This is a genomic window from Streptomyces sp. SM18 (genome assembly GCF_002910775.2).
Taxonomy (GTDB): Bacteria; Actinomycetota; Actinomycetes; order Streptomycetales; family Streptomycetaceae; genus Streptomyces; species Streptomyces halstedii.
Map to the genome: position 1 here is coordinate 4391862 of NZ_CP029342.1, position 57671 is coordinate 4449532.

The 57671-nt window shown below is 71.0% G+C and carries 46 protein-coding genes and 4 pseudogenes (2 of these 50 cut by a window edge); 34 read left to right on the forward strand and 16 right to left on the reverse strand.

Going from position 1 to position 57671, the window contains the following annotated elements; genetic code table 11:
* From B9S64_RS20050 to B9S64_RS20065, 4 genes and pseudogenes are all read right to left on the reverse strand, one after another.
* On the reverse strand, positions 1–441 hold the 5' end (the start) of the coding sequence (locus tag B9S64_RS20050) for a DUF389 domain-containing protein (RefSeq protein WP_103492863.1). It extends 516 nt beyond the left edge of the window; 441 of the gene's 957 nt are visible here — the first part of the coding sequence; the start codon lies at positions 439–441; its stop codon lies off the left edge, out of view.
* 17 nt (positions 442–458) lie between these two features.
* Positions 459–1451, reverse strand: a complete 993-nt coding sequence (gene coaA, locus B9S64_RS20055) for a type I pantothenate kinase (RefSeq protein ID WP_028439234.1) — start codon at positions 1449–1451, stop codon at positions 459–461.
* Positions 1452–1634: 183 nt separating this feature from the next.
* A pseudogene (locus B9S64_RS35110) lies at positions 1635–1748 on the reverse strand (XRE family transcriptional regulator); the annotation flags it as partial.
* Positions 1749–2109: 361 nt separating this feature from the next.
* Positions 2110–2559, reverse strand: a complete 450-nt coding sequence (locus tag B9S64_RS20065) for a hypothetical protein (protein ID WP_146060156.1) — start codon at positions 2557–2559, stop codon at positions 2110–2112.
* Positions 2560–2851: 292 nt separating this feature from the next.
* On the opposite strand from B9S64_RS20065, the pseudogene B9S64_RS20070 reads away from it, so the two are divergent.
* Positions 2852–3382 (forward strand): annotated as a pseudogene (locus B9S64_RS20070) (site-specific integrase); the annotation flags it as partial.
* Positions 3383–3506: 124 nt separating this feature from the next.
* Here the strand turns inward: B9S64_RS20070 and B9S64_RS20075 are convergent.
* From B9S64_RS20075 to B9S64_RS20090, 4 genes and pseudogenes are all read right to left on the reverse strand, one after another.
* Positions 3507–3902 (reverse strand): DUF5958 family protein, encoded by a 396-nt coding sequence (locus tag B9S64_RS20075; RefSeq protein WP_146060157.1) that lies wholly within the window; start codon positions 3900–3902, stop codon positions 3507–3509.
* A gap of 313 nt (positions 3903–4215) precedes the next feature.
* A pseudogene (locus B9S64_RS20080) lies at positions 4216–5027 on the reverse strand (IS5 family transposase).
* 115 nt (positions 5028–5142) lie between these two features.
* Positions 5143–5795: pseudogene (locus tag B9S64_RS20085) on the reverse strand (polymorphic toxin-type HINT domain-containing protein); the annotation flags it as partial.
* A 162-nt stretch (positions 5796–5957) separates the two neighbouring features.
* Positions 5958–9125: an FG-GAP-like repeat-containing protein gene (locus tag B9S64_RS20090; RefSeq protein ID WP_103492572.1), complete on the reverse strand. Its 3168-nt coding sequence runs from the start codon at positions 9123–9125 to the stop codon at positions 5958–5960.
* 517 nt (positions 9126–9642) lie between these two features.
* Here B9S64_RS20090 and B9S64_RS20095 point away from each other — a divergent pair.
* The 4 genes from B9S64_RS20095 (at position 9643) to B9S64_RS20115 (ending at position 20334) form a co-directional block, all read left to right on the forward strand.
* Complete coding sequence (locus tag B9S64_RS20095; RefSeq protein ID WP_258317573.1) at positions 9643–17415, forward strand: ricin-type beta-trefoil lectin domain protein; 7773 nt, start codon at positions 9643–9645, stop codon at positions 17413–17415.
* A gap of 623 nt (positions 17416–18038) precedes the next feature.
* Positions 18039–18299 (forward strand): hypothetical protein, encoded by a 261-nt coding sequence (locus B9S64_RS20105; protein WP_146060149.1) that lies wholly within the window; start codon positions 18039–18041, stop codon positions 18297–18299.
* Between the two features lie 343 nt (positions 18300–18642).
* Positions 18643–18987 carry a hypothetical protein gene (locus B9S64_RS20110; protein WP_103492575.1) on the forward strand — a complete coding sequence of 115 codons (345 nt, stop codon included), beginning with the start codon at positions 18643–18645 and terminating at the stop codon, positions 18985–18987.
* Between the two features lie 561 nt (positions 18988–19548).
* On the forward strand, positions 19549–20334 hold the full coding sequence (locus tag B9S64_RS20115) for a hypothetical protein (protein ID WP_103492576.1): 786 nt from the start codon (positions 19549–19551) through the stop codon (positions 20332–20334).
* Between the two features lie 321 nt (positions 20335–20655).
* Here B9S64_RS20115 and B9S64_RS20120 read toward each other — a convergent pair whose 3' ends face one another.
* Positions 20656–21606, reverse strand: coding sequence for a S9 family peptidase (locus B9S64_RS20120; protein WP_103492577.1), 951 nt, complete (start codon positions 21604–21606; stop codon positions 20656–20658).
* A gap of 118 nt (positions 21607–21724) precedes the next feature.
* On the opposite strand from B9S64_RS20120, the gene B9S64_RS20125 reads away from it, so the two are divergent.
* The 13 genes from B9S64_RS20125 to B9S64_RS20185 all read left to right on the forward strand — a co-directional run bounded on the left by B9S64_RS20125 (position 21725) and on the right by B9S64_RS20185 (position 34865).
* Positions 21725–22273 (forward strand): helix-turn-helix domain-containing protein, encoded by a 549-nt coding sequence (locus B9S64_RS20125; protein ID WP_103492578.1) that lies wholly within the window; start codon positions 21725–21727, stop codon positions 22271–22273.
* 55 nt (positions 22274–22328) lie between these two features.
* Entirely contained in the window at positions 22329–23393 is a 1065-nt protein-coding gene (locus B9S64_RS20130) for a hypothetical protein (protein WP_258037968.1), read from the forward strand.
* Between the two features lie 109 nt (positions 23394–23502).
* Entirely contained in the window at positions 23503–25350 is a 1848-nt protein-coding gene (glmS, locus tag B9S64_RS20135; protein WP_103492579.1) for a glutamine--fructose-6-phosphate transaminase (isomerizing), read from the forward strand.
* Between the two features lie 20 nt (positions 25351–25370).
* Positions 25371–25739 (forward strand): holo-ACP synthase, encoded by a 369-nt coding sequence (locus B9S64_RS20140; protein WP_028439225.1) that lies wholly within the window; start codon positions 25371–25373, stop codon positions 25737–25739.
* A gap of 4 nt (positions 25740–25743) precedes the next feature.
* Positions 25744–27189: a bifunctional ADP-dependent NAD(P)H-hydrate dehydratase/NAD(P)H-hydrate epimerase gene (locus tag B9S64_RS20145; RefSeq protein ID WP_028439224.1), complete on the forward strand. Its 1446-nt coding sequence runs from the start codon at positions 25744–25746 to the stop codon at positions 27187–27189.
* 54 nt (positions 27190–27243) lie between these two features.
* Positions 27244–27630 (forward strand): DUF488 domain-containing protein, encoded by a 387-nt coding sequence (locus tag B9S64_RS20150; RefSeq protein WP_030628782.1) that lies wholly within the window; start codon positions 27244–27246, stop codon positions 27628–27630.
* Positions 27631–27736: 106 nt separating this feature from the next.
* Positions 27737–28891 (forward strand): alanine racemase, encoded by a 1155-nt coding sequence (gene alr, locus B9S64_RS20155; protein ID WP_030628784.1) that lies wholly within the window; start codon positions 27737–27739, stop codon positions 28889–28891.
* Between the two features lie 45 nt (positions 28892–28936).
* Positions 28937–30172, forward strand: coding sequence for an alpha/beta fold hydrolase (locus tag B9S64_RS20160; RefSeq protein WP_109492077.1), 1236 nt, complete (start codon positions 28937–28939; stop codon positions 30170–30172).
* 18 nt (positions 30173–30190) lie between these two features.
* Positions 30191–30718 (forward strand): tRNA (adenosine(37)-N6)-threonylcarbamoyltransferase complex ATPase subunit type 1 TsaE, encoded by a 528-nt coding sequence (gene tsaE, locus B9S64_RS20165; protein ID WP_103488390.1) that lies wholly within the window; start codon positions 30191–30193, stop codon positions 30716–30718.
* A gap of 87 nt (positions 30719–30805) precedes the next feature.
* On the forward strand, positions 30806–31837 hold the full coding sequence (locus B9S64_RS34560; RefSeq protein ID WP_181387631.1) for a serine/threonine protein kinase: 1032 nt from the start codon (positions 30806–30808) through the stop codon (positions 31835–31837).
* Positions 31838–31842: 5 nt separating this feature from the next.
* On the forward strand, positions 31843–32721 hold the full coding sequence (locus B9S64_RS20175) for a serine/threonine-protein kinase (protein ID WP_146060132.1): 879 nt from the start codon (positions 31843–31845) through the stop codon (positions 32719–32721).
* Positions 32631–34526: a PQQ-binding-like beta-propeller repeat protein gene (locus tag B9S64_RS20180; RefSeq protein WP_103492105.1), complete on the forward strand. Its 1896-nt coding sequence runs from the start codon at positions 32631–32633 to the stop codon at positions 34524–34526. Before B9S64_RS20175 ends, B9S64_RS20180 begins: the two co-directional genes overlap by 91 nt.
* Before the next feature lie 144 nt (positions 34527–34670).
* Positions 34671–34865: a hypothetical protein gene (locus B9S64_RS20185; protein ID WP_103492104.1), complete on the forward strand. Its 195-nt coding sequence runs from the start codon at positions 34671–34673 to the stop codon at positions 34863–34865.
* A gap of 31 nt (positions 34866–34896) precedes the next feature.
* On the opposite strand, the gene B9S64_RS20190 is transcribed toward B9S64_RS20185, so the two are convergent.
* Entirely contained in the window at positions 34897–35439 is a 543-nt protein-coding gene (locus B9S64_RS20190) for a hypothetical protein (RefSeq protein ID WP_258037917.1), read from the reverse strand.
* Between the two features lie 181 nt (positions 35440–35620).
* Here B9S64_RS20190 and tsaB point away from each other — a divergent pair, with 181 nt between their 5' ends.
* From tsaB to B9S64_RS20220, 6 genes are all read left to right on the forward strand, one after another.
* Entirely contained in the window at positions 35621–36274 is a 654-nt protein-coding gene (gene tsaB, locus B9S64_RS20195; protein WP_258037914.1) for a tRNA (adenosine(37)-N6)-threonylcarbamoyltransferase complex dimerization subunit type 1 TsaB, read from the forward strand.
* A complete protein-coding gene (rimI, locus tag B9S64_RS20200; protein WP_103492102.1) occupies positions 36271–36762 on the forward strand; it encodes a ribosomal protein S18-alanine N-acetyltransferase in 492 nt (163 codons plus the stop codon). The genes tsaB and rimI overlap by 4 nt, the downstream gene beginning before the upstream one ends.
* Entirely contained in the window at positions 36762–37862 is a 1101-nt protein-coding gene (gene tsaD / locus B9S64_RS20205) for a tRNA (adenosine(37)-N6)-threonylcarbamoyltransferase complex transferase subunit TsaD (protein ID WP_103492101.1), read from the forward strand. Before rimI ends, tsaD begins: the two co-directional genes overlap by 1 nt.
* Positions 37859–38128, forward strand: a complete 270-nt coding sequence (locus tag B9S64_RS20210) for a hypothetical protein (RefSeq protein ID WP_103492100.1) — start codon at positions 37859–37861, stop codon at positions 38126–38128. The genes tsaD and B9S64_RS20210 overlap by 4 nt, the downstream gene beginning before the upstream one ends.
* A 101-nt stretch (positions 38129–38229) precedes the next feature.
* A complete protein-coding gene (locus B9S64_RS20215) occupies positions 38230–38694 on the forward strand; it encodes a VOC family protein (protein ID WP_103492099.1) in 465 nt (154 codons plus the stop codon).
* A gap of 93 nt (positions 38695–38787) precedes the next feature.
* Positions 38788–39060 (forward strand): DUF1876 domain-containing protein, encoded by a 273-nt coding sequence (locus B9S64_RS20220; protein WP_103492098.1) that lies wholly within the window; start codon positions 38788–38790, stop codon positions 39058–39060.
* A 107-nt stretch (positions 39061–39167) separates the two neighbouring features.
* On the opposite strand, the gene B9S64_RS20225 is transcribed toward B9S64_RS20220, so the two are convergent.
* On the reverse strand, positions 39168–40442 hold the full coding sequence (locus B9S64_RS20225) for a class I SAM-dependent methyltransferase (RefSeq protein ID WP_103492097.1): 1275 nt from the start codon (positions 40440–40442) through the stop codon (positions 39168–39170).
* Positions 40443–40532: 90 nt separating this feature from the next.
* On the opposite strand from B9S64_RS20225, the gene B9S64_RS20230 reads away from it, so the two are divergent.
* The 3 genes from B9S64_RS20230 (at position 40533) to groL (ending at position 43827) form a co-directional block, all read left to right on the forward strand.
* Positions 40533–41489 (forward strand): polysaccharide deacetylase family protein, encoded by a 957-nt coding sequence (locus tag B9S64_RS20230; RefSeq protein ID WP_103492096.1) that lies wholly within the window; start codon positions 40533–40535, stop codon positions 41487–41489.
* Positions 41490–41797: 308 nt separating this feature from the next.
* The gene (gene groES, locus B9S64_RS20235) at positions 41798–42106 is read left to right on the forward strand and encodes a co-chaperone GroES (protein ID WP_003966899.1); all 309 of its coding nucleotides are present in this window, start codon (positions 41798–41800) and stop codon (positions 42104–42106) included.
* Positions 42107–42204: 98 nt separating this feature from the next.
* Positions 42205–43827: a chaperonin GroEL gene (groL, locus tag B9S64_RS20240; protein ID WP_103492095.1), complete on the forward strand. Its 1623-nt coding sequence runs from the start codon at positions 42205–42207 to the stop codon at positions 43825–43827.
* A 263-nt stretch (positions 43828–44090) separates the two neighbouring features.
* Here the strand turns inward: groL and B9S64_RS20250 are convergent, their stop codons facing one another.
* The gene (locus B9S64_RS20250; RefSeq protein ID WP_103492094.1) at positions 44091–44864 is read right to left on the reverse strand and encodes an SDR family oxidoreductase; all 774 of its coding nucleotides are present in this window, start codon (positions 44862–44864) and stop codon (positions 44091–44093) included.
* A gap of 54 nt (positions 44865–44918) precedes the next feature.
* The gene (locus tag B9S64_RS20255) at positions 44919–45587 is read right to left on the reverse strand and encodes an MOSC domain-containing protein (RefSeq protein WP_103492093.1); all 669 of its coding nucleotides are present in this window, start codon (positions 45585–45587) and stop codon (positions 44919–44921) included.
* Between the two features lie 80 nt (positions 45588–45667).
* Here B9S64_RS20255 and B9S64_RS20260 point away from each other — a divergent pair, with 80 nt between their 5' ends.
* Entirely contained in the window at positions 45668–46558 is an 891-nt protein-coding gene (locus B9S64_RS20260) for a LysR family transcriptional regulator (protein WP_103492092.1), read from the forward strand.
* 181 nt (positions 46559–46739) lie between these two features.
* On the opposite strand, the gene B9S64_RS20265 is transcribed toward B9S64_RS20260, so the two are convergent.
* Entirely contained in the window at positions 46740–47072 is a 333-nt protein-coding gene (locus B9S64_RS20265) for a WhiB family transcriptional regulator (RefSeq protein ID WP_103492091.1), read from the reverse strand.
* A gap of 435 nt (positions 47073–47507) precedes the next feature.
* Here B9S64_RS20265 and B9S64_RS20270 point away from each other — a divergent pair, with 435 nt between their 5' ends.
* The 4 genes from B9S64_RS20270 to B9S64_RS20285 all read left to right on the forward strand — a co-directional run bounded on the left by B9S64_RS20270 (position 47508) and on the right by B9S64_RS20285 (position 51898).
* On the forward strand, positions 47508–48119 hold the full coding sequence (locus B9S64_RS20270) for a response regulator transcription factor (RefSeq protein ID WP_003948568.1): 612 nt from the start codon (positions 47508–47510) through the stop codon (positions 48117–48119).
* Between the two features lie 276 nt (positions 48120–48395).
* Positions 48396–48971 (forward strand): sigma-70 family RNA polymerase sigma factor, encoded by a 576-nt coding sequence (locus B9S64_RS20275; RefSeq protein ID WP_028439203.1) that lies wholly within the window; start codon positions 48396–48398, stop codon positions 48969–48971.
* Positions 48972–49165: 194 nt separating this feature from the next.
* Positions 49166–50668: an IMP dehydrogenase gene (gene guaB, locus B9S64_RS20280; RefSeq protein WP_103492090.1), complete on the forward strand. Its 1503-nt coding sequence runs from the start codon at positions 49166–49168 to the stop codon at positions 50666–50668.
* A gap of 105 nt (positions 50669–50773) precedes the next feature.
* Positions 50774–51898: a GuaB3 family IMP dehydrogenase-related protein gene (locus tag B9S64_RS20285; RefSeq protein WP_103492089.1), complete on the forward strand. Its 1125-nt coding sequence runs from the start codon at positions 50774–50776 to the stop codon at positions 51896–51898.
* Between the two features lie 73 nt (positions 51899–51971).
* Here the strand turns inward: B9S64_RS20285 and B9S64_RS20290 are convergent, their stop codons facing one another.
* Both B9S64_RS20290 and B9S64_RS20295 read right to left on the reverse strand, forming a co-directional pair.
* Positions 51972–52601, reverse strand: coding sequence for a hypothetical protein (locus tag B9S64_RS20290; protein ID WP_103492088.1), 630 nt, complete (start codon positions 52599–52601; stop codon positions 51972–51974).
* 109 nt (positions 52602–52710) lie between these two features.
* Positions 52711–53973 (reverse strand): nucleotide sugar dehydrogenase, encoded by a 1263-nt coding sequence (locus B9S64_RS20295; protein WP_103492087.1) that lies wholly within the window; start codon positions 53971–53973, stop codon positions 52711–52713.
* A gap of 291 nt (positions 53974–54264) precedes the next feature.
* On the opposite strand from B9S64_RS20295, the gene B9S64_RS20300 reads away from it, so the two are divergent.
* Together B9S64_RS20300 and B9S64_RS20305 are read left to right on the forward strand one after the other, a co-directional pair.
* Positions 54265–55971, forward strand: a complete 1707-nt coding sequence (locus B9S64_RS20300; protein ID WP_103492086.1) for a glycerol-3-phosphate dehydrogenase/oxidase — start codon at positions 54265–54267, stop codon at positions 55969–55971.
* Between the two features lie 675 nt (positions 55972–56646).
* Positions 56647–57671 carry the 5' portion of a serine/threonine-protein kinase gene (locus tag B9S64_RS20305; protein WP_103505171.1) on the forward strand. 1141 nt of this gene lie beyond the right edge of the window, so the window shows 1025 of its 2166 coding nt (coding positions 1–1025); the start codon lies at positions 56647–56649; the stop codon falls past the right edge of the window.

Below are 57671 nucleotides of genomic sequence, written 5' to 3' on the forward strand. Positions count from 1 at the left end.
CACCGCCATCGCGCCGACGATCAGGATCACGTTGTCGAGCATCACCCCGCAGGCGGCCAGCATCATCGCGACGCCCAGGAAGGCCACATAGGTGGCGCTGAAGGTGGACTCCTCGTGGGTCACCTCGGTCAGCTCTTCCCAGAGCACCGCGTCCGCACCGGCACCGGGCGCCCGCCGCTCCGCCTCGTCGGCGTGGGCGGACAGCGTCAGCTCCATGTTCTCCGCGGTGATCGAGCCCGACCTGTCGATGCCCAGCCCGCGCAGCGCGTCGATCAGCTCGTCGCCCGCCTCACGCGCCACGTCGCACAGCACCAGGTCGCCGGCCGGGCTGCGCGCGGCACCGGTCAGTACCGCGAGATGGGTGGCGCCCACGGTCCGCTCCAGCAGCTCCACGACCTCGTCGGTGCGGTCGGCAGGCACGATGAGGCGCAGGTGCAACACGGCAGCACTCCCGGAGATCAGAGCTTGCGCAACGACAGACGCTGGACCTTGTGGTCGGGCCCCTTGCGCAGCACCAGGGTGGCACGGCCCCGGGTGGGCGCCACGTTCTCCAGGAGGTTCGGCCTGTTGATCGTCCGCCACATGGTGCGGGCGTACTCCAGCGCCTCCTCCTCGGAGACCTGGGTGTACTTGCGGAAGTACGAGAAGGGGTTCTGGAACGCCGTCTCGCGCAGCCGGCGGAAGCGGTGGAGGTACCACGCCTCGATGTCCTCGGGGCGGGCGTCGACGTACACGCTGAAGTCGAAGTAGTCCGCGAGACCGACCCGGGTACGGCCGTCCTTGCCCGGCAGCGCGGGCTGGAGCACGTTCAGGCCCTCGACGATGAGGATGTCGGGGCGGCGCACGGTCAGGCGCTCGTCGGGCACGATGTCGTAGATCAGGTGGGAGTAGACGGGGGCCGTCACCTCGTCCTTGCCGGCCTTGATGTCGGCGACGAACCGGGTCAGCGCCCGCCGGTCGTACGACTCCGGGAACCCTTTGCGCGACATCAGCCCGCGCTTCTCCAGCTCTTTCATCGGCAGCAGGAACCCGTCGGTGGTCACCAGCTCCACCCGCGGGTGCTCCGGCCAGCGGGCCAGCAGCGCCTGGAGGATGCGGGCGGCGGTGGACTTCCCCACCGCGACACTCCCGGCGACCCCTATGACGAAGGGGGTGCCGCGCTGCTCGCCGTGGCCGTTCCCGGCGTCCCCGAGGAAGGTGTTCAGCGCTCCGCGCAGCCCGGAGGTGGCCTGGACGTAGAGGTTGAGCAGCCGGGACAGCGGCAGATAGACGTCCCGCACCTCGTCGAGGTCGATGACGTCACCGAGCCCCCGCAGCTTCTCGACCTCCTCGGCGGTGAGCGGCAGGGGCGTCTTGTCGCGGAGGGCGCTCCATTCCGCCCGTGACAGGTCGACGTAGGGCGTCGGCGCGTGCTCGGTGCGCCTGGGGCTCCGTGCGGGCGAAGTGATCACCCACTCATTGTCGGGGGAGTTCGGCCGCGGTGGGGGGTGGGCTCGGTCACGTGGGGGAGGGGGCGGCCGGGTACGGGGGCGTGGGCGGTGCGGTCGCCGTGGGCCTCTGCTCGCCGCGGGTGACCTTGGCGTGGTCGGTGAAGACCCGTCTGAAAAGGTCGTGGCCGGTGCGTCCGGTGCGTCCGCGTAGACGAGGATGTCGATCCGTTCCCGGGCCTGGGCCATCAGGTCGGTGAACGCCGAGACGGAGATGTCGGCCCGCTGTTCGTAGAGCGCGACCAGTTCGGGGCTGATGGCGCTGCGGCCAGAACCCGTCCCACCACACCTACCGGGAGATCATCACCCGCCCCTGGCGGACCTGGCGCCAGACGTGACCCGCCCCGCTCGCCCAGGCGCCGCATCGCGCTGACCCACCTGACTCCCGTCCCTGCCGGGCGCAACCGATCGAGGCTCCCCCGTCCTCGTCAGCCCTGACAGGGACGGGCCCTCCGTGCGTGCCGTGCCCATGACCGCGGGGGTTCTGGCCTCTGCCACAGACCCCGGAACCGGAAAGGCAAGGGCCTGACCCCGTAGCCGCGCGCCACAGCAAGCGGCCGGAACATAACCAGAGGCCCCAGGAAACGAACCTGGTGGGGCTTCTGGCACCCCGCGTCCCAGGTCAGGATTGGAGACGCTGCGGGTCGAGCGCGCGCATCAGGTCATACGCGCTCCCGGCGATCATCCGCCAGGAACCTACTTCCCCCAGGAACACCACGCCTGGATCGACGGGAGATTCACGGTAATCTAGAGCAAAAGGAAGATCCGGACCGAGGTTTCCGATGATCACGGTTTTCATTCGCGAGATATAGTCGGGGTCCGCACGTTCATCGGGTGTACCGAAGTAGCATCGCAAGAGTTCATCGTCGAGCTCTTCGCGCCACCACTTCGTCATTCCGGCCATCGCGGGGATCGAGTGGAAAACCGCGCGAAGCGGGGCCTGACCGAACACCGATTCAATCATCGGCGAATGAGCCAGGTTCGCCCAACTGTGATCGTTGATCGACTCGACCAAGCAATCCGGGAGGGGCATCCCGAAGACCGACTTCCGACGCTCTGCATTGCCGTTCACCTGGACCAAACCCTCCTGTCCGTTGCACCGGCTGTGGCATCCATGATTGCCTGCCTTCCTTCGAGGGGAGCCACGGGATCGCCGAAGTTGTCCCGATTCACACCTCGCGAGAACCAGGCCACGGACACACCGTCCGCCTCGAAGAATATGTTGAAGCCAACGGTCTGCCTGGAGCCTGCGAAGTGCCAGAAGCTGACCTCCGCATACCCTCCCTGCGACAGAACGGAATTCGGGTGTCTCAAGTAGTCCCTCTGTCCGACGCTCAGAACTCGAACTTCTCAGGCTGCACTAAGAAGACCTCGATCTCGACAGTGGCACTGCCAGCATCCACCGCTCCCTCCAGTGCGCCCCACCCGGCGGCCCGACCATCCTGCACACCAAGACCCGCGCCTCCGAGCGCCGTATCGCGCTCCCGACCGAATGCATCCATTCCCTCAAGAAGCACCAGGAACGCCAGGGCAAGGAGCGAGAGACAGCCGGATTGGACTGAAGCGACAGCGGGCTCGTATTCACCACACCGACTGGCCGGCCTCTCGACCCTGCCGACCTCACCCGCCGCTTCCGCAGCTTCCTCGAACGGGCCGGGCTCCGGCGCATCCGCTTCCACGACCTCCGACACTCGACGGCCACCTTGCTCCTGGAGCAAGGCGTCGATCTCGTCGTGATCAAGGAGTTGTTGGGCCACGCCCACATCGGCGTCACCGCTGGCGTCTACGCCCACGTACGACCCCGCCTCCAGCGGGACGCCATCGACGCCTTGGGCCACGCCCTCGGCCCGACCGACGCCCCGGATGACCCGCCCACCGCAGCCGTCGTCCGCTGACGTTGCCGTCAAATGCTCAGGAGCCCCCGCCGAGTACCGACTCGGTGGGGGCTCCCAATCTACATCCAAGCGAACTCAGAAATCCCCGGACACTCCCTTTACGAGGCACCAGGAACGTTGGCGCCTACGACAGGTTGTGCCAAGCGTGGCTGCATGATCCCTGGCACTCCGTCTCCCGCCGACGTGTGTCGGCCACCGCAAACGTAGAAATCAGGACTCGGAACGCCTTCAGGTATTCCTGCTGAGGCAATCTTTCGATCTTCCCTACTTGTTCGAGGATCGGCTCACGAACAATTAGAACCGCAGGGGTCATGGTTGCCTTAACCCCTGATTTCTCGAGACCCTTACGCCCGTCTTTCACAGTAACGTGCGCCTGCATCAGATAGAGAGCGATCTCATGCAGAACGGACTGCTGCTCCTCTGTAACCAACCCAGAGAACCACTCCACGCCCTCTTCGAGGCTGCGCACCTCCTGGGCGACTTCATTTATCACGCGCTCCGAGGCTCGCAATTCATTCACGCCTACCTCCCTCTGGGTGCGAAGACCACATATGGCCTATTCCTGTCCAATTCCGTGTACTGTTTGGCATTTGGATTGTAGGTCTGGTAGAAGTCTCGACCTCGTCCGCTTCCACCCTCACCATCCCCCATCCCTTGAGGCAGGGAGTTCTTGACACTGCTACGAGGCCGGGACGGCCCAGTCAGTATGTAATCCCAGTCAGAAGTCGGGTTGAGATTCCCGTTTCCCGCTCGACTCCCGACCACGATGATCGTCTGGTCTGTCTTGTCGGCCGCATTCTGGATGCGCTTCGCATCATTAGGTCTAACAGCGGCTAACACAATGAGTTGATCTGTCGGTGGGTGATGAGGCAGCAGGCGAGTTTGAGGAAGGCTTCGTGGATGTCGGCCCGTCGTTCCCAGCGGATGCGGAGGCGTTTGAAGCCGTGGAGCCAGGCGAAGCTGCGTTCGACGACCCAGCGGTAGGTTCCCAGTCCGGTGCCGTGGAGGGTGCCGCGGCGGGCGATGGCAGGGACGATGCGGCGCTGGCGGACCTGGTCGCGGTAGATGTCGTGGTCGTACCCGCGGTCGGCGAAGAGTGAGTCTGGCTTGCGTCGCGGGTGCCCGATCCGGCCTCTGACGGGTGGGACGGCGTCGAGCAGGGGCAGGAGCTGGGTGACGTCGTTGCGATTGCCGCCCGTGAGGATCACGGCGAGCGGTGTGCCTTGTCCGTCGGTGATCAGGTGGTGTTTCGATCCGCTTCGGCCACGATCGACCGGACTCGGTCCCGTGAGGCTCCCCCTTTTATGGCCCGTACGTGGCTGGAGTCGACCACGGCACGCGACCAGTCGAGACGGGCCGCCGCGTTGAGCTCGGCCAGCAGCACCTCGTGCAGCTGCTGCCAGACGCCGGCCTCGTTCCAGTCCCGCAACCTCCGCCAGCACGTCATGCCCGAACCGAAGCCCAACTCCTGCGGCAGGTACTCCCACTGGATGCCGGTGTGCAGCACGAACAGGATGCCGCACAGCACTTGCCGATCCGGCAGCGGCTTCCGTCCAGGGTGCCGAAACCGGCGTTCCTTGCGCGGCAGCAGCGGCTCTATCCGCTCCCACAGAGCATCCGACACGATCCACGGCGAAGCCCCCATGCCCAGACAACGCCCAACTCCGGACACGGACACGGCCAACAGGCCCGATCCACCTCATTGTGTTAGCCGCTGTAATACCCGCATCTGACGGTAATCGAAAACCGGGTCCGCACCACCCATTGGAGTTATGGACTAGGACCGGTGTCTGCCCGCCAGCACATAGTAGGTGTGGAGGTCACTGACGGTGAGGTTGTGGACGGCGCTTGTGGTTGCTGTCCAGCGTTCGACCGCTGTGATCTGGACGTACGTGCCGGTGCTGGTCCGCAGCCATTCGCCGGCCTGGAGGTCGGTGGCGTCGATCCAGGCGTCGAGTGCTTCGACCCAGAAGGGGTGGCCGTCCGTCGCGGTGACCGAGGCCGTCTCGTCGCCCTGGTCGCCGGCGGTGTCGACGGTGACCTTGACGAGGTGCTTGAGGCCTTCGCCCTTGATCTCGGCGGTGACCGTCTCGACCGTCGTCTTCCCGGTCTCGGGGTCGGTGGCCAGGACCTTGTCGCCGACCTTGACGTCCTTGATGGCCTTTGTCGAACCGTCGGCCATCACGACCTTGGTGCCGGGGACGAAGCTGTTGCACGTCCCGCCCGACTCGCCCGATCCACCGGACCCGCCCGACTCACCGGACTTGCCGGAGCCGCCGTTGCTCCGTGAGGAACCGCCGGACGAGCCGCCCGGCTTGCTCGTACTCGCCTTGGCGCCGCCGCCCGAGCTCTTGTGGGTGGCCGACGCCGAGGAGACCTTCGGGGCCGACTTCGCCTGGGCCTGTTTCTGTACCGGCCCGGCTCCGGGCTCCCCGTAGTGCGGGGGTACCACGCCTGCCGTCCGCCTGTGTGACGCCTCCCGGGGGAAAAAAGCCCGTTGCCGGCCGAGGGAAAGCCGGAAGCCCGGCCGCCGCGTTCAGGCGGGCCGGGCTTCCGGTTCGGTCGGGGAGCGGTGTCAGCCGAAGGCCTTGACGGTCCCCCAGCCGCTGGAGATCACGGTCATGGCCGGGCCGTTGGTGTTGGTCTTGGACGGGTGGTAGACCTTCACGGATCCGTCGGCGGCGAAGCGCGCCCAGATGTCGGGGATGCCGTCACCGTTCACGTCCGGGATGCCGATGGCGGTGTCGATGTTGGCACCGGTCCAGGACGTTCCGTACGAGGTGTCCTTGGCTTCCCGGGAGGCCGCGGCCGTTTTCAGCGAGGCCAGGTCCACGCTTCCGGCGGTGGCGCCGGGCTTGCCGTGCCGGATGTACATGTTCCCGTTGGAGGTGTTCCGCCAGAGGAGGTCGGGCGTGCCGTCGCGGTCGATGTCGGCGACGTTGACGATGTCGCGTACCTCCCAGGCGTCGGCGTTCATCCGGATCGCCTCCTCGAAGGTGCCGCCGGTGTAGCCGATCAGCACCCAGAAGGCGGCCCCTGTGCGTACGAAGACCTCGGGCCGTTTGTCGCCGGTGATGTCGCCGACGGCCTTCATCTGGACCCAGTCCGCCGGGTCGGGGGCGCCTGCGGGCAGCCGGATCTCCAGGCGCTTGTCGACCTCGAAGCTGCCGTAACCGTCGCCCGGGTAGAGCCAGAACTTGCCGTCGGGGGTGCGCGCGAACAGGTCGGTCACGCCGTCACCGGGATAGACGTCGGCGTAGTGGGAGATCAGCGCGGCCTTGCCGGTGGCGGGGTCGTACCAGTGGCCGGTGGGGTTCAGCTTCCCGGCGGTGGTGTAGCCGGCGGCCAGGGAGGTGTAGAGCTCGCCGTCGGGCAGACCGGGGTAGGAGCGGAGGTTGCCGCTGGCGTTGATGGTGAGCAGGTCGGCCCGGCCGTCGCCGTTGAGGTCGCCGGGGGCATCCGCGGTGTCCCTCGGCTGCACGTAGAAGGCGTAGTCGGTGGGCTCCTTCGACTTGTTGCCGACCGCGTCGTAGGCGTAGACCCGCAGGCTGTGGGATCCGGCGCTCGGCGGGGCCAGGGTGAGGGCGAGTTTGCCGACGGAGTTGCCGGACCCGTCCGTGCCGGCGGTCGCGGCCTTCTCGGTGTACCCGGCGCCGGTGAGCGTCCAGGAGAACTTGGTGGCGCCGGGGGAACTGATGGTGAAGACGCCGCTCTGGCCGAACTTCTTCTCCGACCAGGTCAGACCGTCCGGGGTGGCCTCGGGGAAGTCGTCGCTGGCCACGTCGGGCGCGGGCGGTCCGGAGGCGTCGACGGTGAACTGGCAGGGCTGGTCACCCGGCGGGAAGTAGGTGGAGACGGCGCCCTCGGTGTCCTCCGAGCGGACGTCCCATTTGTAGGTGGTCTTGTCGGCGAGGCTGCTGGACGGGATGGTCAGCGTCGCCTTGCCGCCGCTGTTGGGGGTGACCAGGGTGCCCGTGGGCGCGCTGGCACCCGACTTCCACCAGCGGAAGCGCAGCTTGGCGAGGTTCTTGTCCGGGTCGGTCGCGGTCGCGGAGAGCACGATGTTCGTCTTGGCGACGGGACGGCTGGCCGGAGCGGCCACGCAGGCACCGCCCGGGGTGGTGGTGCCGCCGGTCGGCTCGTTGGGCTTGCGGTTGTAGTCCACTTCGAGGACGGCCGACGAGGCACGGAACTTGCGCCAGGTCCAGGTGCTGGTCTCGGTGTTGGCCCGCATGCCCAGGGTGAGGGTCGAGGCACCGGCGTCGGCCGCGTACTGGGCACCCGCCTTCACGTTCCACAGGACGTAGTCGTCCGCGCAGGAGCTGTTGTATCCGTGGGCGAACGACTGCGACTGGAGCAGCGACGACCAGCTCGGCTGCTTGTTCCAGGTGGTGCCCGAGGAGATCGCCCCGGTGCGGTAGAGGTGGAACTGCCGGGTCTCGCACGACCAGGAGTGGTTGTTGAGCACCTTGAACTGGGCCTTGGTGACGGTGGCGCCCTTCAGGCTGCTGGAGAAGCCCATCGTCCAGAACGAGCGTGCCAGGCCCTTGGTGTCGCTCTCGTAACCGACTCGGGCGTCGGAGGTGCCGGAGCTGAAGTTGGTGCCGTTGTAGAAGCTGGTGTTCGGGTACGGCTTGTAGGCGACCGTCCAGGACTTCATGGGCGGCTTGATCGACGGGTCGATGAACAGCGGATAGCGGACGTCGTCGCTCCGCAGCAGACCGGTGCCGTCCACGTCCAGGCCGAGGCGTACCCCGTTGCCGTCGTCGTCCAGGGTGGTGTGCAGCGCGGCGCTCCGCGCTCCGGGTTCGATGCCGCTCAGACCGGAGAGCGCCAGTACGTCCTCGGAGGTGGCGGTGGCGGTGCGGACCTCGCTGCCGGGCTCCAGGTCAGGGTCCAGGCCGGAGGAGTCCCAGGCGAACGGGGTCGGCACGGAGCCGATCTCCCTGCCCTTCTTCGAGTCCAGCACGCGGACCGTGTCGGTGGTGGCGTTGTGCTCGAACACGGCCGTCTCGGACCGCAGTCCGAAGGAGAGGGTCTCCAGGGCCTTGTTCCGCGCGGCCTCGGGCGTCTTGACGATCATCAGCTGGGCGAAGCCGCCCTCCTCCCGGACGACCAGCAGCAGGTCGACGCCCGGAAAGACCTCCGGATACAGCGCCCGAGGGCCGTCGAGTACCGGTTCGGGCAGGGGCGCGGGCCAGGTGTAGGCCACGGTGTGGCCCTCCAGTTCGACCTCGGCCAGCACGCTGTCCTCGGTCGCCGGGGTGGCCCGGGGGAAGTCGCGGCCGGCGCGCTCGGGGCGGACGCCGGCCGAGAAGCGGACCGGGGTCACGGCGTTCACCGGGGTGATGCCGTCCTTGGTGCGGCGCAGGTCGGTGTCGATGTCGGCCCACTCGCCCTCGGCGTTCTTCGCCCGCTGCGGGGTGGCGTTGATCCGCTGACGCATCTTTCCGTCAGGCAGTGCCCAGGTGAGGGTGGTGGCGGTGGTGGCCGCTTCGACGAGGACCTTCTTGCCGGTGCGGCGGGCCGCGGCGATCGCCTCGTCCTCGGTGCGGGGGTGGTCGCCGGCCTGGGACGCCTTGGTGCTGCCTCCCCGCGCTTGCGAGGCGGCGTCCTCGTCACCGGACCGGTCGATGAACCACGGCAGCAGGGACGCGGTGAGCGCGGCCACGAGCAGGCCGAGGGTGACGGACAGCCGTGTGCGACTGCGCACGAACGGTCTGAGCAGGCGTGACACGGTCACTGGACTTCTCCGAGGGGGCCGGACGGATGGGCGGGTCGAGATGACTGGCCCCGCTTGTCGACCGCGGGATACAGGCGCCCGCACGATCGCATGTGATCGAGTCACGTGCCCAAAATTAAAAACTTATTGTTTCGTGACCGAGACGCAGAGTGACGATGCCGGGAAGGGGAATCTTCTGGCATCGCCCCATTTCCGCCGCGAAATGCTGCACTGTGCACCGACCTGCACGGAAGATCAACTTCGGGTCCTTGGGCGGACTTGGGGCCGCTTTTCCGTGTGAGCGAGATCACTTCACCTCGCCTCCGGTCACTCTCCGCTCCTTGATCACTTTTTGTGTTTCCTGTGAAGATTTTTGCGCGCGCGCCCGGACCGGGTGCGCTGTTCGGCGTTCCCAGAGTTCGCCGTCCCTTTTGCGCAAGGTGGGAGTCGACGCATGCGTGCAGCAGGTCCGGGGTCCTGGACGGGGCCGCGACCGGCCTTGTCCGGGAGAAGCCGACACAGACGCAGGCGTCTGCGTATGGCGGTCATCGTTTCGTTGACTTCGGCCCTCACCTGGGGCGGCCTGACCCTGGAGGCAGCGGCCATCCCGCCGAAGCCCCGCCAGGACATGGCGGTCGAGCTCCCCGAACTCCCGGAGAGCGCGCGGACGGAGCAGGACGAGAGCGCCGAGAAGCATCTGACGACCGCGCCCGAGGAGGCGACCACCCCCTACACCCCCCAGGCCGTGGAGGCCTGGTCACCGGGTGTGGGTACGGCCGACCTGACGGACGTGGAGCCGGGGCAGTCGATCCCGGTCGAGAACGTGCCGACGGTCTCGCTCGGCGTGCCCGAGGAGAGCGACCCGGCCGCGCTGGCCGGTGAGTGGACCGTCGACCTGAAGGCGCCGGAGGACTCGCAGGCCGCCGAGGTCGACGGCCTGCTGATGGAGATCACCCCGCCGGCCACGGCCGACCCGGAGGCCGAGGTCACCATCGGCGTCGACTACACGTCGTTCGCCGATCTGTACGGTCCCCAGGCCGCCGACCGGTTCGGTGTCGTCCTGCTGCCCAACTGCGTGGTCGACGCGCCGACCGAGGGCGAGTGCGCCCCCGAGCCGGCCGAGGAGCCGGACGGCGAGGAGGCGGCGGCGATGCTGCCGCTGGCCAGTGAGATCGAGGTGATCCACCCGAAGACCAGCGCCAGGACGCTCTCGGCCGCCTCGAACGAGGGCGAGACCCTGCGCACCCGCCGGGTGGTCTCCGCCTCCGTCCCGGTCGCCGAACTCCTCGGCACCGACGCCGCGTCGGACGTCTCCGGCGCCACGACGATGTCCCTCACGGCCGCGTCGGCCGACACCGCCCCCCGTGCCGTCGGCGTGCTGGACACCGGGGCGTCGGCGGCGGGGGACTTCACCGCCACCCCGCTCCAGTCGTCCGGCTCCTGGGCGGCCGGCTCGTCCTCCGGTGCCTTCACCTACGGCTACCAGGTGCAGGTGCCCGAGGCACCCGGCGGCCTGACGCCGCAGGTGGCGCTCTCCTACTCCTCCCAGTCGGTGGACGGCCGGACGTCCTCCACCAACAACCAGGCTTCCTGGATCGGCGACGGCTGGGACTACAACGCCGGCTCCATCACCCGCACCTACGCCTCCTGCCGCGAGGACGCCAAGAAGGCCGGCGCCAACAACTCCGGCCACAAGACGGGCGACCTGTGCTGGGGCTCGGACAACGCCACGCTGACGCTCGGCGGAGCGACGACGGAACTGGTCTGGGACGCGGACCAGAAGGAGTGGTTCACCGCCAACGGTGACGGCTCCCGGATCCAGATCGTCAAGGACACGTCCAAGGACAACAAGGACGCCGACGGCGAGTACTGGATCGTCACCACCACCGACGGCACCAAGTACCACTTCGGCCTGAACCACCTGCCGGGCTGGTCCAAGGGCGACCCGGTCACCAACTCGGTCCTGACCGTCCCGGTGTTCGGCAACCACTCCGGCGAGCCCTGCTACAAGGCCGGCGACTGGAAGAACTCCGACTGCGCGCAGGGGTGGCGGTGGAACCTCGACTACGTCGAGGACGTCCACGGCAACGCCATGTCCCTGTGGTGGAAGAAGGACGTCAACTACTACGCGCGGAACTTCAACTGGAAGGCCCCGGTCAAGTACGACCGCGACGGCTACCTCGCGCACATCGACTACGGCCAGCGCAGCAACACCCTCTTCTCCGCGGAGGCCCCCGGCCGCGTCACCTTCAACGTCGAAGAACGGTGCTACGCCGAGGGCTCCCTCGCCTGCACCGAGGCGAACTTCACCTCCAAGGACCCGGGCAAGTACCGCATCTGGTACGACACCCCGGCCGACCTGCGGTGCGCCTCCGGCAAGATGTGCTGGAACGCCGCCCCGTCGTTCTGGTCGACCAAGCGCCTGGACTCGATCAAGACGTCCGCGCAGCGCCGCACCGACACCACGGCCCGCCAGGTGGTGGACCGCTACCAGCTCAAGCAGTCCTTCCCCTCCCTGCGCACCGGCCCGAACACCGCCCTGTGGCTGGAGACCGTCACCCGTACCGGCTACGCCCGCAAGGGTTCCACCGACGAGAGCGTGACGCTGAACCCCGTCCGGTTCGAGCCGAACGTGGACGACATGCCCAACCGCGTGATGCGGGGCGACAAGGACCCCCGTCCGGGCTTCTCCCGTCTGCGCATCGGCCGGGTGATCAACGAGTACGGCGGCGAGACCGCCATCACCTACAAGAAGCCGACAGGCCAGTGCGCCACCGGCCTCGACCTGCCCGGCAAGTCCGACAAGGCCGCGCTGAAGAGCAACACACGCCTGTGCTACCCCTCCTTCTGGCACCCGGACCCGGAGAAGGAGGACATCGACTGGTTCCAGAAGTACGTGGTCCAGGAGGTCGAGGAACTCCCCAACGTCGACGGCGCCTACTCGACCAGCACCAAGTACACGTACGGCACCGCCGCCTGGAAGCTGGCCCAGCAGGAGTTCACCAAGAAGTCCACGCGGACGTACTCGCAGTTCGCCGGATTCGACCAGGTCGCCGTGTTCACGGGAGCCGACGACAAGGCGATCGGCAGCAAGCGCACCAAGGCCGTCACCCGGTTCTTCCGCGGCATGGGCGACACCGTGGCGGTGAAGGACGTCACCGGCGCGCACATCGCGTACGACCGTGAGCCGTTCGCCGGCCGCATAGCCGAGGAACTCAGCTACGCCGAGCCCACCGACGCCGACACCGCCTGGCTGACCCGTTCCGTCACGGTGCCGGAGGCCACCGAACTGGCCTCCCGCGTACGGGGCGACGGCCTCGACGCGCTGAAGGCCTGGCGGGTCACCGAACCCCGCCAGCTCGCCTACAGCAAGGACAGCGACGGCGTCGTCCACACGTCGGAGACGAAGACCACCTACGAGGCGACGCACGGTCTGCCGGTCCAGATCGAGACCCTTGAGGACAAGGCGGACCCGGGCCTCGTCGGTGACGTCTCCTGCACCAAGCTGGAGTACGTCCACCACACGGACAAGAACATCATCGGCCTGACCAAGCAGGTCCTGGGCTCCGCCACCCCGTGCGCCACGGCGGTCTTCACCGACCTCAAGAAGCTCGCCTCCGGCTCCCGTACCGCCTACGACGGAGGCGACTACGGCGCCGCGCTGTCCGGCTCCACCCGCGGCCTGGCCACCCAGACCTGGTCGCTCAAGGCCGACGGCTCCGGCTTCCAGTCCGACGGCACCGTCGGGTTCGACTCGCTGGGCCGCGTGGTGAAGGCCACCGACCCGGACGGCAAGTCGTCCACCACCGCCTACGACACGCGGAACGGCCAGACGTTCGGTGTCACCGAGGCCAACTCCCTGGGGCACAGCGCCACTCAGGAGATCGAACCCGGCCGCGGCACCGCCACGAAGAGCACCGACGCCAACGGACACGTCACCCAGTCCGTGTTCGACCCGCTGGGCCGGCTCGTCCAGGCCTGGGCACCGGGCCGTACCCCGTCGGCCTCCGCCGTGCCGGACTTCGCGGCCGAATACCACATATCCACGATCGACCCCGACGATCCGGACCGCCTCCCGCCCTACGTGGTCACCAAGAGCCGCGGGCACAGGGACCGTGTCGAGACCTCCGTCACGATCTACGACGGCCTCGGCCGTGAGCGCCAGGCGCAGGAGCAGGCGACCGGCGGCGGCCGACTGATCACCGACACCCTGTACAACAGCTCGGGCGAGGTCTGGCAGACCAACAACGCCTATCTCGCCACCGGGAAGCCGAGCGGCCAGCTCTTCACCCCGCTCGCCGACACCGCCGTACCGAACGCCACCCGCTACACCTACGACGGCTCGGGCCGCGTGGTGAAGGAACTGCCGATCCTCAACGGCAGTGAGATGGCGGCCCGTTCGACGCGCTACGAGTACGGCGCCGACTGGTCCACGGTCATCAACCCCTCCGGCGCGGCCTCCTACCGGGTCCGCTCCGACTCGATGGGCCGTACCACCCAGGTCGACACCTTCACCGATGCCGCACGCACCGCGTACACCTCGGTGAAGTACGAGTTCGACGACCTCGGCCGGCTCGTGAAGGCGTACAGCGCGCAGAACGCCGCGCGCACCTGGACCTGGGCGTACGACGGTCGCGGCCGCCTGATCTCCGCCACCGACCCGGACGCCGGAACCACCACCACGACGTACGACCACCGCGACCGGCCCGTCACCACGACGAACGCGCGCGGGGTCACCGTCTGGACCGGGTACGACCAGCTGTCCCGTCCGGTGGAGCAGCGTCTCGACAGCTCCACCGGTGACCTGCTCGCCCGGAGCACGTACGACAGCGCGCCGGGCGGCAAGGGTCTGCCGGCCAGTTCGGTACGGGTCACGGACGGCCAGGAGTACACGATGTCGGTCGGCGGATACACCGCCGACTACCAGCCGCGCTCCACCACCCTGGCGCTGCCGGACTCCCTCGCCACCACCTGGGGCCTGCGGAAGTCGTACACCTCCACGTACAACTACAGCGACACCGGCCTCCTGCTGGACGGCACCATTCCCGCGGCGGGAGCGTTCGACAGCGAGAAGCTGGTCGTCCGCTACAACGAGGAGGGGCTGCCGCTCTCGGTCTCCGGCAAGGACTGGTACGGCTCCGAGGCCATGTACTCGCCGTACGGCCAGCTGCTGCGCTCCACCCTGGGCGCCCAGCCGCACCGGGTCTGGTCGCTCGCCGGCTTCGACGACGCCTCCGGGGCCCTCACCGACCAGCAGGTCTACCGGGAGCAGAACGGTGACACCTCACTGGTCGGCGGCAAGCTCGCCTCCCACCGGTCGTACTGGTACGACGACGCGGGCAACGTCACCGGCATCCGGGAGCGTTCGACCGGCATCCAGGAACGCCAGTGCTTCTCCTACGACCCGATCGGCCAGCTGACCGAGGCGTGGACCTCGGCCGACCTCGGCCACTGCGTCGACGGTCCGGTCAAGGACGACGGCACCCTCAACGTGACGGCCGGCCCGGACGACTCCGGCTACTGGCAGCGTTACGAGTACGACCTGCTCGGCAACCGCAAGAAGCTCACCGAGAAGGACCTCACCGGCGCCACCGCCAAGGACACGGTGACGACCTACGCCTACGGCAAGGCGGACGGCTCCCAGCCGCACACCCTGACCAAGGTGACCAAGAAGTACACCACCCCGGCCGGTGCCCAGGTCACCGCCGAGGCCGAGCGGCTCTACGAGCTGACGGGTGAGACCAAGCAGGTCACCTCGCTCGGCAACGGCGACACCCAGGACATCAGCTGGACCTGGGACGGCCAGGTGGAGCGCCTGACCGGTGAGGGCAGCGGCGGCAGGACCTCGTACGTCGGCCTCGCCGACAAGTGCCTGGACCTGAACGGCGGCAAGACGGCGGAGAACACGCCGGTCAACCTGTACGCCTGCAACGGAGCGTCCTCCCAGAAGTGGTCGTTCCGGGTGGAGCCGGGCCAGTCGGACCCGGACCTGGGCACCATGGCCTTCTACGACGACGCGTGGTGCGTCGCGCCCGGCTCGGCCTCCGCGGGATCCGCACTTCAGCTCCACAGGTGTGACGGCTCCGCCGACCAGAAGATCAAGCGCAACGCGTCAGGTCAGCTGGTGCACGTCGCCACCGGTCTGTGCATCGCCGTCAAGGACGGCGCCACCGCCGACAGCACCCCCACCGTCCTCACCGCCTGCTCGGCCTCCTCGGCCGCGCAGAAGTGGGAGGCGCAGAACGAGACCCGCTACATCTACGGCCCGGACGGCAGCCCCCTGCTGACCCTCCAGGGCAAGCAGGCCACCCTGCATCTGTCGGAGACCGAGGTCACCACGCAGGCGGCCGGCAAGCTGGTCTCCACGCAGCGCAGCTACGGGGCGCCCGGCGGCAGCGTGCTGCGGTACCAGTACGGCTACCAGAAGACCAGCACGCTGGCCGCCGAGGTCGGTGATCACCAGGGCAGCACGTATGCCGAGATCGCCATGACCGACGGGATGCCGGTACGGGTCCGTAAGCAGGACCCGTTCGGCAACGAGCGCGGCGCCGCCACCTCCGGTGCCGCCCTGCGGACCCGCGCGGGATTCCTGGGCGCGTCCCCGGACGACGCCTCCGGCTACACCCAGCTGGGCGCCCGTATGTACGACCCGGTGGTCGGGCGCTTCCTGTCGGCCGACCCGGTGCTGGACCTCGCGGACCCGATGCAGGCCAACGGGTACAGCTACGCCCACAACAACCCGGTGACCCTGTCCGACCCGACGGGTCTGGCGGTCTCCCTGAACGCGTCGGAGACGGCGGCGGCCCTGGCCGGCGCGGGTCTGAGCCTGGCCCAACTGGCCCAGGCCAAGTCCGACTCCGGGCGCTCGCTGTCCTCGGTGGTCCTCTCGGCCGCCTGGTCGACGCTGAAGGACTTCATCGGCATCAACGACGCACTGGCGTGCTTCGGCGGTGACATGTGGTCCTGCGGCAGCTTGATCATCGGTGCGATCCCGTGGACCAAGCTCGGCAAGATCCCGTCCGTCCTCAAGGCCGTCAACCGCACCATCAACGCCATCCAGGCGTGGCGCTCGGCCAAGAAGAAGGCGGAGGCCGTCCTCGCTGCGGCCAAGGCCGCCCAGCAACGGGCGCTCGCGGCCAAGAAGGCGGCGATCGAGAAGGCCAAGAAGGCGGCACAGGCGGCCAAGAAGAAGGCTGCGGAGAAGAAACAGACGACCAGTAACAAGGCCGTCAACCAGACCAAGAAAACAGGGAGCCCGGTACAGAAACAGGCCCAGGCGAAGTCGGCCCCGAAGGTCTCCTCGGCATCGGCCACCCACAAGAGCTCGGGCAGCGGCGCCAAGGCCAGTACGAGCAAGCCGGGCGGCTCCTCCGGCGGTTCCTCACGGAGCAACGGCGGCAGCAGCGGCAGCGGCGGCTCCGGCAAGTCGGGTGAGTCGGGCGGGTCCGGTAGATCGGGCGAGTCGGGCGGGACGTGCAACAGCTTCGTCCCCGGCACCAAGGTCGTGATGGCCGACGGTTCGACAAAGGCCATCGAGGACGTCAAGGTCGGCGACAAGGTCCTGGCCACCGACCCCGAGACCGGGAAGACGACGGTCGAGACGGTCACCGCCGAGATCAAGGGCGAAGGCCTCAAGCACCTCGTCAAGGTCACCGTCGACACCGACGGCGACCAGGGCGACGAGACGGCCTCGGTCACCGCGACGGACGGCCACCCCTTCTGGGTCGAAGCACTCGACGCCTGGATCGACGCCACCGACCTCCAGGCCGGCGAATGGCTGCGGACCAGCACCGGCACATACGTCCAGATCACAGCGGTCGAACGCTGGACGGCAACCACAAGCGCCGTCCACAACCTCACCGTCAGTGACCTCCACACGTACTATGTGGTGGCGGGGGCTACACCAATCCTTGTCCACAACTGTGGTGAGGCCGATGATGACTTGCTCGACTTTGCAGACGAGGCGCTGAGTATGAGTCCGGAATCGCGTCCCAATGTTGCCACGAAGATTACGTCTGCGGATGGAAAGCATGTCCGTTTCGCCTATGCAACGGATACGCGCAGTGGTGCAATGCCTCCGCAGACAGCGAGGGCAGTAGCTAACTCCGGACACCACGGCGGATGCGGGGAAGTTGGGTGTGCCATTCAGTTTGAGAGCGCGGGCATCCCGCTAGAGGGGGCGACATTCCAGTCTGTCAAGATCGGTGGTGGCGGTAGAGGGAATTCGTTCCCAATTGAGGATCATGGCGAGCTGATCGCACCATGCCCTGCCTGCCAGCGGTTCTTGCCTCAAATCGGTGGACGTGGGTGAGTCTCGTGCCTGTCTCCCCAGAGTTGCGCGCCGCACTTCAAAGATTGAGAGAAGTGCGATCCGAAAGGCCCTGGGGTGAGTGCGAAACCGAATCATTTGCTGCATGGCGGGAAAGGATCGCAGACGCGTTGGATTCACTGGCTGGTGTTCTGATCTATCAGCAAGATCGCGAGAGGGCTGCCGCCGAAGCGGCCGCTGCTCGCACTGAAGCGGAAAGAATCCGTGCTGACCTGGATCAACCAGGCTGACCGCTAGATCTCTGCTCCGATCCGTCTGTTTCTGCAACTGCAAGGCGGGCATGGCCCTGCATATTCCAGAAGCCCCACCGAGAGTGATTCCGGTGGGGCTTCTGTGCCGTTTGATCGCAACGGTGACACAATGTTCGGCGAAGTTATGGGCCACTTCGGGGACCGAGTTCAGGGCATCCAGGGGATCTGGGTCTACGGAGATAACCTTGGAGGTTTCAATGAAGCTGTCCGTGGTGGTGCGGGCCTTGTGTCGGCAGCCAAGGGAACCTGGACTGGAAGACAGGCAGCCAGATATGGATTCACTCGCGCGAGGATCGATGAAGCAGTTCCGAGGCTCGACGGGGACTTCCAGCAAGTTCTTGCCACATTTCGAAGATGAGAGAACTGGTGGACGAGGAAATTGAACAATTGGCGCGCTTGGCCGTCGAGTACCACGGAATTGGGTGCAGTGTCGCCGAGATCGCTGATCTCCTAATCGACAAGCGTCCGAACTTGAGGCTGGCGCCGTTCCGGCTGGCCCAAGTGCTTCGATCGGCCTTCGGTCTTTCGGTTCATGACCTGCAATACGTCACGGCATGGGTGCAAGGCGAGATTTCACTGGAAACACTGGAGGAGCGCCTTCAGGTGACTCGGTAAGTCAGCCTCAGTACATAACATGCTGTGGACATTTCGAGAGGCCCCACCGAATGGGTATTCGGTGGGGCCTCTCGGGCGTTGGACGGCAACGCTGACGGCAACGTCAGCGGACGCCTGCCGCGGCGGGTGGGTAGTCGGGGTTGTCGTTGACGGCGCCGAGGGCGCCGTTCAGGGTGTGAGAGCACAGCAAGAAACCGTCGGGGCTGAACTAGGCGGTTGTGATGGAATTCGCAATAGTTGCGTCACCTATTGTGTTGCCATCCTCGGGGCTGGTGGTGTGGACATTCCGGAAGGTGCGCGTGGAATGATCGCACTCCGGAGAACTTTGAAATAGGAGATTGAGTTGGATTGGCGTGACAGGCATCACGATGCCACGCTTGCCGACATTCTGCTGAGCGAGAGAGTCGGAGTCGCTCATATTCGGCATGTCGGCGATCTCATCTCGGCTCGGGCGCAGTTGAGCATGGGGATGCAGGGGCCTGTCGGTCTCTCTTTTGACCAGCGCGCCGACATAGCCGAAGCGGTTATCGATTTGGAGGACTCATATCGCCTCGCATGGGAATCTGTAGCCAATGAACCGGAGCAGAGGGTTCAGAAATTGGAGACGCTTGAGCAGGCATTGCTGGGCGCCGTGACGGGAATCCGCGAGATCGCCCGCAGGAACGGCATCGAGATCGACTGCTGCTGATCTGTGCGAGCGGGCCTGGGGGGATGCAATATGCGGAGCCCCCGCAGCCACCCAGTGAAACCGTCGGATGCATTTATGGCCCCGCTGGTGTTTCTTCCAGTCCTCGGTTTCGCCGCCTGAATTCACGCCTGCTGTGCTGAGAGGCGCTAGCAAATATGAATCCCCGCCAGGTGAGTCCAGGCGGGGATTCTGTATGGGGTGACGTCAGTAATTGCCGGTAAACGTCAGCGGGCGACGGCGGGGCGGGACGCGTCCAGGCCTTCTCCCTGTATGACGGAGGCGTTCGGTGCCCAACTTGGCGTGATGGAGCTTTGTTGGCTGGCCTGGCGGGCCCTACCCGGTCGCCCTCGCGCCTCAGCCGGGTGGGTGCGGGTGTTGACGAGAGACCGGTGCCGATGTGTGGTCGTCCCGGGAGGTCCGGAAGCCCAACGAAGGTGTGACCAGGGCTTCTTGGTACTCTGCCGCACCGCCGGTCGGCCGGTGATCGTTCCGGGGGCGGCGGATTCCTACTCCTTTCGCAGCGATGAGGTGCGCGTGAAGACAAGTGGTAGAACCGGCGCCGTGGGTGTGGTCGTGGGGGCGCTCGCTCTTTCGGCGTTCACGGCTCCGGCGGCGCAGGCCGCGAGTACCGGGATCAAGGTGTCCCGGGTCGTGGTCAACGGAGGCAAACCGATCGTCGTGGGTACGACGGACGAGAAGGAGCCGTCCATCACCTTCCGGGTCACCCTTCCCTCCGGGTACACCTCGGCCGACATGTGGCCGTGGACCGCGAGGCCCTTCCTCTACCACGGCACCACCCTGGCCAAGGGGGAGGAGAAAGGCATCCGCACCATCATCTACACCTGTGACGCGACGACACCCCGGATCGCGGACTGCGAGGGCAGCCTGTACATCGACCCGCGTTACGGCCTTCGCTCGAACAACGACGCCACCACCTGGAAGATCGGCGCCCTGACGCAGCTCTGGAAGCCGAGTGGCGGGCTCAAGACGGAGCAGATCGTCACCGCCTCCGGCACCGCGCAGCTCAAGCGGTGGGCGAAGGTCACCGTCAACGCCTCGCCAGAGCCGGTGAAGAAGGGCAAGACCATCACCGTGACCGGCAGCCTCAAGCGGGCGGACTGGGCGAAGCACACGTACACCGGCGTCGGCGGCGCGTCGGTCAAGCTGCAGTTCCGCAAGAAGGGCAGTTCCACCTACTCCACCGTCAAGACGGTGAAGACGGGCTCCACGGGCGCGCTGAAGACCACGGTCAAGGCATCGGTGGACGGGTACTGGCGCTGGAGCTACGGCGGGTCGTCCACCACGGGCACCGCCACCGCCAAGGCGGACTTCGTCGACGTGCGCTGAGCCGAGCGGTGAGCGCCTACGGAGTCCAGTGGATCACGAGCGCAGCCCCATGCGGGTCGCTGCGGTCGTGACGGTGGCGTGGACCACGTAGGCGCTCTTGCCGTAGCGGGTGGTGACGGCTTGGACGTTTTGGGGGCGGGCGGCCGTGTGTTCGGCCTCGTTGCGGCGGCCGTGGCGTCGTGCGCGTGGACGGGGTCGCCGCGTGTCATGCCTGAACGGTCCGCTGCTCTCCGGCCGGCCGGCGCCTTGGTCGGTGCCGGCCGTGGTGCTCGTACGGCTGGTGAGGCACCCGGGGTGTGCCGCACGCCGGAGGACGCGAGGTCAGGAAGCGGCGGACTGCCTCTCGGTGGCCGTCTCGTGAGTGGTCGTCATGGACAGGTGGCGGGTGAGCCACTCGGCGACGAGGTCGAGCAGGCCCGGATCGACCGGCTCGCGCAGCAGGCGGCGGTAGGAGGTCAGGGCGGGGTGCCCGGAGTCGCGTCGCAGGACGTGGGTGAGATCGGCGACGCGGTGGGTCTCCGCGCCGCCGGGAACCAGCCGGGCGATCTCCTTCAGGTCGTCCGGATCGACCTGGAGGTCCTTGTCGCCGGTGACGGCGAGGACCGGGGCGTCGACGGCGGCCAGGTCGTCCCGGGTGTCGTGGGCGAGCATCTCCCGCAGCCAGCGGGCGTTGACCTTGTTCCCGGCCACGCGCGCCACGTCCGTCCGGGTCCTCTTCACCCGGGCGAGGACCCGGCTGCCCAGTCCCGCCAGCGGCCGGCGCAGCAGCCGGACGGGTGCGGGCATGCTCGACACGATCGAGCGGCCCTGCCACCGGAAGGCGTCCTCGCCCACGCCGGCGAATCCGGCCAGCAGCACCACTGCCCGTACGTCCGTCCGGGAACCCAGGGCCATGGCGTGCAGTGCGCCCTCGCTGTGGCCGATCACACCGATCGCGTCCGCGCGGATGCCGGCCCGGTCCGCCAGGGCGCGTACGGCCGCCGCGGCGTCCCGGCGGTTGTCGGTGAAGCCGGCCGTCCGCCAGTCGCCGGGGGTGGCACCGGTGCCTCGTCGGTCGTAGCGCAGGGTGGCGATCCCCCGTGCCGCCAGCGCCTCGGCCACCGGACGGGCCAGGTTCACCGGAAGCTTCGGGGCGTTGCCGTCGCGGTCCAGCGGGCCCGAGCCGTGCAGCAGCAGGACGGCCGGGTGCGGGCCGGGGCCGGTGGGCAGCGTCAGGCTGCCGGCCAGCGGGGTCCCGTCGTCCGCGGTGACCGTCATGTCGATGTCCGGCAAAGCTCCGCCTCTTTCGTCTCACGCGGCACTGTCGTTTCACACGCCACCGTGGGCGCCGTTGCGAACGCCGCCCGTTCTCAACCTCGAGAACGTTATCAGATATGAGATCATTGGCCTCATGGCAACCGTGAATCTCCTCCTCCACCCGGTCCGGATGCGCGTCATCCAGACTCTGGTCGGCGCCGGTGAGCTGACCACCGCCCAGCTCCGGGAACGCCTGCCGGACGTCTCACCGGCCACCATGTACCGGCACGTCGCGACGCTCACCCAGGCAGGCATCCTGGAAGTGGTCCACGAGAGACCCGTACGCGGGACGGTGGAACGCAGTTACCGGGTCCGGCAGGACGAGGCACTCGTCGACGAGGAGGCCCGCGCCGGCATGACCAAGGACGACCACCGGCAGGCCTTCACCGTCTTCACCGGGGCGATGATGACCGACCTCGACCGCTACCTCTCCCGCGAGGACGCCGACCCCGCGCAGGAGGGCGTCCTCTACCGGCAGGGGGCGGTGTGGGCGACCCCCGAGGAGTTCTCCGCGCTGGTGGAGGAGCTGGAGGCGCTGGTCGCCCGCCGTACGGGACGCGCCCCCGGCGACGGCCGCGTCCGGCACATCATCAGCCTCGCCCTGGTGCCCGACAAGGCGGCGGGGGAGGACCCGGTCTCCTGAGCCCACCTGCGCGTGAAGGCCGGCCACGGCACCCGGTAACGCGCCGTTTCCGGCCATGGCTGGAACCGCGCGCACGGACGCGGGCGTCGCAGTGACCATGGAAGATCATCCGAACGGTGCCGTCCTGATGATCGACTCGGAGGGCGGCCGGGCCGGCAGATCCGTCGTGGCCGAGGGTCTGAGGATCACCGGCCGCGACCGGCGCCCCGTGTTCGCCTCGGCCGCCCTCGCGGTCGCGGCGGCGTCCGTCGTCGGCGGCGGGATCGTGGCCGCCGGGTTCGCGGTGTCGTGGGGCCTCTTCCTGGAGGCCGGACGAACCGCCGAGAGGTCCATCGCGTACGAGGAGTCCTACGTCGCGTACATCGACCAGTGGGACGGCCTCGTCAAGGTCGCGTTCTGCGTGTACCCCCTGCTGCTCCTCCTCGCGACCGCCCTGGTCGCCTGGCTGTTCACCGCCCAGGCGGTGACCGTGGCCCACGCGCGGGAGCGCGACGCGGCGGGCGCGCCGCCGGGCGCCGGTCCCGGGACGCTCACCCTCCGCGCCCTGTGGCGACGGTCCCGTCCGCACCTGGGCGCAGCCTTCCGCGTCCAGTGGCTCACCCTGGTGTGCGCCCTCGTCCCGGCGTCGGCGGGCCTGCTCGTGCTGGCCGCAGTCGCCGAGGAGTGGGTGCCGGGGGTGGTGTGGCCCACGTACCACGACCCGGCGACCGTGCCGTTCATCCTGGTGGGACGGGTCCTGCCGGTGGTGATCTGGGGGCTCGGGCTGGTCCTCCTCGCCCGCTTCGCGCCGGCCACCGCCGTACGGGTGGCGGACCGCTGCTCGGCGACGGCCGCGATGCGCCGTTCCTGGACGCTGACCCGTACCGCACGGCTGCGCACCGCCGGGGTCTGCCTACTGGCCGCGGCCGTGATCGCCGTGGCCGTCGTGGTGCTGAAGTGGCTCGGTACGTACGTGGCGCACGGGGCCGGACTGCTCATGCTCGCCACCACCGACGACAACGTGTGGGTCACCGGTGTCCTCGTCATCATCACCCCGGTCGCGGTGGCACTCGTGCTCCTGCCCGTGGTGCTGGCGCCGGTGGGCGTGGTGCTCGCCTGCCTGCGCGCCCGGCTCGCCTGAAGGAGGCGGCCGCCCCGTGTACCGGACGGCGTAGGCCCGCGCATGGCCCGCCACCTCGCGGACATGTCGGACGCCGGGCAGGGCGTGACATGAGCCGTATGGTGCTGATATGTGCGGAATCGTGGGTTATGTCGGTGGACAGTCGGCGCAGGACGTCGTCGTCGCGGGACTGAAGCGCCTCGAATACCGGGGCTACGACTCGGCCGGTGTCGCCGTTCCGGCGGACGGCGGCCTGGCCGCGGCCAAGAAGGCCGGGAAGCTCGTCAATCTGGAGAAGGAACTCAAGGACCGGCCGCTGCCCGCCGGGAACACCGGTCTCGGGCACACCCGTTGGGCCACGCACGGCGGGCCGACCGACGCCAACGCGCACCCGCACCTGGACAACGCGGGCCGGGTCGCCGTCGTGCACAACGGGATCATCGAGAACTTCGCCGTCCTGCGCGAGGAACTGACCGGCCGCGGTCATCACCTCGCCTCCGAGACCGACACCGAGGTGGTGGCCCACCTCCTGGCGGAGGCGTACTCCTCGGCCGGGGAGCTGGCCGAGGCCATGCGGCAGGTGTGCCGACGGCTGGAAGGCGCGTTCACCCTGGTCGCGGTGCACGCCGACGAGCCCGGCACGGTCGTCGGGGCCCGGCGAAACTCGCCCCTGGTGGTGGGCGTCGGGGACGGCGAGATGTTCCTCGCCTCGGACGTCGCCGCGTTCATCGCCCACACCCGCTCCGCGATCGAACTCGGCCAGGACCAGGTGGTGGAGCTGCGCCGGGACGGGGCCACCGTCACCGGCTTCGACGGCCGCCCCGCCGGGACGCGCGCCTACCACGTGGACTGGGACGCGTCCGCCGCCGAGAAGGGCGGGTACGCCTCCTTCATGCTCAAGGAGATCGCCGACCAGCCGAAGGCCGTCGCCGACACCCTCCTCGGCCGCATCGGCGCCTCGGGCGCGCTCCACCTCGACGAGGTGCGCATCCCGCCGCACGAACTCAGAGAGGTCGACAAGGTCGTCGTCGTCGCCTGCGGGACCGCGTTCCACGCCGGGATGATCGCCAAGTACGCCATCGAGCACATCACCCGGCTGCCCTGCGAGACCGAGCTGGCCAGCGAGTTCCGCTACCGCGACCCGATTCTGGACGGACGGACCCTGGTCGTCGCCATCTCCCAGTCCGGCGAGACCATGGACACCCTGATGGCCCTGCGCCACGCCCGTGAGCAGGGGGCCAGGGTGCTGGCCATCTGCAACACCAACGGCTCGACCATCCCCAGGGAGTCCGACGCCGTCCTCTACACGCACGCCGGCCCCGAGGTCGCCGTCGCCTCCACCAAGGCGTTCCTGACCCAGCTCGTCGCCTGCTACCTGGTCGCGCTCTACCTCGGCCAGGTGCGCGGCACCAAATGGGGCGACGAGATCCGCACCGTGGTCCGCCAGCTCTCGGACATCCCCCGTCAGGTCGAGGCGGTCCTGGGCACGATGGAGCCCGTACGGGAGCTGGCCCGGACGCTCGCCGACCGGGACACCGTGCTCTTCGTGGGACGGCACGTCGGCTACCCGGTGGCCCTGGAGGGCGCGTTGAAGCTCAAGGAACTCGCGTACATGCACGCCGAGGGGTTCGCCGCCGGGGAGCTGAAGCACGGGCCGATCGCCCTCGTCGACGAGGGGCTGCCGGTCGTGGTCATCGTGCCGTCCCCGCGCGGCCGTTCGGTCCTGCACGACAAGATCGTGTCGAACATCCAGGAGATCAGGGCCCGTGGGGCGCGTACCGTCGTCATCGCCGAGGACGGCGACGAGGCGGTCGTGCCGTACGCCGACCACCTCGTCCGGATCCCGGCTGTGCCTACGCTGCTCCAGCCGCTGGTCGCCACCGTGCCGTTGCAGGTCTTCGCGTGCGAACTGGCGACCACCCGGGGCAACGAGGTGGACCAGCCGCGCAACCTGGCGAAGTCCGTGACGGTCGAGTGAGCGAATGAGTGAGTGGGCGCGTGATCATTGGGGTCGGGATCGATGTGGCGGAGGTCGAGCGCTTCGGCGCGGCGCTGGAGCGTACGCCCCAGCTCGCCGGGCGGCTCTTCCGGCCGGCGGAGCTGCTGCTGCCGGGTGGGGAACGGCGGGGGACCGCCTCGCTGGCGGCCCGGTTCGCCGCGAAGGAGGCCCTGGCCAAGGCGCTCGGCGCCCCGGCCGGACTGCTCTGGACGGACGCCGAGGTGTGCGTCGAGGACAGCGGCAGGCCCCGGCTGGAGGTGCGTGGCACGGTCGCCGCACGGGCGGCGGAGCTGGGGGTGCGCGGCTGGCACGTCTCGCTGAGCCACGACGCGGGGGTGGCGTCGGCCGTCGTGATCGCGGAGGGTTGAGCGTATGCGACATGCGTACAGCGTGGACAGGGTACGGGCCGCCGAGCGGGCCCTGATGGCACGGGTTCCGGAGGGCGCGCTGATGCGGCGCGCCGCCGCGGGCCTCGCGGTGGTCTGCGGCGACCTGCTCCGGCGCAACGGCCGGGTCTACGGGTCCCGGGTGCTGCTCCTCGTCGGCAGCGGTGACAACGGCGGCGACACCCTGTACGCCGGAGCCGCGCTCGCCCGGCGCGGGGCGGGCGTCCGGGCGGTGCTGACCGCGCCGGACAAGGCGCACCCGGGCGGGCGCGCCGCGCTGCTCGCGGCGGGCGGGCGGGTGACCGGCGCCCTGGGCGACCTCGGGACCGTGGACCTGGTCGTGGACGGCATCACCGGGATCGGCGGGCGGGGCGGCTTGCGCCCGGACGCCGAGCGGCTGGTGCGCGAGGCCACGGCCGGGCGGGCCCCGGTGCTCGCCGTGGACCTGCCGAGCGGCGTCGAGGCGGACACCGGGCAGGTGCTCGGCCCCGCCGTCCGGGCGGACGCCACGGTGACCTTCGGTACGTACAAGCCGGGCCTGCTCATCGACCCGGCGGCCGAACACGCGGGCGCCCTGCACCTCGTGGACATCGGCCTGGGGCCCGAACTGCCGGAGCGGCCCGACCTGGAGGCCCTCCAGTACGCGGACGTCGCCGCGCTGCTGCCCGTGCCGTCCGGCGAGAGCGACAAGTACCGGCGCGGAGTGGTCGGGGTGGCCGCGGGCTCCGAGCGGTACCCGGGCGCGGCCGTCCTGGCCGTCGCGGGCGCGCTGCACGGCGGCGCGGGCGCGGTCCGGTACGCCGGTCCCGGCGCGGACGCGGTCATCGCCCGCTTCCCGGAGACCCTGGTGCACCCCGGGCGGCCCTCGGAGGCCGGACGGGTGCAGGCGTGGGTGGTCGGGCCGGGCCTCGGCGACTCCTCGGCGTCGGCCACGGCGGTGGCCGACGTGCTCGCCTCCGACGTCCCGGTGCTGGTGGACGCGGACGGGCTGCGGCTGATGGACGCCGACGCCGTGCGCGCCCGTACCGCCCCGACCGTGCTCACCCCGCACGCCGGTGAGGCCGCGGCCCTGCTCGGCGCGGCCCGTGAGGAGGTCGAGGCCGGGCGGCTCGGCGCCGTACGGGAACTGGCCGCGCGCTACCGGGCCACCGTGCTGCTCAAGGGCTCCACCACCCTGGTCGCCCAGGACGGGGACGCGCCGGTGCGGGTCAACCCGACCGGCACGTCCTGGCTCGCCACGGCCGGCAGCGGCGACGTCCTGTCCGGGCTGACCGGTTCGCTGCTGGCGGCGGGTCTGGACCCCCGGGACGCGGCGTCGGTGGGCGCCTATCTGCACGGCCTGGCGGCGCGCCGGAGCTCGGACGGGGCGCCGGTGGCGGCCCGTGACGTGGCCGAGGCGATCCCCGCGGCCTGGCGGGACGTCTACGCCTGACCCACCCTGGAAGGGGGCGGGACACGCACCGGACGGGACACACGCACCGGGAGGATGAGAGCCGTGGACGACGCCGTACGCGTACGCAGGGTGTACGACCCGCCGGAGAAGGACGACGGCACCCGGGTGCTCGTCGACCGGCTGTGGCCGCGCGGGGTCTCCAAGGAGCACGCCGCCGTCGACGTGTGGGCCAAGGAGGCGGCCCCCTCGAAGGAGCTGCGCTCCTGGTACCACCAGGACCCCGACGGCCGCTTCGACGACTTCGTGGACCGCTACCGCACCGAGCTCGACGACTCCGCGCACCGGGACGCCGTCGAGGAACTGGCCGCCCTGCTGCGCGGGGACGGCCCGGTCACCTTCGTCACCGCCGTGAAGGAGGTCGGAACCAGCCAGGTGCCGGTGCTCGTGGAGCACCTGGAACACGTCACCGGCCGACGCTGACGCGTCACGGGCCCGCGATGCCGAGGACGCCGGGCCGGGGTGCCGAGGACGCCGGGCCCGCGATGTCGAGGACGCCGGGCCGGGCCGGTGAGAGACTGGGCCCGTTATGAATGAGACAGCGTCCTTGAGAGCACGTGCCGAGATCGACCTCGCCGCCCTGCGCGCCAACGTACGCGTCCTGCGGGAGCGGGCGTCCGGGGCGCAGCTCATGGCGGTGGTGAAGTCCGACGGGTACGGGCACGGGGCGGTGCCCTGCGCGCGGGCCGCCCAGGAGGCCGGCGCGGCCTGGCTGGGCACGGCCACCCCGCAGGAGGCGTTCGCGCTGCGGGAGGCCGGGATCGGCGGCCGGCTCATGTGCTGGCTGTGGACACCGGGCGGGCCGTGGCGCGAGGCGGTCGAGGCGGACATCGACGTCTCGGTGAGCGCCATGTGGGCCCTGCGTGAGGTCGTCGCCGCGGCCACCGCGGCGGGCCGGACGGCCCGGGTCCACCTCAAGGCCGACACCGGCCTCGGCCGGAACGGCTGCCAGCCCGCCGACTGGCCGGAACTCGTCTCGGCCGCCCGTGCCGCCGAGGAGGCGGGCGCCCTGCGGATCGTCGGCCTCTGGTCCCACTTCGCGTGTGCCGACGAGCCGGGCCACCCGTCCATCGAGGCCCAGCTGACGGTGTTCCGGGACATGGTGGCGTACGCCGAGAAGGAGGGCGTGCGGCCCGAGGTGCGGCACATCGCCAACTCCCCGGCGACCCTCACGGTCCCCGAGTCCCACTTCGACCTCGTCCGCACCGGGATCGCCGTGTACGGCCTCTCGCCCAGCCCCGAGCTGGGCACCCCGGCGGACCTCGGGCTGCGCCCCGTGATGACGCTGTCCGCCTCGGTGGCGCTGGTCAAGGAGGTACCGCCGGGCCACGGCATCAGTTACGGCCACCACTACACGACCTCCGCCGAGACGACGCTCGCCCTGGTGCCGGTCGGCTACGCGGACGGCGTCCCCCGGCACGCCTCGGGCCGTGGGCCGGTGCTGATCGACGGCACGGTCCGTACGATCGCCGGGCGCGTCGCGATGGACCAGTTCGTCGTGGACCTCGGGGGCGACACCCCGGAACCCGGCGCGCGGGCGGTGCTGTTCGGGCCGGGCGACCAGGGTGAACCCGGTGCCGAGGACTGGGCGGCAGCGGCGGACACCATCGTGTACGAGATCGTCACCCGGATCGGCGGCCGCGTGCCCCGGATCCATCTGAACGCCGCCCCCGAGCGGGGCTGACACCGGCCGGGCACGCCCGGCGACGACGGCTGAGGAGTACGGCAGGTGAGCGAGACCGGCGCGGGCGCGGGGGACGTGGCGGCGACGGCGGCCGTCGCGGCGGCCGGCTGGCGCCGGGCGGGGTTCGCCGGGGCGGCGATAGGGGTCCTCGCGGCGGGCGCGGCGGCCGGGGTCGCCGTCGAACGGCTCACGGTGGGCCGGGGGATGCGCAAGAAGGCCCGCCTGGCCCTGGACGCCTCCGGCCCGTACGGCTCCCTGCGGGGACGGCCCGGCCGGGCCGTCGCGGACGACGGCACCGAGCTGTACTACGAGGTGGACGAGGCCGGACCGGACGCCGCCCCGGGCCCTGTCGGCGCGGAGGGTGACGGGGCGGGCGGCGGCGGGGGCACCGGCCCGCGTCGGCGCAGGCTCTTCGGCGGCAAGGCCCCCGGGCCCGTCACCGTCGTCTTCAGCCACGGCTACTGCCTCAACCAGGACTCCTGGCACTTCCAGCGGGCCGCGCTGCGCGGTCTGGTGCGCACGGTGCACTGGGACCAGCGCAGCCACGGGCGGTCCGAGCGGGGCCGGGCGCAGGCCGACGGCGTCCCGCTCGGCATCGATCAGCTGGGGCGGGACCTGAAGGCGGTCATCGACGCGGCGGCGCCCGAGGGCCCGCTGGTGCTCGTGGGGCACTCGATGGGCGGGATGACGATGATGGCGCTCGCCGACCGCCACCCGGAGCTGATCCGCGACCGGGTCGCCGCGGTCGCCTTCGTCGGGACCTCCGGCGGGAAGCTCGGCGAGGTCAACTTCGGGCTGCCGGTGGCGGGTGTGAACGCGGTGCGCCGGGTGCTGCCCGGGGTACTCCGGGCGCTCGGCTCGCAGACGGAACTGGTGGAGCGGGGGCGCAGGGCGACCGCGGACCTGTTCGCGGGGCTGGTCAAGCGGTACTCGTTCGGTTCCAGGGACGTGGACCCGGCGGTCTCGCGGTTCGCGGAGCGGCTCATCGAGTCCACCCCGATCGACGTGGTCGCCGAGTTCTACCCGGCCTTCACCGAGCACGACAAGAGCGGCGCGCTGCCCGCCTTCCGGGACGTCCCGGTGCTCATCCTGGCCGGTGACAAGGACCTGGTGACCCCGAGTTCGCACAGCGAGGCCATCGCGGACCTGCTGCCGGACGCGGAACTGGTCATCGTGCCGGACGCCGGCCACCTGGTCATGCTGGAGCACCCCCAGACCGTCACGGACCGGCTCGCGGACCTGCTGGTACGGATCGGAGCGGTTCCGGCCGAAGGGCCCTGATCCTCTACCGTTGCCCGCATGGAAGCAGCGCACAACGGCCCGGCCGCCGCGGCCCCCGGCCCCGTCATCCTGGAGCTCTCCGTCGGGTCGCCCGACCAGATGCGGGACCTGGGCCGCCGTATCGCGGCGGTGCTGGCCCCCGGGGACCTGGTGATGCTCACCGGCGAGCTGGGCGCGGGCAAGACCACCCTGACCCGCGGACTCGGTGAGGGCCTGGGCGTACGCGGCGCGGTGACCTCGCCCACCTTCGTGATCGCCCGCGTCCATCCGCCGCTGGGCACCGGCCCGGCCCTGGTCCACGTGGACGCGTACCGGCTGGGCGGCGGGCTCGACGAGATGGAGGACCTGGACCTCGACGTGTCGCTCCCGGAGTCGGTCGTCGTCGTGGAGTGGGGCGACGGCAAGGTGGAGGAGCTGGCGGAGGACCGGCTGCACGTGGTCATCGACCGCGCGGTCGGCGACACCGACGACGAGCGGCGCACGGTGCGGCTGGTGGGGATCGGGGCCCGCTGGGCGGGGCTGCGGACGGACCTGCCGGAGGGCTGAGCACCGCTCCGCGGAGGGGCCGTGGCCCGTGCGGCGGCCCCTGAGTAGGGTTGGCCCGGGTCCGGCGCCGACACGGGGGACAGACGCATGGAGCACCTGCGGGGGGACGATCCTGCCCGGATCGGTCCTTACACGGTCCTGGGCCGGTTCGGCACCGGGCACGCCCCCGGCCCGCCCCGGGAGCCGAGGTACGTCGCGCGGAGCGCGGACGGCGACCGCACGGTGCTCCTCTGCCTCCCGCGCACCGGAGCGGACCCCGCGCGCTGGGCGGTCGAGGCACGTCATGCCCGGGACCTGTCCGTCCCCGGCTTCCTCCCGGTGGACGAGGTGGGCGGTACGGCGGCCGCCCCCTGGTACGCGGTGCCCTACGTCCCGGCCCTCCCGCTCCCCGACGCACTCGCGGCCTGCCGGGGGCCCCTCCCGGAGCCGTTCGTACGGGTCATGGGCCGGGGGCTGGCCGCGTCGCTGCGGGCGGCGCACGCCCGGGGCGTGGTCCACGCGGGGCTGTCCCCGGCCGCCGTCCTGATCACCCCGGGAGGGGTCCGGCTCGCCGGTTTCGGGGCGGTGCGCGGTGCCGGGGAGGACGGACGGCACCGGGGGGACGTGCCGGGTCTCGACCACAGCGCCCTGCCTCCCGAGCAGATGACGGGCGGCCGGCCGCGTCCGCTCGGAGACGTCTACGGAATCGGAGCGGTGCTCTCGTACGCGAGCACCGGTCACACCGTTCCCCAGCGGGAGGAGATCCCCGACGGACTGCGGGCCGTGATCAGCGCGTGCCTGGCCCGTGACCCGGCCCAACGGCCGGACGCGGCGCGCCTGGAGGCGCTTCTCGCGGCGGTGCCCGCCCCCGCGCCGGTGCCCGTCTCCGTGCCCGCCCCCGCGTCCGCCACCGCCGACGGCCCCTGGAGCGGCCCGGCCGTCCACGCCGCGCCGGGGGTCTCGCACGTGCCGGGCGGGCGGCCGGCCACGGTGATCGACGCCCCCTTCGCCGCCGCCCTCCCCGCCCCGGTCGCCGTGGCCCTCGCCCGGGTCGCGGCCGCCGTGCTCGCGGCCGGGCCCGCCGGGCCCGCGCCGGCCCCGTACGACCGCCCGCCGCTCGCACCCGACGCACTGGACTGACGGCCATGTTCTCCCCCCTCACCCATGACGACCCCGTCCGGATCGGCGGATACCGCCCGGTGGCCCGCCTCGGTGGCGGAGGCATGGGCACGGTCTATCTGGCCCGGTCGGCGGACGGCCGCACCGCGGCCCTGAAGACCATGCACGCCCGCCTGGCCACGGACCCCGTCTCCCGTGGCCGCTTCCGCCTGGAGACCGACGCGGCCCGGATCATCGGCCCGGTGCACGGCGCCCGGGTCCTCGACGCGGATCCCTCCGCCGACATCCCGTGGCTGGCGACCGAGTACGTGCTGGGTCCGGGCCTCGACGAGGCGGTCTCCTCCAGGGGGCCGCTCCCCGAGCCCGCCGTACGGGCCCTCGGCGCCCTGCTGTGCGCGGCACTGACCCAGCTCCACCGCTCGGACGTCGTCCACCGCGACCTCAAGCCGTCCAACATCATGCTCACCGTCGACGGGCCCAAGCTCATCGACTTCGGCATCGCCCGCGCCGACGGGGACGACCACCTCACCCGTACCGGAACGGCCGCGGGCACCCCCGCCTTCATGTCACCGGAGCAGGCGATCGGCCAGGAGCACACCGCGGCCGGTGACGTCTTCGCGCTCGCCGGGGTCCTCACCTACGCGGCCACCGGCCACGGCCCCTTCGGGACGGGGCAGCCCGCGGACCTCCTCTACCGGGTCCGCTACGCCGAGCCCGACCTCACCGGGCTCCCCCCGGCCCTGGCACCCGTGCTCGGCCAGGCCCTCGGCAAGGTCCCGGCCGGACGGTCCGGCGCTTCGTCCGCGAGGCCGACATGGCGCGGGCGGTCGTCAGCGGCGGCGTCGCCAAGGTCATCGGCAGCAGCACCGAGGGCGGACGGCCCTGGATCGCGACCGAGTTCCTGATCGGCCCCACGCTCGACGAGGCGGTCGCCACCCACGGCCCGCTGGACGAACCGGCCGTACGCGCCCTCGCCGCGGCGGTGGCACGCGGACTGCGGGACATCCACGCCGCCGGCCTCGTGCACCGCGATGTGAAGCCCGGCAACATCGTGCTCACCGACGACGGCCCCCGGATCATCGACTTCGGCATCGCGCGCCCCGAGCACGGCCTGACGCTCACCCTCACCGGCCAGGTACCGGTGACACCGGGCTACGGTGCCCCCGAGCAGGTGCTCGGCCACCGGGCGGGACCGGCGGCCGACGTCTTCTCCCTGGGGGCCGTGCTGGTGTACGCGGCGAGCGGACGGCGGGCGTACGAAGGCGGGCACATCGCGGCCGTGCAGTACGAGGTCGTCCACGGCGAGCCGCGCCTGGACGGGGTGCCGGACGCCCTGCGGCCCCCGATCGTCCCCTGCTTCGCCAAGGACCCCGTACAGCGCCCCTCCACAGAGGCGATCGCCGCGGCCTTCGACCCGCCGCGCGGCGCCGACCGCGTCTGGCGCCACGGCCCCCTCGCCCAGGACGTCTCGGCGCGTCGGCGCAGCCTCCACGCACTCACCACGGCGGTGGCCGTGGACACGGGCCGCCCCCTGTCGCGCCGCCGCCTGCTGACCGCGCTCGCCGTCGGCGGGGTGGCCGTCGCCGGGGGCGGTGGAACCGCCTTGTGGCTGCACGGACGCGACCGGCGGGACCCCTTCTCCGTGCCGCCGGCCGTGAAGACACCGAAGGCCCCGGCCCTGTCCGCCGAGAAGGGCGACTACGTCTACGGCGAGACGCCCGAACCCCTGTGGAGACGTTCCTCGGTGTTCGGCGACGACACCCCCGCACCGCTGCCGGTGCGCGACGTGATCGTGGTCGGCGCTCCCGGCGGAGGCATCGCGGCGCACTCGGTCGTGGACGGCGAGGTCCGCTGGACGGCACCCGGCACGGCGTCCGCCCGCCGCTACGTCTCGCTCTCCGGCCGACTGGTGGCGGCGGCGGACCGCGACGGCGTGCTGCGCACCTTCGTGGCCTCGACGGGCGAGCCGAAGTGGACCGCGGACGCCGACGTCTCCTGGGTCCTGGCGGCGGACGACGACGCGGTCTACGTGGTCGTGGGCGACGGCCGTCTGCGGAGCATCGGCCGGGCGGACGGAAAGGTGCGCTGGACCGTGGACGCCGGGAGCGGGCTCGGCGGGAAGCCCGGACCGCGCGGGCTCACGGCGGGCGGGCGGCTGGTCGTCGCCGCGGCCGCCGGTACCGTCGTCGCCGTCCGGACCGATGACGGCGGCAAGGCGTGGGAGCTGCGCGAACGGGGCGAGGGGCGGCCCGCGATCACGGCCGCCGCGGGCACCGTCTTCGTGGCCGGCGAGCGCCTGCTGGCCGTGGACGCCGGTGACGGCCGAAGGCGCTGGGCCGCCGAGAACCCGAAGGTGCCGGGGGCCACACCGTACTGGGGCCCTCCCACGGTGCATGGCAGCCATCTGTACGCGGCGTTCCTGGGGTACCCCCTGCGCCTGGGCACCAAGGACGGAAAGCCGACCGACTGGGCCCATGAGGGTCTGATCCAGTGCGACGCGCCGAGCCCGCTCGTCGTCCAGGGGGACGGGTTCTGGTCGGTCGCGGTGAACGACACCGGGGGAGGGGTCAATGTGATCGATCTGGCCGAGGACCGCAGCCCGTGGGTGTTCCCCGTCATCGAGAACACCGATCGCTACTGGCTGACGGCCGACGGCAACCGCGTCTTCGTCCTGGACGGTGACGCGCTGACCGCGCTGCCGGTGTTCTGAGGCGGCCCCGGGCGCTTTTGCCGACAGCTCGTCGGTAAGTGTTGCGTGCGGGGGCGCGGACGTGGTCCCATGGGAGGAGACTTGGTTAGGTCTACCTAATTAGAGATCTCACCACGTCGTTCACCGCAGCCCGAGGAGGCGTGTATGCCCACACCCGAGCGTGAAGTGGAGCCGCAGTCGCCGCCGGTGGAGCAGCCGTCGGCCTCCGCGGTGTCGATGAAGGACCTGCTGGCTTCCTGTGCCGCCGCGTCGGCGGTCTCCACGCCGCCCCGGCGCGGCGAACGGCCCGGCGCGGAGGAGGAGCCGGAGCAGCCGGCCGCTCGCCGCGACGCGGCGTAGTCCCGCCCTGCCCGGGAAGCCGTGACGGGCGTCAGGCGACGACGACGACCTTGACGCCGAGCGTCGCGAACGTCCACAGCGCGTTGCCGTCGGGGCGCTTCATCCGCACCCCGCCGGTTTTCAGCGTGGGGTCGGGGGCCTCCATCGAGCCGTCCTGTGCCGCGCTGAAGCCCACGGCCACGCCGTCGATGTTCTCGAACAGCACCACGTGTTCGATCGGGACCCCGTCGGAGCCCTTGATGGCACCGGTGCGGGAGGTCACCTGGTACACGCCCGGCTCCGGGCTGACGGCGCTCGGCATGACGGGGAAGGTCCGCAGGGCCTTCTCCTGGTCGTCCACGATCCACACCCGGCGGTCCGCCAGCGCGTACACCACGCGGGTTCCGGCGTCGGAGTCGTCCGGCACGGCCAGCGGGTCCTTGGTCGGCGTGGGCTTCGGTGAGGCCGCGGGCGGGCCGCCCTGGCCGGAGGGCCGGGCCGCGGGGGTGGCGGCGACCGAGTCGGGCGCGTTCGCCGATGCCTGGTAGGCGAGGAAACACACCGCGGCCACCGCCGCGGCAGTGAGCCCGGCCACGATTCCCGAGCTGCCCCTTGCCACCGTGAGCTCCCCTTCCGCATGCCGTCCGTCGCATGTCGTACAAGCATTTACGTCGTACATCCCGCTGTACCCGGGCGACGGTACCAGCAGCGGAGGCGGGTGCCGGGACGCCGTACAGGCTGCCGTGGGCCGGTCGGCGGAGCCGTAGGCTGTTCGTGTGCTGCTGCTCGCCTTGGATACCGCCACCCCCGCCGTCACCGTCGCCCTGCACGACGGGGACCGCGTCGTCGCCGAAACCGGCCGGATCGACGCCCGACGGCACGGGGAACTGCTGCTGCCCGCCGTCGACCGGGTCCTCGCCGAGGCGGGGCTGAGACTCGACGCCGTCACGGACGTGGCCGTCGGGGTCGGTCCCGGCCCGTACACCGGACTCCGCGTCGGACTGGTCACCGCGGCGACCTTCGGCTCCGCCCTCTCCGTACCCGTGCACGGGGTCTGCACGCTCGACGGCCTCGCCTACGCGGCCGGCGTCGAGGGCCCCTTCGCGGTCGCCACGGACGCCCGCCGCAAGGAGGTCTACTGGGCGCGCTACGAGGACACCCGGACCCGGACCGGCGGGCCCTGTGTCGACCGGCCCGCGGACATCGCCGGAGAGCTCGCGGGACTGCCCGTCGTGGGCGCCGGCGCCCTCCTCTACCCCGAGGCCTTCCCGGACGCCCGGGGCCCGGAGCACGTGCGGGCCGGGGCGCTCGCCTCCCTCGCGGCCGAGCGGCTCGCGGCCGGTGAGGAACTGCTGCCGCCCCAGCCCCTCTACCTGCGCAGGCCCGACGCCCAGGTCCCGAAGAACTACAAGGTGGTCACCCCCCAGTGACCACCGCGACTGCTGTGCTCCGCGAGATGCGCTGGTGGGACATCGATCCGGTGCTGGAGCTCGAACACGAGCTGTTCCCCGACGACGCCTGGTCGGCCGGCATGTTCTGGTCCGAGCTGGCCCGCGCCCGCGGGCCCCGGGCCACCCACCGTTACGTCGTCGCCCAGGATGCCGTGGACGGCCGGATCGTCGGCTACGCCGGGCTCGCCTCGGCCGGTGACCTCGCCGACGTGCAGACGATCGCCGTCAGCCGGACCCACTGGGGCGGCGGCCTCGGCTCCGAACTCCTGACCGACCTGCTCCGGCACGCCACCGCCTTCGAGTGCGCCGCGGTGCTCCTGGAGGTCCGGGTGGACAACACCCGCGCGCAGAAGCTCTACGAACGCTTCGGCTTCGAGCCCATCGGCTTCCGCCGGGGCTACTACCAGCCGGGCAACATCGACGCACTCGTCATGCGCCTGACCGTACAAGGAACAGAGACAGACTGATGGCTGACGAACCGCTCGTACTCGGTATCGAGACCTCCTGCGACGAGACCGGCGTCGGCATCGTGCGCGGTACGACCCTGCTCGCCGACGCCGTCGCGTCCAGCGTGGACACCCACGCCCGCTTCGGGGGCGTCGTCCCGGAGATCGCCTCCCGCGCCCATCTGGAGGCGATGGTCCCCACCATCGAGCGCGCGCTGAAGGAGGCCGGGATCAGCGCCCGCGACCTCGACGGCATCGCGGTCACGGCCGGTCCCGGACTCGCCGGGGCGCTGCTCGTGGGCGTCTCGGCGGCCAAGGCGTACGCGTACGCCCTGAACAAGCCGCTGTACGGGGTCAACCACCTCGCCTCGCACATCTGCGTGGACCAGCTGGAGCACGGCCCGCTGCCCGAGCCCACCATGGCCCTGCTGGTCAGCGGCGGGCACTCCTCGCTGCTGCTGGCCCCGGACATCACCGCCGACGTACGGCCGCTGGGCGCGACCATCGACGACGCGGCGGGCGAGGCGTTCGACAAGATCGCCCGGGTGCTGGACCTCGGCTTCCCCGGCGGCCCGGTCATCGACCGGCTGGCGAAGGAGGGCGACCCGGCGGCGATCGCCTTCCCGCGCGGCCTGACCGGACCCCGCGACGCCCCGTACGACTTCTCCTTCTCGGGCCTCAAGACGTCGGTGGCCCGCTGGATCGAGGCCAGGCGGGCGGCCGGCGAGGAGGTGCCGGTACGGGACGTGGCGGCGTCCTTCCAGGAGGCCGTGGTGGACGTGCTCACCCGCAAGGCCGTGCGGGCCTGCAAGGACGAGGGCGTCGACCACCTGATGATCGGCGGCGGTGTCGCCGCCAACTCGCGGCTGCGCGCCCTGGCAGAGGACCGGTGCGAGCGCGCCGGGATCCGGCTGCGGGTGCCCCGTCCGGGCCTGTGCACGGACAACGGCGCGATGGTCGCCGCACTGGGCGCCGAGATGGTGGCCCGCAACCGCCCGGCCTCCGACCTGGACCTCTCGGCGGACTCCTCGCTGCCGGTGACCGAGACCCACGTCCCGGGCGCGCACAGCCATGACCACGATCATGTGCACGAGGTCAGCAAGGAGAACCTCTACTCATGACCGTCGCCCTGATGTGGGAGGCCCGTGCCGCCGAGGGCCGCGGGCCGGAGCTGCTGGAGTGGGCGCGGGCCCGTACGGCGGAGCTGGCCCGGCCGCCGCTGCGCAGCGAGCTGCTGCGCGCCCCGCAGGACCGGGTGCTCGTCCTCACCTGGTGGGACGCGGAGTACGACGCCGGGCTGCCGGAGCTGCCCGAGCCGGACGCCGGTCTGGTGACCCGGGCGGTGCACCGCTGGCGCTTCGAGTCGCTGGGGCCCGCGGACGGCTGAGCGGGGCGGGCGGAGGGCGTGTTCCGACGAGTTCCGGGCCCCGGGACGGTCTACCTTGCACAGCGTCCATGACGCACCGCACCACGCGAGGGAGCACGACCATGCAGAAGATCAGGCCCTGTCTGTGGTTCGACGGCCAGGCGCGGGAGGCCGCCGAGTTCTACGTCTCGGTGTTCGGCGGCGACTCCGCGGTCCTGGACGTCACCTACAACGGCGAGGCCGCCCCCGGTGAGACCGGCGCCGTGCTCACCGTGGACTTCCGGCTCGCCGGCCAGGAGTACATGGCTCTCAACGGCGGCCCCGCGTTCACCTTCTCCGAGGCCGTCTCGCTCTCCGTCGACTGCGCCTCGCAGGAGGAGGTGGACCGGCTCTGGAGCGCCCTCACCGAAGGCGGCACGGAGAGCGACTGCGGCTGGCTGAAGGACCGGTACGGCTTCTCCTGGCAGATCGTCCCCAGGGTGCTGCCCGAGTTGCTGGGCGGCCCGGACAAGGCCAGGGCGGAGCGGGTCATGCGGGCCATGCTCACGATGCGCAAGCTGGACGTCGAGACCCTGCGCAACGCCTGAACCGGCGGCTCGCGCGGCCTCCGGACCGGTGGCGGGTGCGGCCTCCGGCCGACGGGCGCACCCTGGAGACAGGACTCCCAGGAGGTGACCGTCATGATGGAGACCACGGTCGGATGGCACATCGAGCTGGAATTCGAGGAGGACACCCACCGGACCCGCGCGGCCGCCCTGGTGCGGCTGGCGGACGGGACGGAGGTGCGGGCCCACGGATACGCCAGCCGCCACCCCACCGACGCCGAACAGCCGAGGGTGGGCGAGGAGATCGCCGGTGCCCGAGCGCTCAACGAGATGGCGATGAAGCTGCTCACCAAGGCGCACGACGAGATCGACGAGGCGTCCGGCAGGGCGTCCTATCCGCTGGCCTGACCTGACCTGACCTGACCTGACCTGACCTGACCTGACCGCCCGGCTCCGGCCGGGCGGTCAGCGTGTTTGGGGGCGCGCGTCTCCCGCCGACGCGCGCCCCCAGGCCGTCAGCGCCGCTTCAAGGGTCGGCCGATCAGCATGGTGGGTGCCCCGGCCACCCGGGTCAGGAACACGGTGGCCGAGTGGGGCCCCTGGAGCTTCATCTTCCGCCGCAGCTCCTCCGGTTCGACCGCGGAGCCGCGCTTCTTGACGGTCAGTACACCGATCCGCCGCTCCCTGAGCAGGGCCTTCAGCCGCTTCATGTGGAAGGGCAGCTGGTCGGTGATCTCGTACCCGGTCGCGTACGGCGAGGGGTGCGGCTCGTCGCTCGTGACGTACGCGATCGTCTCGTCGATCAGTCTGCCCCCGCACCGGGCCACGACGGCGGCGACCAGGTGCGCCCGGATGACGGCGCCGTCCGGTTCGTAGAGGTACCGGCCGACCGGCCCCACGGGCGGGGCGGGCAGCGGGGCGGTGGCGGTGAGGGCCGCGCCGGAGGGCAGCAGGGTGGCGCGGAAGGTGCCCGGCTCGGTGCCCCGGCCGAACCAGAGCACGGCCTCCTTCACGTCGCCGCCGTCCGAGATCCACTCGGCCTCGGCGTGCGGACCGATCGCCTCGTGCGGGATGCCCGGGGCGATCTTCAGCGCGGCGCGCGGGGCCCTCAGCGCGGCCTCGGTCGCCCAGGACAGCGGCGGTGAGTACGCCTCCGGGTCGAAGATCCGTCCGCGTCCGCCGCGCCGGGCCGGGTCGACGAACACCGCGTCGTAGGCGGAGGTGTCGATCTCCGTGACGTCCGCGCACCGCACCTCGATCCGGTCCTGGAGGCCGAGCGCCTCCGCGTTGGCGCGGGCGACGAGCGCGGTGAGCGGGTCGCGGTCCACGGCCAGCACCGAGATGCCCCGGCGGGCCAGCGCGATGGCGTCGCCGCCGATCCCGCAGCACAGGTCGGCCACGCTCCGTACGTCACCGAGCCGGGCGAACCGCTCGGCGCGGTGGGCGGCGACCGAGGTGCGGGTGGCCTGTTCGACCCCGTCGGGGGTGAAGAACATCCGGTACGCGTCCTCCGCCCCGAACTTCGCCACCGCGCGCTGCCGCAGCCGGGCCTGGCCGAGCGCCGCCGACACCAGCGAGGCGGGGTGGTCGCGGCGCAGCCGGGTCGCGGTGGCCAGCTCGCGGGCGGGGTCGTGGTCGCGCAGTTCGTCCAGGAGCGCCGTGCCTCGGGGGGTGCGCAGGGCGGCGAAGACGGCGAGCGGGCCGGCCGGACCGGTCTCCGCGGACGGATGGCCGTCGGCACCGGTCTCCGTCGGCGGACGGGTGTTGTCGGGCGGGGGAAGGGCGTTCACCGGTCCATTGTGAGCCAGTCGGTGGGACCGGCCGGAGCCGGTGGAGTGTCGGGGCGGGTGGCCCGGGACCGGCTGGCAGGATGCGGCGCCATGCAGACAGTACGACAAAACGAAAAGTTCTCCACGAAACGTCACAGACCGGTCTGCGCGCTCGCGGCCGCCCTGGTGGTCGCCGCCGTCGCCTCCGGCTGCGCCGACGGAGGGAGTGACGGACCCCGTTGGGTCCCGTCCGCCTCGCCCGACGCGGGCCGGCCGGGGGCGGCGGCCGGCCAGGCGGGGCCCGCCCCCGAAGCGGACACCCGGGCCGAGGAGGCGAAGCGGCAGCAGGCGGCCCGGGTGGCCGCCGCGAAGAAGTGGAGGCTGGCGAAGGTCCCGCTGGCCGCCCCGGCGCCGCCTGCGAAGAAACCATTCATCCCCACCCGCGAGGGGTTCGAGATCGACGGCGCCGAGGGCGAGGACCTCCCCCCGGTCTTCACGACCGTGCCGACCACGGAGCGGATCGTCTTCCTGACGATGGACGACGGTTCGGAGAAGGACCCCGAACTGCTGCGGATGATGACGGAGCTGAACATCCCGTACAGCGCCTTCCTCAGCGACTACGAGGTGAACGACGACTACGGCTACTTCGAGGAGATGCAGAAGCGCGGCGTCACCCTCAACAACCACACGCTCAACCACCCCTATCTCCCCGGGCTCTCGAAGGCGGAGCAGCGCGAGGAGATCTGCGGCGAGCAGGACAAGATCGAGAAGCGCTTCGGCAAGCGGCCCGCCCTGCTCAGGCCCCCGTACGGCAACTACAACGGTGACACCCTGCGGATCGCCAAGTCCTGCGGAATCAAGGCCGTGCCCCTGTGGGCCGCCGAGGCGTTCCCCGACCACATGGAGTGGCGGGAGTGGGACCAGGACCTGCACCCGGGCGACATCATCCTCACCCACTTCCGCGGCCAGTCGGACTGGGACGCGTCCATGACCGACCTGGTCCGCAACGTCATGAAGACGGTCACCGACAAGGGATACGCCGTGGCCAGGCTGGAGGACTACGTCTGACACGCCGTCCGCCCCGCGGGCGGAACCCTTCCCCCTCAGGACCCCGTCGTACGGAACGCCGCGGCGGGGTTCCGCGTTGTCCCGGGTGCGTGCTGGGGGCCCGCTCGCGCCACGCGGGGGTGGTGAATTGGCACTCCGCTTGACCGAGTGCTAATCGTCGCCATAGTCTCGTGCCTGGCACTCCCCACTGGAGAGTGCCAGCACCACCCGTGCGACAGGACAGGTCCGGCACCCGCGACGACGGATCGGCCAGTCGCCACCCACAGACTGTTAAACCCCGTGAGATCTCCGAAGGGGGAGACCGGATCGTGTCGACCACCAGCTCCAAGGTTGCGATCAAGCCGCTTGAGGACCGCATTGTGGTCCAGCCGCTCGACGCCGAGCAGACCACGGCTTCCGGCCTGGTCATTCCGGACACCGCCAAGGAGAAGCCCCAGGAGGGCGTCGTCCTGGCCGTGGGACCGGGCCGCTTCGAGAACGGCGAGCGCCTTCCGCTCGACGTCAAGACCGGCGATGTCGTGCTGTACAGCAAGTACGGCGGCACCGAGGTGAAGTACAACGGCGAGGAGTACCTCGTCCTCTCGGCCCGCGACGTTCTCGCGATCGTCGAGAAGTAGTTCACCCACGTTTGCTTCTGTTCTGCGCCCCTGGCCCCCTGCGAGATGACTAGCCGGGTGGCGAGGGGCGCAGTTCGTTTGAGAGGACAGCTCAGCCCATGGCGAAGATCCTGAAGTTCGACGAGGACGCCCGTCGCGCCCTTGAGCGCGGCGTCAACAAGCTCGCCGACACGGTGAAGGTGACGATCGGTCCGAAGGGCCGCAACGTCGTCATCGACAAGAAGTTCGGCGCTCCCACCATCACCAACGACGGTGTCACCATCGCGCGCGAGGTCGAGCTCGACGACCCGTACGAGAACCTCGGTGCCCAGCTGGTGAAGGAGGTGGCGACCAAGACCAACGACGTCGCCGGTGACGGCACCACCACCGCCACCGTCCTGGCCCAGGCGCTCGTGCGCGAGGGCCTGCGCAACGTCGCCGCGGGCGCCTCCCCGGCCGCCCTGAAGAAGGGCATCGACGCCGCCGTGAAGGCCGTGTCCGAGGACCTCCTCGCGACCGCCCGCCCGATCGACGACAAGGCCGACATCGCCGCCGTGGCCGCGCTCTCCGCGCAGGACCCGCAGGTCGGCGAGCTCATCGCGGACGCGATGGACAAGGTCGGCAAGGACGGTGTCATCACCGTCGAGGAGTCCAACACCTTCGGTCTGGACCTTGAGTTCACCGAGGGCATGGCCTTCGACAAGGGCTACCTCTCGCCGTACATGGTGACCGACCAGGAGCGTATGGAGGCCGTCCTCGACGACCCGTACATCCTGATCCACCAGGGCAAGATCGGCTCGATCCAGGAGCTGCTCCCGCTGCTGGAGAAGGTCATCCAGGCGGGTGGCTCCAAGCCGCTGCTGATCATCGCCGAGGACGTCGAGGGCGAGGCGCTCTCCACCCTCGTCGTCAACAAGATCCGTGGCACCTTCAACGCCGTCGCGGTGAAGGCCCCCGGCTTCGGTGACCGCCGCAAGGCCATGCTCGGCGACATCGCCACCCTCACCGGTGCGACCGTCATCGCCGAGGAGGTCGGCCTCAAGCTCGACCAGGCCGGTCTGGACGTGCTGGGCAGCGCCCGCCGCGTCACCGTCTCCAAGGACGACACCACCATCGTCGACGGCGGCGGCAACTCCGCCGACGTCCAGGGCCGGGTCAACCAGATCAAGGCCGAGATCGAGTCCACCGACTCGGACTGGGACCGCGAGAAGCTCCAGGAGCGCCTCGCGAAGCTGGCCGGCGGCGTCTGCGTGATCCGTGTCGGTGCCGCCACCGAGGTGGAGCTCAAGGAGAAGAAGCACCGTCTGGAGGACGCCATCTCCGCGACCCGCGCCGCGGTCGAGGAGGGCATCGTCTCCGGTGGTGGCTCCGCGCTCGTCCACGCCGTCAAGGTCCTGGAGAGCAACCTCGGCAAGACCGGCGACGAGGCCACCGGTGTCGCGGTCGTGCGCCGCGCCGCCGTCGAGCCGCTGCGCTGGATCGCCGAGAACGCCGGCCTCGAGGGCTACGTCATCACCTCGAAGGTCTCCGAGCTCGACAAGGGCCAGGGCTTCAACGCCGCGACCGGCGAGTACGGCGACCTGGTGAAGGCCGGCGTCATCGACCCGGTCAAGGTCACCCGCTCCGCCCTGGAGAACGCCGCCTCCATCGCGTCGCTGCTGCTCACGACCGAGACCCTGGTCGTCGAGAAGCCGGCCGAGGAAGAGGCCGAGGCGGGCCACGGCCACGGCCACTCCCACTAGGACGCGTTTCGAAAGTCCCGCCTGGCCCGCGACGCCCGGCACGCACGCTCGCCGCGTTGTCGGAGTCGCCCCAGTACGTCCAGTACGAGGGCGATCCTCCGCCTTGCGATCGCACGCACCGGACGCCGCGGGCCCCGCCCTCCGGGCGGACGGCGCTCCTTTCGAAACACGCCCTGGTACGGCTCCGTACACAGCCGAGGCCCGGTGCCCCCGTCGCGGGGGCACCGGGCCTCGGCCGTACCGCTCGACGGCACAGGCGGCGGCTACCGCGGACCGTAGGAGCGGCCCGCGCGGGAGGTGACCCCGCCCAGCAGAGCGCGGGGCGTCACCTTGACCAGGCCCATCAGCGCCTTGTACCGGGGATCGGGGACCGACACCGACGTCCCGCGGGCCAGGTCCGACAGCGCCGCCTCGACGACCTTGTCGGCGTCCAGCCACATCCAGCCCGGGATGTTCCCGGTGCCCATCCCCGCCCGGTCGTGGAACTCGGTCCGTACGAAGCCGGGGCACAGCGCCATCAGCCGCACCCCCGTGCCCGCCAGGTCCTTCGCCACGCCCTGGGTGAACTGCACGACCCACGCCTTCGAGGCGCCGTACGTGCCCCGGGGCAGGAAGGCCGCCACCGAGGCCACGTTGACCACCCCGCCGCGACCGCGCTCCCGCATCCCGGTCACCGCGGCCGAGGTCAGCCGCAGCACCGCCTCGCAGTGCACCTTCAGCATCGTCAGCTCGTCGGCCACGGGGACGTCGAGATACCGCCCCTTGTTGCCGAAACCGGCGTTGTTGACCAGCAGGTCGATCGGGCTGACCCGGTCGCCCAGCCGTGTCTCGACCGCCTCGATCCCGGCGTCCGTGGCGAGGTCCGCCGTCAGCACCTCCGCCTCGATGCCGTGCCGGTCGTGCAGCTCCGTGGCCTGTGCCCGCAGCCGTTCGGTGTCACGTGCCACCAGGACCAGGTTGTGCCCGTCGGCCGCGAGCCGCCGTGCGAAGGCGGCGCCGATGCCCGCCGTCGCGCCCGTAATCAGTGCACTCGTCATACGCGGCACGTTAGTGCCCCGGGGAAACGGGCGGCAGGCCAGCCCGCAGCGTGGTCAGGACGGCTGCGCCGCCACGTACTCCCGGGCCGTCCGCAGCGACTCCCGGTGCAACGCGTCCCCGGCCGCCAGCAGAGCCGGAAGCAGCTGCCGCTCGGTCGTCACGGCCCTGAACTGGAGCGCGGCCGTGACCGAGTGGTCCGGCCGGTGGACGATCTCGATGGGGTCCCCCGCCCGGATCGACCCCGGCCGGACCACCCGCAGATAGGCGCCGGTCACCCCCCGTTGCGTGAACCGCTTCACCCAGCCCCGCTCGCCCGTATGACCCGCGAACGTACGGCAGGGGATACGGCCGGACGTCACCTCCAGCACCAGCTCGCCGCCGATCAGCCAGCGCTCCCCGATCAGCGCCTCGCTGACCGTGAGGCCCGAGGTCGTCAGGTTCTCGCCGAAGCAGCCGTTGGGCAGCGGCCGGCCCAGCTCCTTCTCCCAGGCGTCGAGCTCCTCGCGCGCGAAGGCGTACACCGCCTGGTCGGAGCCGCCGTGATGGCGCAGGTCGCACACCGAGTCACCGGTCAGACCGCTGCCGCCGACACCCTTCGGACCGGGGTCGCTCACCTGGACGGGCCCCTCGACCGGACGCTTGTCGATGCCGGTGAACCCGCCGGCGCCGTTGGTGTGTGCGGAGGGCCGAGGACGCCCCAGATTCACGGTGAGCAGCTTCATGTGCTCACCCTAGCCATCCGGACATCAAAGAATCACCCGATTAATCCCCCTATGCTGCAAGCATCGCTTATGGTTGAAGGGTGATCGAAGCCCGTCATCTCCGAGTCCTGCGCGCCGTGTCCACGACCGGCTCGTTCTCCGCCGCCGCGCGCGAACTGGGCTGCACCCAGCCCGCCGTCAGCCAGCAGATGAAGGCCCTGGAGTCCTCGGCGGGTACCCCGCTGCTCATCCGCGCGGGCCGCGAGATGCGGCTCACCCAGGCGGGACAGGCGCTGGTGCGCCACGCGTCCGGCATCCTCGCGGGGCTGACCGCCGCAGAGGAGGAGGTCGCGGCCATCGCCGGGCTGCGGGCCGGCCGGGTCCGGCTGGTGTCGTTCCCCAGCGGCAGCTCGACCCTGGTCCCCGGGGCGCTGGCCGCCCTGCGCGCCGCGCATCCCGGCACCCGGGTCTCGCTGGTCGAGGCGGAGCCGCCGCGCTCGGTGGAGATGCTCCGCGACGGCGACTGCGACATCGCGCTGGCCTTCCGGTACGGGGAGGCCTGCGGCGAGTGGGACGACCTCGTGGTCCGTCCGCTGCTCGCGGACCGGCTGATCGGGCTGGTCCCCGAAGGGCACCGGCTGGCCGACGCGGGGACGGTGGGCATCGGGGAGCTGGCCGGGGAACCGTGGATCGCCGGCTGCCCGCGCTGCCGCCGTCAGCTGGTGGAGGTCTGTGAGACGTCCGGGTTCACCCCCCGGATCGACTTCGCCACCGACGACTACCCGGCGGTGATCGGCCTGGTCGGGGCCGGTCTCGGCGTGGCCGTGCTGCCGGAGCTGGCCATCGAGTCGGTACGCGCCAAGGGGACCCGCACCGTGACGGTGGAGCCCGCGGTGGAGCGGGAGATCGTCGCGCTCACCCTCCCGGACCTCGCGCAGGTCCCCGCGGTGGCGGCCACCCTGGACGAGCTGGCCCGAGCGGCCACGCGCTGACCCGGGGCGGGGCCGGGTTCCAGTGGGTCCGGGGCCGGGTCTTGTGGGTCCGGGGCCGGGGCGCCCGTCCGGCCCGGCGCCGAGGGTCCGGGACCGAGGGTGCCTGCCCGGAGGCCGGGGCGTGTCCGGGACCGGTTCCCGGACAGAAACGTTTCTGCGTTCGATGGCGCCGTGAGGTGTCTCAGGTGGTACCCGGGTTCTGCGGGGCGGCGCCGGAGTGCGTGGTGATCAGACGGTTGCGGGCGCGGCCCATGAGTTCCTCGCGCTCGTCCTCCGTCAGCCCGCCCCAGACGCCGTAGGGCTCGCGGACCGCCAGCGCGTGCGCCGCGCACTCGGCGCGTACCGGGCAGCGCATGCAGACCTCCTTCGCCGAGGTCTCACGGGCGCTCCGGGCCGCCCCGCGTTCGCCTTCGGGGTGGAAGAACAGCGAGCTGTCGACCCCGCGGCAGGCGGCCAGCAGCTGCCAGTCCCACAGATCTGCGTTGGGTCCGGGAAGGCGGGAGAAATCTGCCATTGCGTGTCCCCTCGAAACCTTGCTGAGTCGGTTCGGCTTCCTCGACCGTCGGTGGCCATGTCAGGTGATCGTGGTGGCCGGAGTTCCGACCGTACATCCATGGTGTTAGTAGATGTAAATATGACTTCTTGGGAATCTAGCTACAGACGCCAGGAAAAGTGAAGAAAACCCGCTAAATGGGGCATGTGTGAGGGTGAGCGGATCGATCCGCGGGTGAAGAACACCGCGTCGTTCTCCTCCGTGCGCACCCCCTCACGGAGAGTGCCGAACCAGGCGCTTCGACCCGTAACTCTTTCGAGTGACCGTCGTTGAGAAGGGGGAGGCGGTTGACGGAGAACGAGCTCGGGCAGATGTCCGAGGGGGTCGACCGCACAGGTGACGACTTGTATCAGCCTGGAGGCTCAAGGTGACGCGCATCAGCTGCGGAGGACGGCCATGACATCCGTCCTCGTCTGCGACGACTCCCCGCTTGCCCGAGAAGCGCTTCGCCGGGCGGTCGCGACCGTGCCCGGCGTCGAGCGTGTGACGACGGCGGCCAACGGCGAGGAAGTCCTCCGCCGCTGGGGAGCCGATCGTTCGGATCTGATTCTGATGGACGTACGCATGCCCGGCCTGGGGGGTGTGGAGACGGTCCGGCGGCTGCTCTCGGCCGACCCCGGCGCCCGGATCATCATGCTGACCGTCGCCGAGGACCTGGACGGGGTCGCGCTCGCGGTCGCCGCCGGTGCCCGCGGCTATCTGCACAAGGACGCCTCACGCGCCGAGTTGCGGGCCACCGTGACCCAGGCGCTGGCCGATCCGACGTGGCGGCTGGCCCCGCGCCGGCTGCGGTCCGCCGAGATGGGGGCAGCGCCGACGCTCACCGCGCGGGAGATCCAGGTGCTCGAAGGGATGAGCCACGGCCGTTCCAACGCGGAGATCGGACGTGAGCTCTTCCTCTCGGAGGACACGGTGAAGACGCACGCCAGGCGCCTGTTCAAGAAGCTGGGGGCCTCGGACCGCGCGCACGCCGTGGCGCTCGGCTTCCGCTGGGGCCTGGTCCGCTGACCACCGCGGCGGCCCGGCTGCCGTACGGTCCCGTCCGCATCCGGCGGACGGGATTCCGATGGCGCCGGCCCCGCCGCCGTACCGACCCCGCCAGTGGTATGTGACGCTTCCCGGCCGATGCCGCATCCTTGAGGTGTGGAGTTCCTCGGGAACGATTCGGTCGAGCGGAAGGGGAGGGCGCAGGACATGACATCCGGCGCACCCGCTCATAACGCTTCGGTGCACAACTCGGGACGCGATGCCACGGATCAGACGGCCTCAAGGCACCATGGTCCGATGCGTGACGACGGGACGACGGTGATCGGTGCTCTGGTGCACCGTGCCGTCGACGGTGACGCGCAGGCCACCCATGATCTGCTGGCTCACGTCCACCCCCTCGCCCTGCGGTACTGCCGGACCCGGCTGAGCCGGCTGCCCGGTGACGCCCGTCACTTCGTGGAGGACCTGGCGCAGGAGGTCTGCGTCGCGGTGCTGATGGCGCTGCCGCGCTACAAGGACACCGGAAGGCCCTTCGAGGCCTTCGTCTTCGCCATCGCCGGCCACAAGGTCGCCGACCTCCAGCGCGCCGCGATGCGCCATCCCGGATCGACGGCCGTGCCCTCCGACGAGATGCCCGAGCGGCCCGACGACTCGCTCGGCCCGGAGGAGCGCGCGCTGCTCAGCAGCGACGCGGCCTGGGCGAAGAAGCTCCTCGCCAACCTCCCGGAGAACCAGCGGGAGTTGCTGGTCCTGCGGGTCGCGGTCGGGCTGACCGCCGAGGAGACCGGACAGATGCTGGGGATGTCGCCGGGCGCGGTCCGGGTCGCCCAGCACCGCGCGTTGAGCAGACTGCGGGCCCTCGCGGGGCAGTAGGGCGACCCCGCGGTCCGCGAGCCGGACCGGTGGGAGCTTCGTCACCCTGCCCGCGCGAGGACCCCGGCCCGGCCTGCCCGGGGCATGGTGGGATCGCACGGAAGTTCCAGGTGATCTTGATCGTGGAATGAGACGGCCCGCGAGCCCGTTAGCATGGACATCCGCACCGATCAAGGCCATTTGGGGAAGGTGTCATGACTGCAAACGTCGACGGAGTGCCCGAGAAATTCGCGAGGCTCGGGCTGACGTACGACGACGTGCTGCTGCTGCCGGGCGCGTCGGAGGTCCTGCCCAACGCGGTCGACACCTCGTCCCTCATCTCGCGCAACGTGCGGGTGAACATCCCCCTGCTGTCGGCCGCCATGGACAAGGTGACCGAGGCCCGGATGGCGATCGCCATGGCCCGTCAGGGCGGCGTCGGCGTCCTGCACCGCAACCTCTCGGTCGAGGACCAGGTGAACCAGGTCGACCTGGTGAAGCGGTCCGAGTCGGGGATGGTCACCGACCCGATCACCGTGCACCCCGACGCCACGCTCGGCGAGGCGGACGCGCTCTGTGCGAAGTTCCGCATCAGCGGGGTGCCGGTCACCGACTCCGCGGGGAAGCTCCTCGGCATCGTGACCAACCGTGACATGGCCTTCGAGTCGGACCGGGGGCGCCAGGTGCGCGAGGTCATGACGCCGATGCCGCTCGTCACCGGGCGGGTCGGGATCTCCGGCGTGGACGCCATGGAGCTGCTGCGCCGTCACAAGATCGAGAAGCTGCCGCTGGTCGACGAGGCCGGCATCCTCAAGGGCCTCATCACGGTCAAGGACTTCAAGAAGGCCGAGCAGTACCCGAACGCCGCCAAGGACGCCGAAGGCCGTCTGCTGGTCGGCGCGGCCGTCGGCGCCAGCCCCGAGGCGCTGGACCGTGCCCAGGCACTCGCCTCCGCCGGGGTGGACTTCCTGATCGTGGACACCTCGCACGGACACAACAGCAACGCCCTCGACTGGATGGCGAAGATCAAGTCGAGCGTCGGCGTCGACGTCATCGGCGGCAACGTCGCCACCCGCGACGGTGCGCAGGCGCTGATCGACGCCGGTGTCGACGGCGTGAAGGTCGGCGTCGGCCCCGGTTCGATCTGCACCACCCGTGTGGTCGCCGGTATCGGCGTCCCGCAGGTCACCGCGATCTACGAGGCCGCGCTCGCCGCGCGTGCCGCGGGTGTCCCCGTGATCGGCGACGGAGGCCTTCAGTACTCCGGCGACATCGGCAAGGCGCTGGCCGCCGGCGCGGACAGCGTGATGCTGGGCAGCCTGCTCGCGGGCTGCGAGGAGTCGCCGGGCGAGCTGCTCTTCATCAACGGCAAGCAGTTCAAGTCGTACCGGGGCATGGGCTCGCTGGGCGCCATGCAGTCCCGTGGCCAGGGGCGGTCGTACTCCAAGGACCGCTACTTCCAGGCCGAGGTGTCCTCGGACGACAAGCTTGTCCCCGAGGGCATCGAGGGGCAGGTGCCCTACCGCGGCCCGCTGGCCAACGTCCTGCACCAGCTGGTCGGCGGCCTCCGCCAGACCATGGGGTACGTCGGTGCCGCCTCCGTCGACGAGATGGAGAGCAAGGGCCGCTTCGTGCGGATCACCTCGGCGGGGCTCAAGGAGAGCCACCCGCACGACATCCAGATGACGGTCGAGGCGCCGAACTACAGCAGGAAGTAACGCGTCAGCACAGGTGAGGGGCGGGCCGGGGTTCCCGGGACCGCCCCTCACGCGTGCGTCGGGGATACTGGACAGCGCAGACGTAGAGGGAAAGGCCACACCATCGTGACTGAGATCGAGATCGGGCGCGGCAAGCGCGGCCGCAGGGCGTACGCGTTCGACGACATCGCCGTCGTACCGAGCCGGCGTACCCGTGACCCGAAGGAGGTCTCGATCGCCTGGCAGATCGACGCCTACCGTTTCGAGCTGCCGTTCCTGGCGGCCCCCATGGACTCGGTGGTCTCGCCGCAGACCGCGATCCGCATAGGGGAGCTGGGCGGCCTCGGCGTCCTCAACCTCGAAGGGCTGTGGACGCGGCACGCCGACCCGCAGCCGCTGCTCGACGAGATCGCCGAGATGCCGGTCGAGAGCGCGACCGCCCGGCTCCAGGAGATCTACTCCGCGCCCATCCAGGAGGAGCTGATCGGGCAGCGCATCAAGGAGGTGCGCGACTCCGGTGTCGTCACCGCCGCCGCGCTCTCGCCGCAGCGCACCGCGCAGTTCTCCAAGGCCGTCGTGGACGCGGGCGTGGACATCTTCGTCATCCGCGGTACGACGGTCTCCGCCGAGCACGTCTCGGGCGCGGCCGAGCCGCTCAACCTGAAGCAGTTCATCTACGAGCTGGACGTCCCGGTGATCGTCGGCGGCTGCGCCACGTACACCGCGGCCCTGCACCTGATGCGTACGGGCGCCGCCGGTGTCCTGGTCGGCTTCGGCGGCGGCGCGGCGCACACCACGCGCAACGTCTTCGGCATCCAGGTCCCCATGGCGACCGCGGTCGCCGATGTGGCCGGGGCCCGCCGCGACTACATGGACGAGTCCGGCGGCCGGTATGTGCACGTCATCGCGGACGGTGGCGTCGGCTGGTCGGGAGACCTCCCGAAGGCCGTCGCCTGCGGTGCGGACGCCGTGATGATGGGCTCCCCGCTGGCCCGCGCGACGGACGCGCCGGGCCGTGGCCGGCACTGGGGGATGGAGGCCGTGCACGAGGACGTGCCGCGGGGCAAGCTGGTCGACCTCGGCTCGGTGGGCACCACGGAGGAGGTCCTGACCGGGCCGTCGCACAACCCCGACGGGTCGATGAACATCTTCGGCGCCCTGCGCCGCGCGATGGCCACCACCGGGTACAGCGACCTCAAGGAGTTCCAGCGCGTCGAGGTGACGGTGGCGGACTCGCAGCACCGCCGCTGACCCGCTCCTCCTCATACGCCGGGGCCCGGACCACGCATCGCGGTCCGGGCCCCGGCGTGTGTACGGGCGCGGCTCAGCCGACGGCCTTCCTGGCGCCACCGAAGGCGGCGACCGGGCCCAGGAGCAGGAAGAGGTACGTCATGAAGTCGGCCTCCTCCTTCCAGACGTCCAGCAGGGCGCCGAAGCGGTCGAAGAAGATCTCGGAGAAGCTGACGTGCAGGGCGTCGGCGACGATCATCGACATGCCGATGAGCTGGCCGAAGAAGACGGCCACCAGGGAGAAGACGACTCCCGCGCCGATGACGGCCGGGTTGGAGCCGCCGACCTTGCTGCCGACGAAGCCGACCAGGAAGCCGACGCCGACGGCCGCGTACCCGATCTCGCGCTCGATGGACCCGGCGATCACCCCGTAGAGGATCGCGGCGACGATCGCGGCGCCGAGAGCGGCCGCCACACCGAGGCCGATGTTGGTGCGGGCCGGGGGCGCGGGCTGGAACGGGGCGCCGCCGAACTGGCCGGGCTGCGCGCCCGGCTGCTGCGCGAACGGGTTGCCGGTCGGCGCGGCGGGCTGCGGCGGGTACGGGGCCCCGGGCTGCGGCGGGTTCGGGCCGCCCGGCTGCTGCGCGTACGGGTTGCCGTCGGTGGGCTGCCCGCCGCCGTAGGGCTGCTGGGGCGGGTTCGGCGGCTGCACGGGCTGGCTCATGGTGGTGTTCCCCCTGTGACGGATGCGCACTGCTGTGCGACGAGTGACGCCGCAGGCTAGCAGGCCGGACCGACACCGGGCGGCGGGAATCCCGTGGGGCGCCTGGGTCCTAGAGCCGGTGCGCGGCGCCGGCCGGGGTCGCTCCCCTTGTGTCCAGGAGGAGTTGGGCCTTCACGGCCAGTCCCTGGAGGTCGTAGGTGCGGTGGTGCTGGAGGAGGACCGTCAGGTCCGCGCCGGCCGCCGCCTCGTAGAGCGAGTCGGCGCGCGGGACGGGCAGGTCGCGCACCCGCCAGTCCAGGACGAGGGGGTCGTGGTAGCCGATCTGGGCGCCCATGTCCATGAGGCGGTTCGCGATCTCGCGGGCGGGGGAGGCCTCCTGGTCGGCGAGGTCCGGCTTGTAGGTGACGCCGAGCAGCAGCACCCGGGCGCCCCGGACGGACTTGCCGTGCTCGTTGAGCAGGGTCGCGCAGCGCTGGATCACATAGCCCGGCATCCGGTCGTTGATCTCCTTGGCCAGCGAGACCATGCGCAGCGGGTGGCCGGGGGTGTGTCCGCTGTACGGGAAGTAGCCGGGGTCCAGCGGGACGCCGTGGCCTCCGACCCCCGGCCCGGGGCGGAAGGGCTGGAAGCCGAACGGCTTCGTCTCGGCGCACCTGATGACGTCCCAGAGGTCCACCCCGAGGTCGTGGCAGAGCACCGCCATCTCGTTGACCAGGGCGATGTTGACGTGCCGGAAGTTGGTTTCGAGGACCTTCGTCATCTCGGCCTCGCGCGGCCCCCTGGCCCGGACGACCTTGTCCGTGAGCCGTCCGTAGAAGGCGGCGGCGGACTCGGTGCAGGCGGGGGTCAGGCCGCCGATGACCTTGGGCGTGCGGGCGAGGGTGCGGGCGCGGTTGCCGGGGTCGAGGCGGCCGGGCGAGTGGGCGAGGTGGAAGTCGCGTCCGGCGCGCAGGCCCGAGCCCTCCTCCAGGAGCGGGCGTACGACGTTCTCGGTGGTGCCGGGCGGGACGGCCGACTCCACCAGGACGGTGGTGTGCGGGCGCAGCCGGGCGGCCAGGGCGCGGGTCGCGTCGGTGACGGCGCCGAGGTCCAGGGTGCGGTCCGGGCCGAGCGGGGTGGGGGCGCAGATCGCGGCGGTGCGGACCCGGCCGAGTTCGGCGGGGTCCGCGGTGGGCCGGAAGCCCCCCGAGAGCATCCGGCGGATCTCGGAGGCGCTGAGGGATCCCTCGACCGGAGTACGGCCGGCGGACAACTCGGCGTGCGGCCGGGGGTCGGTGTCGTACCCGACCGTCTGGATCCCGGCGGCGACGGCCGCCTGGGCAAGGGGCAGGCCGAGGTGGCCGAGTCCGATGACAGCGAGGTCTGCGGGCATGGTGGAGGGCCGTCCTTCCCTAGCGCCTGATCCAGACGAAAGGCCTTTAAGACCAAAAGGCAGAAAGCGCAACTGCTGTGGACAGTGCAATGTCAGACTAGGCGTATATATGACCTATATGTCGCATTCATCGGGTCTCGTCGACCGGGTGTTGTCCACAGGCGGTGGCTGAAGTCGCGGAGCGCGGACAGAATCGAGGGGTGGGTGTGGTCGTCCGGCCGTGGAGCCGGTCCCGCCCCCACGCCGCAAGCACCCAGATGACCGGAGTACCGGGAGTACCGGGAGGCAGCAGTGAGGACAGCGACACTGGGACCCGCGGAGCGCGCCGAGGCGCTGGCCGCGATGGCCGAGCGCGAACTGGACGTGCTGGTCGTGGGGGCGGGCGTGGTCGGCGCCGGGACCGCGCTGGACGCCGCCACCAGAGGGCTCTCGACCGGCCTCGTGGAGGCGCGGGACTGGGCGTCGGGGACGTCCAGCAGATCGAGCAAGCTGATCCACGGGGGGCTGCGCTATCTGGAGATGCTGGACTTCACGCTCGTGCGGGAGGCACTGAAGGAGCGCGGGCTGCTCCTGGAGCGGCTGGCCCCGCACCTGGTGAAGCCCGTGCCGTTCCTCTACCCCTTGCGGCACAAGGGGTGGGAGCGGCTGTACGCGGGCTCGGGCGTCGCGCTGTACGACGCGATGTCGGTGTCCTCGGGCCACGGCCGCGGACTGCCCATGCACCGGCACCTCTCGCGCCGCCACGCGCTGCGCGTGGCACCGGCGCTGCGCAAGGACGCCCTGGTAGGCGCCCTCCAGTACTACGACGCCCAGATGGACGACGCCCGCTATGTGGCGACCCTGGTGCGCACCGCCGCCGGGTACGGCGCGCACGTGGCGAACCGGGCCCGGGTGACCGCGTTCCTCCGGGAGGGCGAGCGGGTCGTCGGCGTCCGGGTGCAGGACGTCGAGGGCGGCGGCGAGTACGAGGTCCGGGCCAAGCAGGTGGTCAACGCGACCGGGGTGTGGACGGACGACACCCAGGCACTCATCGGTGAGCGCGGGCAGTTCCACGTCCGGGCCTCCAAGGGCATCCACCTCGTCGTGCCGAAGGACCGCATCCACTCCACGACCGGGCTGATCCTGCGCACGGAGAAGTCCGTCCTCTTCGTGATCCCGTGGGGACGGCACTGGATCATCGGCACCACCGACACCGACTGGGACCTGGACAAGGCACATCCGGCCGCCTCCAGCGCCGACATCGACTACCTGCTCGAACACGTGAACTCGGTGCTCAACGTCCCCCTGGGCCGGGACGACGTCGAGGGCGTCTACGCGGGGCTGCGTCCGCTGCTGGCCGGTGAGTCGGACGCGACGAGCAAGCTCTCACGGGAGCACACGGTGGCCCACCCGGTGCCCGGACTCGTCGTCGTGGCGGGCGGCAAGTACACGACGTACCGGGTGATGGCGAAGGACGCGGTGGACGAGGCGGTGCACGGGCTGGACCAGCGGGTCGCCCGGTGCGTCACGGAGGAGGTCCCCCTGCTCGGCGCCGAGGGGTACCGCGCCCTGTGGAACGCCCGTGCGCGGATCGCCGCCCGCGCGGGGCTGCACGTCGTCCGGGTGGAGCACCTGCTCAACCGGTACGGCTCGATGGCCGAGGAACTCCTGGGCCTGATCGAGGGTGACGCGCGGCTCGGTGAACCGCTGGCCGGGGCGGAGGACTACCTGCGGGCGGAGATCGTCTACGCCGCCTCGCACGAGGGCGCCCGCCACCTCGACGACGTCCTGACCCGCCGCACCCGGATCTCCATCGAGACCTTCGACCGGGGCACCCGCTGCGCCCGTGAGTGCGCGGACCTGATGGCGCCGGTGCTGGGCTGGGACACCAGCCAGGTGGAACGGGAGGTGGAGCACTACCGCAAGCGGGTCGAGGCGGAGCGGGAGTCGCAGCGGCAGCCCGACGACCTGACGGCGGACGCGGCACGGCTGGGGGCGCCGGACATCGCACCCCTGTAGGGCCGCGCCCCGGCGGGGGCCAGCTCCGCTTCGGGTTCCGACTTCCGGGTTCCGGGTTCGGGTTCGGTTTCCGGTCCGGGTCCGGGTCCGGGGCCCGGACTGGTCCGGGTTCCGGCCGGGTTCCGGTCCCGGTCCCGGTCCCGGTCTCGGTCCGGTTCCGGGTTCCGGGGCGTCAGGGGCCGTGGTCGCCCGGTCTCCAGGCGTCCCTGATCGCGTATCAGGCCTGGCGGCCGCCTTCCGGCGGTGTCCGTCGGCTTCAACTCGCCCTTCCCCGCGAAGGGGAGGGCCGTAGTGGCGGCGAGCGCCCTGGTGAGGCGGCCCGCCCGGCAGCCGTCGGCGGGTGAGATGCCGGTGCCGGCCGCCCGGTCGGTCTCGTAAGGTGCGGAGTCACGGGTCACCGGCCGGAAGCACGGCCGCGGGAGCCTGCCCCTCGACGGCGAGCCGGTGGAGGTAGGACGATGCGGGGGTGCGGTGCGGTCCGCCGGACGGCCCGCGGCCGTCGGCGCGAGCGGAGCCGGCTCCGGCGGGGCGGCGGGCAGAGCCCGGGGTACCGGCAGGGCCGGGGCTCCCCTGGCCGGCCGCGTCGTGGCCGACCCCGGACCCGGGACCATGACCGGTCCCGGGGTGAGGGACAATAAACGCTCTGCCAGGGCGGGTTGATAGCAGAGGGGACGCATGTCGGAGGCGGAGCAGGCACGGGAGCCCCAAGGGGACAAGGAAGGGCGTCTTCTCGCGGGGCGGTACCGGCTCGGGGAGGTGCTCGGCCGGGGCGGCATGGGCACGGTCTGGCGTGCTGCCGACGAGACGTTGGGCCGTACGGTCGCGGTCAAGGAACTGCGGTTCCCCTCGGCCATCGACGAGGACGAGAAGCGCCGGCTGATCACGCGCACCCTGCGCGAGGCGAAGGCGATCGCGAGGATCCGCAACACCAGTGCCGTGACGGTGTACGACGTCGTCGACGAGGACGACCGGCCGTGGATCGTCATGGAGTTGATCGAGGGCAAGTCGCTGGCGGAGGCGATCCGCGAGGACGGGACGCTGACGCCGAGGCGCGCGGCGGAGGTCGGACTGGCCATCCTCGACGTGCTGCGCTCGGCGCACCGCGAGGGCATCCTGCACCGTGACGTCAAGCCGTCCAACGTGCTGATCTCCGAGGACGGCCGGGTCGTCCTCACGGACTTCGGCATCGCCCAGGTCGAGGGCGACCCCTCCGTGACCTCGACGGGCATGCTGGTCGGCGCCCCCTCGTACATCTCGCCGGAGCGCGCCCGTGGCCACAAGCCGGGACCGCCGGCCGACCTGTGGTCCCTCGGCGGCCTGCTGTACGCGAGCGTCGAGGGCTGCCCGCCGTACGACAAGGGCTCGGCCATCGCCACACTGACGGCCGTGATGACGGAACCGGTGGACCCGCCGAAGAACGCCGGTCCACTGACGGAGGTCATCTACGGGCTGCTGACCCGGGACCCCGAGCAGCGGTTGGACGACGCCGGGGCGCGGGTGCTGCTCAACGCGGTGATCAACGCGCCGGAGACGCCCGACGCGCCCCCGGCCGACGCCACGCAGATCATGGCGCTGCCCCCGACCGGTCCGAAGAGCGGGGACAAGGGACCGAAGGGCCCGGGACGCAAGAAGGCGGCGGGCGCGGCCGCCGCGGGGGCCGCGGCGGCGGGGTTCGCGAGCGGCCCGGCGGCCGGTGCGGG

Coding starts and splice junctions, on each gene's coding strand:
- glmS (WP_103492579.1), top strand. CDS start 23,503: ATGTGCGGAATCGTGGGTTATGTCGGTGGACAGTCGGCGCAGGACGTC.
- B9S64_RS20290 (WP_103492088.1), bottom strand. CDS start 52,601: ATGAGCCAGCCCGTGCAGCCGCCGAACCCGCCCCAGCAGCCCTACGGC.
- B9S64_RS20130 (WP_258037968.1), top strand. CDS start 22,329: ATGGCTGGAACCGCGCGCACGGACGCGGGCGTCGCAGTGACCATGGAA.
- tsaD (WP_103492101.1), top strand. CDS start 36,762: ATGGCTGACGAACCGCTCGTACTCGGTATCGAGACCTCCTGCGACGAG.
- alr (WP_030628784.1), top strand. CDS start 27,737: ATGAATGAGACAGCGTCCTTGAGAGCACGTGCCGAGATCGACCTCGCC.
- tsaE (WP_103488390.1), top strand. CDS start 30,191: ATGGAAGCAGCGCACAACGGCCCGGCCGCCGCGGCCCCCGGCCCCGTC.
- guaB (WP_103492090.1), top strand. CDS start 49,166: ATGACTGCAAACGTCGACGGAGTGCCCGAGAAATTCGCGAGGCTCGGG.
- B9S64_RS20265 (WP_103492091.1), bottom strand. CDS start 47,072: ATGGCAGATTTCTCCCGCCTTCCCGGACCCAACGCAGATCTGTGGGAC.
- B9S64_RS20250 (WP_103492094.1), bottom strand. CDS start 44,864: ATGACGAGTGCACTGATTACGGGCGCGACGGCGGGCATCGGCGCCGCC.
- B9S64_RS20230 (WP_103492096.1), top strand. CDS start 40,533: ATGCAGACAGTACGACAAAACGAAAAGTTCTCCACGAAACGTCACAGA.
- B9S64_RS20125 (WP_103492578.1), top strand. CDS start 21,725: ATGGCAACCGTGAATCTCCTCCTCCACCCGGTCCGGATGCGCGTCATC.
- B9S64_RS20185 (WP_103492104.1), top strand. CDS start 34,671: ATGCCCACACCCGAGCGTGAAGTGGAGCCGCAGTCGCCGCCGGTGGAG.
- groL (WP_103492095.1), top strand. CDS start 42,205: ATGGCGAAGATCCTGAAGTTCGACGAGGACGCCCGTCGCGCCCTTGAG.
- B9S64_RS20275 (WP_028439203.1), top strand. CDS start 48,396: ATGCGTGACGACGGGACGACGGTGATCGGTGCTCTGGTGCACCGTGCC.
- B9S64_RS20180 (WP_103492105.1), top strand. CDS start 32,631: ATGGCGCGGGCGGTCGTCAGCGGCGGCGTCGCCAAGGTCATCGGCAGC.
- B9S64_RS20210 (WP_103492100.1), top strand. CDS start 37,859: ATGACCGTCGCCCTGATGTGGGAGGCCCGTGCCGCCGAGGGCCGCGGG.
- B9S64_RS20220 (WP_103492098.1), top strand. CDS start 38,788: ATGATGGAGACCACGGTCGGATGGCACATCGAGCTGGAATTCGAGGAG.
- B9S64_RS20145 (WP_028439224.1), top strand. CDS start 25,744: ATGCGACATGCGTACAGCGTGGACAGGGTACGGGCCGCCGAGCGGGCC.
- B9S64_RS20255 (WP_103492093.1), bottom strand. CDS start 45,587: ATGAAGCTGCTCACCGTGAATCTGGGGCGTCCTCGGCCCTCCGCACAC.
- B9S64_RS20150 (WP_030628782.1), top strand. CDS start 27,244: ATGAGAGCCGTGGACGACGCCGTACGCGTACGCAGGGTGTACGACCCG.
- B9S64_RS20175 (WP_146060132.1), top strand. CDS start 31,843: ATGTTCTCCCCCCTCACCCATGACGACCCCGTCCGGATCGGCGGATAC.
- B9S64_RS20270 (WP_003948568.1), top strand. CDS start 47,508: ATGACATCCGTCCTCGTCTGCGACGACTCCCCGCTTGCCCGAGAAGCG.
- B9S64_RS34560 (WP_181387631.1), top strand. CDS start 30,806: ATGGAGCACCTGCGGGGGGACGATCCTGCCCGGATCGGTCCTTACACG.
- B9S64_RS20215 (WP_103492099.1), top strand. CDS start 38,230: ATGCAGAAGATCAGGCCCTGTCTGTGGTTCGACGGCCAGGCGCGGGAG.
- B9S64_RS20105 (WP_146060149.1), top strand. CDS start 18,039: ATGAGAGAACTGGTGGACGAGGAAATTGAACAATTGGCGCGCTTGGCC.
- B9S64_RS20095 (WP_258317573.1), top strand. CDS start 9,643: ATGGCGGTCATCGTTTCGTTGACTTCGGCCCTCACCTGGGGCGGCCTG.
- B9S64_RS20295 (WP_103492087.1), bottom strand. CDS start 53,973: ATGCCCGCAGACCTCGCTGTCATCGGACTCGGCCACCTCGGCCTGCCC.